We start from the raw sequence: 57671 nt of genomic DNA on the forward strand, positions 1-57671 counted from the left end.
GCGACCAAACTGATAGGCCAAAGGGCCCACTACCCCAAATGCCTGCTGAAACAGTGCTTGTGTTTGTGGGCTTCTTGCAGAGGTGGCAATTCCGGTAGCTACCTGACCAGCCTGTAGCAAGCCATTGGCAACCAAACCTTCGCTCATGCGTTCGTTGCCGTGTTCGGCAATGGCGTGTGATACTTCATGGCCCAATACAGTAGCTAAACCGGCTTCGTTTTGTGTATACGGTAAAATACCAGAATATACAACGATCTTACCACCTGGCATACACCAGGCATTGACCTGGCTACTCTGCACCAGATGGTACTCCCACTGAAAGCCTTCAAGTCGTTTTGAATAGCCGTTGCTGTTCATATAACTCTCCACAGCCTGACGGATGCGGTTACCCACACGGGTTACCATTTCGGCATCATTGTTCGAGGTTGGAACAACCCGGCTCGTGTCCAGAAACGCTTTATACTGGGTGAAGCTCATCGCCAGCATATCGCTGGGTGGAACCAGAATCAATTGCTTTCGCCCGGTTAACGGTACTTTTTCGCAGGCCGTAACCCCGAAAGCAAGCGATAGCATAAGAATCAATACTTTTTTCATTTGTGTGTGTTTAATGGTAGATGACATTCTGACGTATTAAGACTGGTAAGGTACTGGAATTGTTCAAATTTTCTGTCATTCATGTGGTCTACCCCTCTTTAGTCGTTAGATTTGCGATATTCTTCTTGGTTTAAACCTACTGCGGCCGAGCGGTCTATTTTGCTCTGTGGCTGCATCTGTGCGGGCCGGATGTCCGCGTTACGTCTATGAAAATTATCTGCGTTGGCCGTAATTACGCCGAACATATCAAGGAACTCAACAACGAGCGTCCTGACGATCCGGTTATTTTTATGAAGCCCGAAACGGCTATCCCTTTGAAAAATGAGCCGTTTTTCTACCCTGAATTTTCCAGCGATGTTCACCATGAAGTGGAAATTCTGGTAAAGATTAACCGGGTGGGTAAAAACATCGACGAAAAATTTGCGCATAAATATTATGACGAAATAGGCATCGGTATCGATTTTACGGCTCGTGATGTGCAGAGTAAATTGAAGGCGAAAGGGCTTCCCTGGGAGTTGGCCAAGGGCTTCAATGGCTCGGCACCCATTTCCGGATTTGTACCTAAGACTGACTATCCGGATTTACAAAACCTTAATTTCCGGTTAGACATCAACGGCGAAACGCGTCAGCAGGGCAATACCAGCCTGATGTTGTACAAAATTGATTACCTGATTTCGTTCGTATCCCGGTATTTCCTGCTGCAACAGGGCGACATTCTGTTTACGGGTACGCCACATGGCGTAGGCCCCGTACAAGTCGGCGATCGACTAACGGCTTATATTGAAGACAAACCCTTGCTAACGTTCGACGTTAAGTAGTTCAGTTTGGCGAATCGGTTCGGATTTCGGTTCGCTATCAACTTTACAATCTTTTGCTTTTGATACGATCATTTTTTTATTGGTCCATGCTGATTCTGCTCGGGTCAGGATTAGCTTATGGGCAACCGGCTAAGCCCGTTTTATCGACTCAGTCAGGTCAGCCACAAACAGGGTACATTCAACCGGGAACTCTCGTCAACGGCTATTTCATGTTCCCGATTCAACCGGGAGCCGCCAATTCGCTATCGGGTGGTATGGGTGATTTGCGACCGAACCACTTCCATGCGGGCCTGGATATTCGTACCGGAGGGCGTGAGGGGCTGGATGTGCATGCGGCTGCGGATGGATATGTTTCCCGAATAGCCGTGTTTACGGGAGGGTACGGAAATGTTGTGTTCATCAAGCATCCGAATGGCCTGACCACCGTGTATGGCCACTTAAAATCGCTGAAAGATACGCTTGGCCGGTACCTTCGCGAGCAGCAGTATCAGGCCAAAACGTTTGAGATTGATATTCGCCCGCAGCCCGATCAGTTTCCAGTCAAAAAAGGGGATGTCATTGCCGCTTCAGGCAACACAGGAGGCTCGGGTGGGCCACACCTTCACTTCGAGATTCGGGATGCCCGCGATAACCTGATCAATCCGCTACTGTATGGTTTTTCGGAAATTCAGGATGACGTGCCGCCTTATTTTGAGCGCGTGGCCCTGAAAACCATGACCGCTACGTCACGCATCAATGGCGAATACCAGCGGGTTAGTTATGTGCCTGTTCGTAAATCCGATGGTATGTATACAATTACGCAACCGATTACAGCGTCTGGCCTGATCGGTATGGAAGTACTGGCCTACGATAAAACCAGTGGGTCACCCTACCGGAATGGGATCAGCTGCCTAGAAATTCGGCTGGATGGCAAGGAAGTGTTTGCTTACAACATGAATAGCTTCCCGAATGAGCAGACGCGGTTCATGAACGTCCACGAAAACTATGAAGTCGAGCAAACGAGTGGTCAACGGTATCACCGGGGGTATATTGCTGATGGGAACATTCTGAATATATATAAGTTGCAGAGTAATGCGGCCTATCGGGGGCGTTTGCCTTTGCTGGATGGACATCCACATGAGGTGACGCTGACGCTATACGATGCATTCGATCATGCTACTCAGTTGTCGTTTACTATTCAGCCCGAAGTAGCGCCAGCCGCACTCGCTTCGATGGATACGATGGAGGCAACCGTAGCGCCCAGTGCGCCCGAGGTGCTTCGGGGTGACCCAACGGCAACCATTACGACCGACGAAAATGTGCTTAAACTAAGTGTCAAAAATGTCTCGCTTATCAACCCGCCTAAAGCTAAATTAATTACGGGACGAGCTGTTGTTGAGCAACCTGTTAGCTATGTGCGTAGCAATCAAGCCATTTATCTTATAGATTTGCGTCAGTATTTACCCGATTCGGTTCAGTTTGACCGCAGTGTTGTGCGTACTAATTTCAAAAAACGCATTATTCCAGGCCGAAATGAGTCCTATATAGGCGAAAATACCCGGCTCAATTTTGGAGCCAAAACACTTTTTGACACACTTCATCTAGCTGTACGGACATTACCGGGTGGTGGCCTGGAGGTTAACCAATCGACGATTCCATTAAATGATTACCTGGAGGTTCAGTATACCCCTACTGTACCTATGGCTATTGATACCGCAAGGACCAAAGCGTACTGGACTAGTGGTGGCAATCAGACCTTTCTGGGCGGGAAATGGGATAAGGGCCGTATTGAGTTTAAAACCCGTTCGCTGGGCCGCTTCCAACTGATGACGGATATAAATCCGCCAACGGTTCAGATTCTAAGCGCAACGCCAGCCGGTATTACAGCCCGTATTCGGGACGATTTATCGGGCATTGCTCAGTTCCGAGCGCTGGTTAATGGCGAATGGATACTCATGCAGTACGACTATAAACGCGCTTTGTTGTGGTCGGACAAGCTGAACCCTGACGAACCGTTTGAAGCAGGTGCCGAGGTAATCGTACAAGTCAAAGATCGCTCGGGGAACATTGGCTCCGATAGTACTCTTATCAAGGAAACTAAGCGGGCTGTCCTCCAGAAAGCCACTTCCAAAAAGCATCGGAAGAGACGATAGAACAGAATTTCTGGTACTCGGTTTACCGTGTACGGTAGGCCATAAACTAATAAATTGTATGGAATTAAACGTTGGTGATTCTGCACCCGATTTTACGAGTACCGATCAGAACGGTACCCCGATAAAGTTATCCGATTATCGGGGTAAGAAAGTGGTGCTGTATTTTTATCCTAAAGATGATACTCCCGGTTGCACAGCCGAAGCCTGTAGCCTTCGCGACAACGAAGATCGGCTTCGGGCGGCTGGCTATGAAATACTGGGGGTTAGTGTCGATGACCACAAATCGCACCAGAAGTTTATCAAGAAATATAACTTGCCGTTTCCCCTCGTTGCCGATACCGATAAGCAGATTGTAGAAGCCTATGGTGTCTGGAAAGAGAAGTCGATGTATGGCCGTACGCATATGGGGATTGTTCGTACGACATTCCTGATCGACGAAGCGGGCATCATTACGGATATTATTACGAAAATAGATACCCAAAACCACGCAGATCAAATTTTAAAATAAGTACTCAGGAGCGAGGAGCGAGGAGTGAGAATGGCTGGGCCGCGTAGACAGAACGCGCCGGATGGATTCTAACTCCTAACTTCTCCCTCCTAACCCCTAAAAAGTATGGAAATCGAACAACTCGAACACATTGCTACCGCCGTTCGGCGTGATATTGTCCGCATGGTTGCGGCTGTCAACTCTGGTCACCCAGGTGGCTCATTAGGCTGCACCGATTTTATGGTCGCACTCTATTTTGAGATCATGAACCGGAAAAAGGATGACAAAGGGAACCCTATTTTCGATATGGATGGACGCGATGAAGACATCTTCTTCCTGTCGAATGGCCATATTTCGCCCGTATTTTATTCGGTACTGGCTCGGGCGGGTTACTTCCCCTTGTCGGAACTGGCCACGTTCCGTAAGCTGGATAGCCGCCTACAGGGGCACCCAACCACTGCCGAACATCTGCCAGGGGTACGCATCGCATCGGGTTCGCTGGGACAGGGTTTGTCGGTAGCGGCCGGAGCTGCTTATTCGAAAAAACTCAACGGCGATAAAAGCCATGTGTACGTGCTTATGGGCGATGGTGAGCAGCAGGAAGGGCAGATTTGGGAGGCTGCTCAGTTTGCGCCCAACAAAAAACTTGGTAACCTGACCGCTGTCATCGATTTCAACCATGCGCAGATCGACGGTAAAACCGATAACGTAAACAACAACCGCGATCTCGGTGCAAAATATGCTGCTTTTGGCTGGAATATCGAAGAAATGCAGGGTAACGACATGGCCGACGTAATCAAAACCCTTCGCAAAGCGCAGGAAAACCCAGACGTGCCGACGTTGATTCTGATGCATACCGAAATGGGCTTCGGGGTCGACTACATGGTGGGTAGTTACAAGTGGCATGGTGTAGCGCCAAACGCGGAGCAGCTACAGCAAGCTCTGAATCAACTGCCCCTAACTGTAGGTATGTCGGATTATTAAGACCTGTAGAGACGCGACACCTCGCGTCTCCTGACCTGATGGTTTTGGCTGACGTGAAAAATAGCTGACGCATAGGAGACGCGAGGTATCGCGTCTCTACATAAATCCCATGCAAATCAAACGCTTAGTCATCGAAAATTTCAAGTCCATTGAACGGGTCGAGCTTATTGAGCCGAATCCGTTCACGGTCTTTGTCGGCCCCAACGGGTCGGGCAAGTCGAATATTTTCGAGGCTTTGGAGTTTGTGAATGTAGCTTATCAATATAAAGAGGCTGTAAGTTTCTTCGGTGGCTTACCCAGCATTCAACGAAGACAGAATAAAACTTCTAAGTTTGGTTTCAGGGCTGAAATAGGAAAGCTTTTTTTATTTTCCAATGATTTTGCAGGTATTGCTTCCTCTGAGCAGTCAACAGATACTTCAACAGGGCTAGCTTATAGGGGAGAGGATTATAAGCATTTTATCGAAAGATTTAGCCGATTGTTTATCAATAACGAAAGCCTAGAAAAGTTTCGATTGAACGATAGCTTACGTTTATCGCTTTCCGCGAAGAATCTTGAAAAAGTACTTAAGCGCGTTTTATCAAACGAAGTCGTAAGAGACGAAATCTTTGAGTGGCTTGAGCTATTCGTGCCAGGGTTTAAAGCTGTTGAAGTGGATGATCGAGATGAGTTACATTGGTTCGAAGATTCTGTTCCAAATTATTTTACCAAAGACCTTATCTCCGACGGTACCTATAACATTCTGGCTCTTTTAACGGCCGTTTACCAAAGTGATAAGCCACAGTTTTTGTGCATTGAGGAGCCAGAGAATGGCCTACACCCGGATGTAATAAAAGAGTTTGTCAACCTTTGTCGCTATGCTTGTGAGCAAAAAGATCATTTTATTTGGCTAAATACACACTCGCAAACACTGGCTTCTCAATTGACCGCCGACGAGATTATTGTTGTCGATAAAGTAGAAGGCGCTACCCAGACCAAACAATTTAAAGGCCATGATTTCCACGGATTACGGATGGATGAAGCCTGGCTAATGAATGCCTTGGGAGGTGGGCTTCCGTGGTAAAGATTGGATTTATTTGTGAAGGTAAAACCGAGAAAAATGTCATTGAGTCAGACAGGTTTCAGCAGTGGCTAAGTCTGAATGGTTTTGATTGTTCATTGCCGGTAATCGATGCAAAAGGCAATGGTAATCTGTTACCGCACAAAATTGAAGCGTTGCGCCAGGAATTACTGGATCGCCATGTTCAGAAAATAGTCATTTTAACGGATATGGATGTTGACAGTTGTATTACATTGACAAAACAACGCATTACCGAGCGAGAAGGTCAACTTATCATTGTGGCTGTAAAGCAAATAGAAGCATGGTTTCTCAGTGATACGCCTACATTACAAAGTCTATTTGGCGATTCGACTTTTTCGTTCGAATATCCAGAACAAGAAACGAATCCATTCTTTACACTTCAACAACTGCTTTTAACGAAAACGAATCGAGGAGTAGGCAGTAAATCTATTTTAGTAAGCCGTATGCTTAAATACGGTTTCACGATTGAAAATGCTGCTCAACATCCTAATTGCCCGAGTGCCACTTATTTTCTAACTAAATTGCAAACCCTCGCTTCGGCGAATTAATAGATTATGAAAAAATACGAGTTCACCGAGAAAAAAGATACCCGCTCAGGCTTTGGCGCGGGCATTGCCGAACTGGGCAAAACACATCCTAATGTGGTAGCACTTACCGCCGATCTGGCCGGATCACTCAAGCTTGACACATTCATCAAGGAAAATCCTGATCGGTTTATCCAGTGCGGTATTGCGGAGGCCAACATGATTGGGGTATCAGCGGGGTTGACCATTGGCGGGCATATTCCGTTTGCTACCACGTTTGCCAACTTCGCAACGGGCCGCGTGTATGACCAGATTCGTCAGTCGGTTGCGTATTCGAACAAAAACGTCAAAATCTGTGCTTCACACGCGGGCCTAACCCTGGGTGAAGATGGCGCTACACACCAGATTCTGGAAGATTTGGGCATGATGAAAATGTTGCCGAACATGACCGTCATCAATCCCTGCGATTACAACCAGACCAAGGCCGCTACCATCGCCATTGCCGATCACGAAGGGCCGGTGTATCTGCGGTTTGGCCGTCCAGTTATTCCTGTGTTTACGCCTGCCGATCAAAAGTTTGAAATCGGTAAAGCTTGGACCGTCAATGAAGGAAGTGACGTATCGATTTTCTGTACAGGTCACCTGGTCTGGGAAGCCATTAAAGCCGGTGAAATCCTGTCTCAGGAAGGAATTGAAGCCGACATTATCAACATTCATACGATTAAGCCGTTAGATGAAGAGGCTATACTGGCATCGGTGAAGAAAACGGGCTGTGCCGTTTCGGCCGAAGAGCATATGCTGAATGGTGGGCTGGGCGATAGTGTCGCACAAGTACTGGCCCGCAATTATCCGGCTCCGCTCGAATACGTTGGCGTTCACGATACCTTCGGGGAAAGCGGAACACCTGATCAACTGATGCAGAAATATGGCCTCACTGCCGACAAGATTGTTGAGCAGGTAAAGAAAGTAATGGCAAGAAAATGAGTAGTTAGGAGTTAGGAGCGAGGAGTGAGAATGGCTGACGCTTTAACAGATTCGTGCGTTGGCCATTCTCACTCCTCGCTCCTCACTCCTAACTCCTAAAAGAATAATGACTGACGAAGAACTCCTCGCCAAATTTCGCGATCCGTCGAGCCGAAATTATGCCTTTAATCTGCTGGTGCGCAAGTATCAGCAGAAAATCTATTGGCATATCCGGAAGATGGTTATTGATCACGATGATGCCGATGACCTGGTGCAGGAAACGTTCATAAAAGTCTGGAATAGCCTGGAACAGTTTCGGGGTGATAGTCAGTTATATACCTGGATTTATCGGATTGCTACCAACGAGTGTCTTAACTATCTGAATAAGAAACGTCGCCGATTCTTTTTGCCGATTGGGGATGTAGAAGGGGAGTTGATGGAAAAACTGGAAACCAATGCCGCCTACGTAACGTCGGGCAACGATCCCAGTGGCGAAGACGTACAGTTGAAGTTACAGAAAGCGTTGCTGAAACTACCCGACAAACAGCGTTTGGTTTTCAATATGAAGTATTTCGACGATATGAAATATGAAGATATTTCCGAAATTACAGGAACATCTGTTGGGGCTTTAAAGGCATCGTACCACCTTGCCGTTAAGAAGATTGAAGATTTTTTTAATAACTCGGATACAGACGATTAAACCTAGTGCCCTTGATTCTGTCAAATCTTAAAATATTTTAAGATACCTGAATTGTGTGAGACACACACCAGAGCAATGAACGATAATAAACATTTCCGGCTTGATGAATTGCCGCCTGAACATCCGCTTAGGCAGCTTCCGTTTACAGCGCCAGACGGTTATTTCGATGACCTGCCGTCGCGTGTTCAGGCTCGTGTTGTCCGAAAACCCAAGCCTGCCTTCCAGATCAGCTGGTCGTGGCAACGTACGGCGGCATCGCTGGCAGGGGCTAGCCTGATTGCCCTGCTGGTCCGGCAAACGTTACCGCAACGGCAGGAGTCGCTGGGTAGCGAAGCCCTGGCGGGTGTAAGTGACGATGCTATTGCCGCTTATCTCGAAGATCAGGGCGTTAGCGCATATGAATTGGCTGATGTTCAGCAAATTCATTCTTCGTTGGGTAGCGATACCTCAGCGATTCAGTTTCTGAACGTAGCACCGGCCGATATTCAGGAGCTTATTCAGGAGCAGAATCCTGGAGACAACGCAAAGGTCGGCTCCTGATTTTATGAATGGTTAACTTTACCACAATGAGACACGCATGGATTGGTTGGTTGCTTGCCCTGTTAGTAACGACTCAGGTAGCCAACGCACAAAATGACCTAAACGGACGCCAGAAAATTGAATCGGCTAAAATTGGAATGATCACCAATCGGTTGAATCTGACAACCGATCAGGCTCCTCAATTTTGGGCGATTTATAACGATTACAATGCCAAGAAGCAAGAACTGAACCGGCGGATTCGGCAATTGAATAATGAGCCTAATCGGTTTAATCTGAATGATGATCAACTGAAAAATGGGCTTCGGGAAACCAATGCGACCAAACAAAAACTCGCCGACCTGGACGACGAGTATATGGAGCGATTTCTGAAAGTAATTAGCCCAGCCCAGTTGCGAGAGCTTTATAAGACTGAGCAGATGTTTAATCAGATGCTGCTCAAACGATTGAATCAGGAATAAAAAACCGCACCGGCTGACCACCGGTGCGGTTTTGATTTAGTAGCGTACTACTTTAAAATGCGAGATGCCGCCATCGAAACGAATCGTCATCTTTTTAGCCGCTGCATCATAGCCGGGGCTTAGGTATTCGCCACCCCCAACATTGGTAAAGTCATCTAATTCTTCCAGATTCAGGGCGCCATCTTTTTTGATCCGGCATCCTACTTCTTTTGGAACTCGTACTGTAACCGAAGCGGCCCCTACATCGAGTTTGATGTCCGCCTGATCGGCTTTGGCACCAAGTTTCAGGTCGAGGTCAGCGGCACCAACGCCCAACTTCAAGCTTTTAACGGCATAGGCGCTCAAATCCAGGTCGCCCGAGCCAGCGCCCAGCGCAACATCCATCGACCAGACAGGCTTGGCGTTCAAATGTATATCGACCCGATTTTCGTAATGCCCATCTTTCAGATCGAAGTGCTGATCCTCATCTTTTGGCTTTAATTCGATCGTCGGGATATGGGTAGTTTCGTCCTGGTCAACCGACATTGAATAAAGACCAACGGTCTGCTTCGTATCCGCCTTGATAAGTTCGGTGCTGGGTTCGCCGATCGTAAACTTTCCGGCTCCACCTGCGAGCTTTAACACGGCTTCACGGGTGTCGGCGTCCATATTCTCAACGAAGGTGTTTGAATGAACTTCGTCGCTATCGGTATTCCGGCGTTCGCGCTCCGCCCGATAGTCGTCTTCGTTATCATCGTCGTCATTATTGTTATAATTCCTGTCGTCATCATCATCGTCATGATGCCAGCGCATATGGAATCCTTCGTCGTCCTTGTGGCGGTTATGTGAAAAGAAGCCAAACAGTGTTGTGGGCACAGCCACTGCCAGCATGATCGTTGTAATAAAGGCGGCAGGATTAGCCCGGCGCTCCAGAATCAGGTGAACGCCCGCCAAGATTAGTAAGGCCGGCCACAGATTGACCAGTGAATGCCAATCGACGTCGAGCCAGCCTGCTCGCCGGGCCAGGAATAATACCCCCAGCGTCAGCAGAAAAATCCCCCAGAATAATCCGTTTCTTCGTTGCATGTGTTTATAGGTAGGATATATGATGTGTAGGGTAAGACTACTACATATCATATATCCTACATCATATATATAAAGTTACAGCGTTCCGTTCGGGTCGTTGTTGTTTGTATCGTAAGGAGGTCTGATCCGGTCTTTAAAGATTAACCATAATCCGAGGGCAATCAGCATGAACGGCCACAGATCGCCGAAGTCAATGTCTAAGTAGCGGTCAAGAAGGAACAAAACACCCAGGATAATCAGGACGACCCCGCCAATGATGCTACGATCGGGAGAGGCAGGTTTGTTGGGATTGTAGGGATTCATGGAAAAATAAGGATTAGAGAAAGCTGTTGAAGGAGTCACTACACCATCTGCACGTCGTTCGGGTAGAACGATCCACATGATGATGTAAATAATTACAGCCGGAAAATGCGGCAAAAAAATTCCGATTACAAAAAGTATGCGTACTAATGCACGGTCAATGCCAAAATAATCGGCCAAACCAGCGCATACACCCCCAATCTGGGCCTGGTCGGCAATACGTTCCAATCGCTTGTTCATGGCTTCTTTGTGTTTAAAACCGATGTAAACCTAGCCGATTGTGTGATGCCAGGAAAGCAGAATCGGAAGAATGGACGCGGTTATGGATAGAAGTATGTTTTCAATGATAGTAGGTAATGCATAGTAGTGGTTTGTATTGGTAAATCGTATTGGGAGTGAGGAGGGCTGACGCGAAAGATTTATGGTGCGTCAGCCCTCCTCACTCCCAATACGATCTACTAATACTGATTTTATTCTTCTTCAATCGCTTCCAGAATATCCATCAGTTCACCGAACTCTTTGTTTCCAGGCTGTTCTTCGTCGCCACCGCTCAAAGCGATACCCCGCACGGGTAAGACAGCTAATAAATCGTGAACATTTTGGGCCGATATACCCGTACCAAGTAAGATCGGATACCGGGAGGCCAACTGCATAAGAACTGCTTTTAGCTCATCGTCGAAGTGAAGAGCCCCATTACTTTCAAGTAGTATGTAGTCGGCGGTCGAAGCGCCTGTATGAAACAGGGTATCGAGCTGGTCAAGTGTCATTAGCGATACATCGACACGCAGGATCAGGTTTTTGTCGAAGGGGCTCAGGTAGGGGAGCAAAGCAGCCTCATCGATTTGCAATATATCCGGTTGATAGGTAGCCAGTAACTGCTCAATACGATCCAGATCGGTAGCTGACGTTTCGCCAACAATCTGGACTCCAGCTACCCACCCTCTGATTTCCTCAAACTTGCGCGGTTCGATGTAATCGGGGGAATCGATATCCATCGAGAAGCCGAGCATATCAACACCCATACCTGCACAATATCGGGCATCGCTCAGGTTGGTCACATTTGAGATTTTAACGAGGGTTTTGAGTGCCATAATTGGATGGAGTAGTAATCTATAAAAGTCGCCAAAGGTACGGACAACTCTGCATTGTCGTACTTCCTGCCATGTCAGATTGTTCTCAGCGGACGATCATGCGCTAGGGGGATTTCTGAGAAAGGGTCACGTACCGTAATCAACCAGCCTTACTCATTAAAAAACTGGATAATAAAACCGCCTTTAGGCGCAAACGAGTACTGCCAGTTCGATGTGATCGGGTACGTTTCGGTTTTGAACGTCATCAATGGATTGTCGCCTTCCGTGATGACTCTGAATTTAGAGAACCCTTTTCCATAGCTGGCGAGGTTTAGTTTGACAGATTGTGGTTTGTTGGTGCCATTGATACCGACAATGTAGGAAAGACGATCCTTCTGGCGAGAGAGGATGAGTTGTTCACCTGGTTCAGCCACGATGCTTTGTGTGTTATCCCAGGTTGCGGGCATATCTTTTAGTAAGTTACGGACCGATGCCGGTAACGAATCAAATACCTCTTTGGAATCTGCAAAATGGATAATTCCGGACGTATAGATCATAGCCGTAGCCAGCTCATGAACCGCCGTATTCAACCGAGGGTATTTTCGGATGGTCAACGCAAACGGGGTGTAGTCGGTAGGGCCTGCTACGTTTCGGGTGAAAGGCAATAAGGTGTTTTGCTCAGCGGCTTTCTCAGGATATCTGGGTTCATAAAAATAACTTTCTGTTCCGAGAACAGCTTCGGCTGTCATAAAATTTGGCCAGGTTCTATGCCAGCCTCTCGGAACGGTTGTACCATGAAGGTTTACCAGCAAATGCTCTCTGGCGGCATCTTCAAAAAGTGACTGAAAACACGACATCACCTCTTGCCGGTCTGAGCACCAGAAATCGATTTTAATTCCTTTAACGCCCATAGCCGCTAGTTCTTTGAACTGCTTTCTTCGTTTTTCTGGGTCGAAATAGGCTGCCGAATAGGCCCACACCATTGGTTTAATACCCTTAGAAACAGCTTGAGCGATAATTCCTCCTTCAGTGTTTGCTTTTTCCCAGCCAGCATCGAACAGGGTATACTCAAATCCAAAAGACTGGGCAAGCGTAGTGAATGCGTTATACGTTTCAGGTGAATGGTCTTCGGGATGAGACCACCAGGACCAGGTAGCCTTTCCCGGTTCGATCCAGGAGGCATCGTCAATTTTAGAGGCAGGAGCCAGGTCCGTTATGAAGGTTGAAAGCAGAATGTCTCCGGCCTGATCCCCAACAATAATGACCCTCCAGGGCATTGTCCAGGGAAGTGTAGAGACTGGTTGACTATTGTCACTCAGAGGAAGTGTATATTTTTCGTCTTTTTCGGCAAAGGCAATTGTATAGAGGCCACCCTGCGAATTGGGTTGCAAATGGCAGCCCGGAAACGAGCCATCCGTTCCCGACTCTGCCAGTAAAACCCAGTTTTTGCTATTGTTTACCTTAAACAGGGCAGGCATGCACCACCCTACAGATGGGTTGCGGGGCTTATTGATTGAGTCTCCGGGATGTACTTTGAGGTAAAAATCTTCATAGCCTGGGGTGTACTTCCCTGCTTTGTTATAAGGCTGTAACCAACCCACCGCATTTTTTTCGATCTGAAACCCTGTGATTTCTGAGCGAATCATTCGCGTTTTTTTATTCTGATCCGGAAACCGATACCGGAAGGCAACGCCCTCATTTCCGGCCACTAAATCAATGCTCATGAGCGCACCCGAATTGTTTTTAAAGGTTATGCTCTTGCTTTGAAATACATGATTGACCGTTTTGACATTGCCTACCGTCAACTCGTAGGACTCTCTTCGTTCTTCAATAGCGGAAATGGTAACGACTGACAAGCCAGATGTGAAATTCTGATCGTCGCAGGTTAGCCCAAGCGGAGAATCGGCAATAATTAGTTTATCTCGGCGGGTTACGTTATAGGACAATTCTCCTTTTGTATTCAGCGACAATGTGATTCTATTCGATCCCGACTTCGAACGTAAGTCCATCGATTGGCCTGCTGCGTTCAAGCTACTGACTACAAAAGATATTCCGACTAAGAGGGTAAAGACATTGTACGTTAATCTGGCTTTCATATTGCGGTTTAGGAGCATCAATTAATTCGAGACAAAATTGTGTATCTGGTGAACGGGTAAAATAATCTGGAAAGTAGCTCCTTCACCTGGTCGGCTGAAAGCCCGTATATAGCCATGATGGTTTTCGACGATCCGGCGGCAGATCGTCAGACCAATACCTGTTCCTTCATAGGTTTCTCGTCGGTGCAGTCGCTGGAACATACCGAAAATCTTCTCTACATACTGCATGTCGAATCCAATACCGTTGTCTGTTACATTAATTGCCGTATAGTCATGGTCTGATAAGCCAAATTCAGTTCGCATCTGGTCTGTTATAGGACAGCTTTCTATGGTAACCTGAGGTGTGTGATTGCTGACGAATTTTAGTGCGTTGCTGATCAGATTTTGAAACAGTTGATGCAATTGTCCGGGAATACCATCAATAATTGGCAAATTCCCGACTTCGATTAAGGCTTCCTTATCCTGGATAGTTATCTCCAGATCGTCCTGAATACGGGCAATAATGGCATTCAGATTTACTGATTCAAACTGAGCATCCAGCCTTGAGAGTTTCGAGAGCCGTAATACATCATCGACCAGGGTTTGCATGCGAGCGGCTGCCCGAACAATTCGTATAAAATGATCCTGTTCGGAGGGCTCAAGCTTGCTGTCGAGCGAAGCCAGCAACAGGGTGCTGAAGGCCTGGATTTTACGGAGAGGTTCTTTCAGGTCATGGCTGGCTACCGATGCAAATTGCATAAGATCTAAATTGGACCGTTCGAGTTCCATATTCAGATTTTTCAACTCCCGAGTTCGATCGGCAACACGGCGTTCCAGCACCTCGTTAGCTACTTTGCTGTCATGAATGTCGGTACATCCACCAATGTACCCCATAAAAGTGCCATTGGGGTCGAACCAGGGCTTTCCACGTTCGGCAACCCATCGATATTCACCATCATGGCGCCGGAGCCGATAGTCCATGTAAAATTCCTGACGTGCATCGAATGAGGTTGTGTAGGTATTCATACAACGCTGGAAGTCATCAGGATGGACGCCCTGACTCCAGCCATTGCCAATTTCCTGATCCATCGTACGGCCAGTATAATCTAGCCAGCCTTTGTTGAAAAACGTATATTGCTTATCGACGCCTGAGATCCAGATAAGCACCGGAGCCGTATCGGCAATGGACCGAAACCGAATTTCGCTCTGACGAAGAATCGCTTCGGCCTGTTTTTGGTCGTTAATATCCGTAGCCGAACCAAACCATTTAACGATGGTACCCTCAGAATCTCTAACGGGTACCGATCGGCCCAGAAACCAACGATATTGCCCTGGCTGCCGATGGTCGGCAAAGCGGTATTCCATCTGAAACGGCTCGCCGGTTCGTATGCTGTTCGACCATAAGTCCAGGCAGCGTTTCTGATCATCGGGATGAATAACATGAAGCCAGCCCTCATTGCCATAGGTGTCTTTTTCTAAACCCGTATAAATGTACCACTGCTGGTTATAGTAATCGGACGTGCCGTCGGGTCGGGCAGTCCAGACAATTTGTGGAATCAGATCGGCCAGTTGCTTAAACTGTCGCTGGCTTTCTTCAAGCTGAAGGCGAGCCTTTACCGATTCGGTGACTTCGTAGGCAACCATGATGATGCCCGTAATTTGCCCGACCGAATCAGTTAGCGGTTGAAACGAGTAGCTATAATAGCCAGTCGATAACTGGCCGTGCCGTATTAGTTCAACGGGCTGCTCGGCTACCGTAAACGGTTCGCCCGACTGGAAAACCTGGTTGAGCACCAGGCCGACTCCCTGAGCGATCAGTTCGGGAAAGACATTAGGAAACGAGTGCCCAACCAATTGGTTTTCCTGACGGTCGGTTAAGGCCAGATAGAGATCGTTGGCGAGGGTAAAAATATGCTGAGGGCCTTCGACAATGGCAATCGCAACGGGGGCCTGTCGGAATAAGTGCCTAAGTTTTTGCTGAGTTTCCTGTCGAGCCTGGGCTAATTTTAATTGCGATTGGACGCGGACCAGCAGCTCGTTGGCCGAGAAGGGCTTGGTCAGGTAATCGTCGGCTCCAGCGGCATAACCGTTGAGGGTTGATTCCTCCCCCGCTCTGGCCGACAGGAGCATCACTGGAATATGAGCAGTTTGTGGATTTTGCTTAAGGATTTTCAGGAGTTCAGTCCCATCCAGATTAGGCATCATGATGTCCGACAGAAGTAGATCTGGTTGTCGGCGCTGAATGGCTTCGAGAGCTTCACGACCATCAGTAACTGTATCTATAGTATAGTGTGGGCTAAGTAACCGATGAATATAGGCACGCATATCGGCATTGTCGTCGGCCAGTAGTATACGCTTAGTATTGTGATCGGTTATGGATGGTGAGGGCTCGTTTGTGGTTGATTGATTATCTGGCACTGTGGGAAGCATCAGATTGGCATCGGCAACAAACAAACTGGCACTACCTGTCGATGCCTGTTCAGGTGCTATTGACTGTCGTGCCTGATGAACAGGAATCTGTACACAGAATGTACTACCCCGATCCAATTCACTACTAACCTGTATAGTACCACCATGTAGTTCGACCAGTTCATGAACGAGGGCCAGGCCAATACCCGTACCCTCAAACGATCGCCCCTGCGACCCTTCCACCCGGTGAAATCGTTCGAACAGCCGAGGCAGGTCAGCAGCAGGGATCCCTACGCCTGTATCGTTTACGGTTAGTCGTATGCGGTTGTTTGGTAAGTTGACCAACCGGACGGTGATGGTGCCCTTTAGGGTAAATTTGAATGCATTGGATAAGAGATTCAGAACAATTTTTTCCCACATATTCCGATCTACATCCACTAATTCGGGCAGGGGTTCGGCATCTACCACTAGCTGCATACCCGCCTTCTCGATAACAGACCGGAAATTACTGGCAAGATCCGTCGTAAATGTCGAAAGATCGGTGGGGGTAAATGTAGCCTGGAGCCGGCCACTTTCCAGACGGCTGAAATCAAGCAATGTATTGACTAGCCGAAGTAAGCGCTGTGCGTTTCGGTGAGTAGCTTCTACCTGCGTTTGCTGATGAATAGGTAACGGATGGTTTACATCCTGAAGCAATTCTTCCAAAGGCCCCAGTATCAGCGTGAGTGGTGTACGGAGTTCGTGGCTTATGTTGCTGAAAAACAGTGATTTGGCCTTGTTTAGCTCGGCTAGCTGTTCAATTCGTTGTCGTTCTTCTTCGGCTGCCTGGCTTTGCTGGATGGCTGTTGCGACCTGATTGGCAACCAACTCGTAAAACGTCCGGTAATTTGCGTCGAGGGGCCGGGTAGGATTAACGCCCGCTACCAATAGACCAATCGTTTTTTGCGTGCCGGGAGCGATCAAAGGCAAAACCATGGCCTGCGTAATGGGCTGCCCGGCCGGTCCAGGGCTCAACCCTTCGCTGTTTGTCCATGAACTAACGATTGCTTTCCCCTGCTCTACAACATCCATCAACGGAAGGTTTAGCGGGTAAGAAGTAGAGCCGTTAAGGTTTGCTATAGACGTGCTGAAGTGACCGTTGTAAGCTGGTAGACGAACGGCCTGCTCTAGGTACAGTGCTTTCGTATCGGCATGGGTCAGGTAGAGTAGGGCAAAGGGAATGTCATCGGGATTTTGATAAATAGTTTGAGCGGCTGAAGCGCAGGCACTGCGGGTTGTTCGCTCCGTCAATACATTACTGGCCAGAGCCGACAGGGTTGCCAGTCGGCGCGTGTTCAGGTTTTGGGCTGTTACTTCAGTGTTAGGGCAAAAGAGACCTGTTACCTGGCCAGTTTCGTCACGGATAGGGCTATACGAGAACGAATAGAAGGTTTCTTCCAGGAATCCACCTCGGTTCATAAATAAACGTACATCATCGACGAACGAGGATTCGCCCTGCTGGAAAACCTTACTGGCCAACGGTCCACAAAAATCCCATATTTCTTCCCATACGGTTGCTGCTGGTTTACCTAATGCCCAGGGGTGTTTGGCTAGACTCAGTACAGGAATGTAGGCATCATTGTACAGAAACGTGGCCTTGGGCCCCCACCCAATCCAGACTGGCTGTCGTGTATTGAGCATTAGGTTCGTGGCCGTTTTAAGGCTTTGTGGCCACTGGTCAATAGGGCCCAATGGAGTTTCGGCCCAGTTGAAGGTGCGAATAAGCGCGGCTGTTTCACCCCCTCCAGCCAAGAAATCAGTTTCCGCAGTATTCGGGGGCGTTATCATTGAAAAGTAAGTTTAGTAGGTTGAGCCAAATCACTTGTAAAAATACACTATTTGGCTACTCTTTTGTTAATAAAACTAAGTGTGAAGCTAGTTGCTCACAATCAGCTTGTTGTAAGTGAACCGCTTTAGCCTGAGCGCGTGTAGATGACCTACAGAACCGGGGAAATGTAGTAACCACGCCAGTCTGCTTTCCGGAAAGGTGTTATTTTGCTGTCTGATACGTAGCAGAGGATGTGCCCAATTGTTCGTTTACTTGTCTTATTCACCTTTTTGGCTGCTTCCCTTCCCCAAAAGCGTGCCGATATGGGTGATGGACAGACCATTTACAATCGGTTTTTGGCCGATAAGGTACGATTTCACGAGCAGGTGAACAGGTTGGCTATGCATGTTCAGGCCAATGCTCCAGTCGATTCGTTGCGGTTGGCGTTTGAACAAAGTCGATTGGCATATAAACGGATTGAGTGGCTGCTCGAATATTATCAGCCTGTACTGGCAGGGCGCGTTAATGGCCCTCCAATAGTGGAAGTGGAGGATGACGATCCAGCGCAAACGCCCATTCGGCCAGTTGGGTTGCAAGTGATTGAACCCTATTTATTTCCTGAGTATGATCCGACGCAGAACGATAGTCTGTTGTATGAACTGAACAAATTATTAACGTATTCGTCCCGGCTGGAGCAAGGTATTCCGGGCGATCGCATAACGGACTCCGATTGTTGGGAGGCCGTCCGTCAGCAACTTTTCCGTATCCAGACCTTAGGGATAACTGGGTATGATGCCCCTGAGGCCCGAACCGGAATTGTTGAAGCACTTGCTTCTTTCCAGACGCTTCAGGCGATTATCCTGCCTTACTCCAGGCATCTTACCAAATCAATGGCCGCTCAACTGGAAGGACGATGGCAAATGGCTATTAGGATGCTGCAACAGGCACATGATTTTACCAGCTTCGACCGGGTTTCGTTTATCCGAAATGGCTTGTATCCCTTGTGTCAAGTGCTGCAGCAGGCACGGCAGTCGTTAGGAATTTTGCCCGCTTCCAGTGGCCGGTTTCTATCTCCTCGGGTTGCTACCTTGTCCGATTCCGGCGCTTTCCGAACGGATTACCTGATCAATTTTGGTGATTTTGCCACTACTCCGCAGAAGGTCGCATTGGGAAGAACGCTATTTTTCGATCCGCTATTGTCGGGCAACAATGCCCGAAGTTGTGCGTCCTGTCACCAGCCTGAACGTGCCTTTACCGACGGACGGCGAAAAAGCCGGGCTTTTGGTAGCTTGATGAAACGTGTAAAGCGAAATGCGCCGACTTTGTTGAATGCTGGCCTGCAAAACGTTCAGTTTTACGATTCGAGGGTTACGTACCTGGAAGATCAGGCTCATGATGTACTTAAAAATTCCGACGAGATGCACAGCTCGTCGGACGAAGTAGCGCAAAAATTAGGGAGTAGCTCAGCCTACAGATCCTGGTTTGCAGCTACTTTTCCGACGGGATTGACGGGGTATAATGTGCGCAATGCATTAGCCTGTTACGTTCGAAGTTTGACGAGCCTCAATGCCCGCCCGGACCGCTATCTGCGTGGCGAACCTGTAACGCTGTCGACTGACGAACTGACGGGTTTTAATCTATTTATGGGAAAAGGTCGTTGTGCTACCTGTCATTTTTTTCCGATTTATAATGGATTTATACCTCCTCACTACGAAAAGACGGAGAGTGAGATCATCGGGGTCCCACAAAAGGCCAGCACCCGTAAAGCGAAGCTTGATACTGATCCGGGAAAGTTTTCGACGTATCAAAAAAACATCCATCGGTATGCGTTCAAAACCCCAACCATTCGTAATGTGGCATTGACCGCTCCGTATATGCATAATGGGGTGTATCAGACGTTGGAGCAGGTTGTTGATTTCTATAATCGTGGGGGAGGTCGCGGAATAGGTATTCAACTGGAAAGCCAAACGTTGTCCGGCGAACCGCTTCACCTAAGCAGTGGCGAGCAAAAAGCCCTCGTTGCCTTTATGAAAGCCCTGACTGATACAACGGCGCTTACCCAACGACCTGCCCGTTTACCGGAGATTGACGGCAATAAGGCCTTGAATCATCGACAGATTGGTGGCCGATATTAAGCTGTTTTCTTTTACTACCAGATGTTGGGAGAGCAAAATATCACTGATTGACCCAAAGTTTTGCCTGATTCCCCAGTTGCAGCTTACTTCCTGGATCGTAGATTATTTTCTGAGCGTGCCCTTCGGTATTGTCAGGGAGGCTCACCAGATGTTTTAGCTGTAAAACATCAGCCTTTGTAGGAAGCCGATTGCCTGACCAGATAGATGAGTCGTTCCAGTTTCCAGCTTTCATTGTAAACATCATGTCTGAGCTGAGTACGGTATATACATCCTGAACACAGTTTTTGCTGTCACGAACTATGTACGTGGCTGTTGCCCCTGGTGTTGGCGTGATTGTGACTGAGCGACTAGTTGCTGAAAAGGCACTATTGGCAGAGTTACTCCATTGATAGTCGCTGATAAATGAGGCTGTGAGTGTTATTGACTGGCTGGTAGGAATCGTTATTGTTTGTGTTAGGCCGACATCTTTCATCACCGTAAATTGATCGCCAATAGTGTAGGTTGATCCATTCGGTTGAATAAATTTTGCGTCGAGTCGGTTGTCTTCTACTTCGAAATAAAACGCCCCGCCGGTTGTTCGCTGTGTTGACACCATAACAGGATGCGGGTTTAAGTTTTGGTTATAGCCCAATGCGCCGGATGAACCCGCAACAACATACATCGTTCCCTGTTTTTTTCGGGCAGATGTGCTTTTGTAGGCGCACGAACTGGCGGAACCATCGTAACGGCCTGTGCTATTGTCTTTGGGGTAAATGTAGGTGGACGGGCTCGCTGTAAAATCGCTCATAGGGCCATATTGATCATGAAGCGGATAGGATCGTTCATAAACATGGCTGTGGCCCATCATGACTATATCGACCCCAAATCGTTCGAGAATAGGATTGATACGCTGACGAATAGCAATCAGATCCGGTTCGGTTTCTGAATTATGATTTCCTTGTGTATACGGGGGAAAATGCATGTATACAATTTTCCATTTCTGCGTAGTAGCTGCCAGGTCCTGTTTCAGCCAGACAGCCTGTGGGTGATTAGTTGTATCAGCGTAAAAACGAATGTCGCTTCCATTAACGTTACGGGTGCCATAGCCATCGAGCATCACAAAATGAATGGGGCCGTAGTCGAACGAATACCACTCTTTGGTACCAGAGGCAATACCCCCACTTTCAGCTTTGGTGGGCAGACTGAAAATAGAGAAGTAAGGAATAGTATGCGAAGCTTGCAGGGTTGGGTTATTGCTGTAGTCATGGTTGCCAGGTACAGCATACAGCATGGCATTTTTCATCAGGTTGGCTTGGTAAGGAGCAAAAAAATTTACCTGATACGATGCATCGTCGCCGTCGTAAGAGTTGTCGCCAATTAGCATCCAGAGGTCGGTGGTCGTGTTTCCACGAAAGTTTAAAAACGCGTCCCGAACATTCGTCTGGTTGTTGTTGGGATTCATGCCAGCATCACCAAACGAAACAACCCGAATTTTACGCTTTGTTGTTTTTTGGGGGGCCGTCAGAAAATAATTATCTGTTCCCTGTTGTAATACCTGCTCGGAAGTACCAATACCGTAAAAGTACTGTGTATCAGGATTTAAACCCGTTAGTCGAATTTCGTGCTCAGTTGTGCTGGCCGACTCCGTTACACTATTGGTAAAGTTACCCGCCGAAAGCCCGTATAAGACTCGACCAACTGTTGGTACGTCAGTTCGCCATCGGATTGAAACGGCAGTCTGACTTCCAAGCTGCAAATAAGGACCACGTGTAATGGTCTGGGCTACTGCTGATGTGTATAGCAGACATAGCCAAAAAACTAAACGTATTCGCATACACCAACCATTCAGGCAGCCGTATTCGCCGGCCACTCCTGGATTTTTTCGCTAAGATGTTTTTAAATGGGAAGGTGTTGGGTCACTAAACTCGTTGGCGAACGCTCACATAAAGGAGCTCATGGCCGATTCATTGGCCAGTTCTTCAGCGTGTTCTTTGCCCAAGTAGCGGTCAATGAAATAATGGGCTACATACAGGAGTGGTGTTAGCACAACCGCAGAAGTCGCTTTGTAAATATAGTTAATTATACCTACTGCCAATACCTGCGTGAGCGACCAGTTGCCAAAAATATAAAAAGCAATGCCCAATACGACAAACGAGTCGATCAACTGGGAAACAAGGGTAGAGCCTGTGGCCCGAAGCCAGATTTTTTGGCTTCCGGTTATGCGTCGAAGGAAGTGAAAAACATAAACGTCCAGAATTTGACCGATCAGGAAGGCTGTTAGGGAGCCAATAATAATACCTAGTCCCTGCCGAAAGATCATCTGGAATGCATTGTTGATGTTGATCGCATTTCCTGCCCCATCTTTTGCGTTGACATCAAGCCAGAATTGGGCGGGGGGCAGTGTTGTAACGACATAGATAATCAGAAAACTATACGCGATGAAACCGGCTGTCAGGAATGAAATGCGCCGGACACCCGCTTTCCCAAAGTATTCATTGATAATATCGGATGTAATGAATACAAACGGCCAGATAACGGCACCTGCCGTCAGGTTGAAATCCAGAATAAAATCGCCAAACAGATGAATCTGAGCTGGTTTAGTACCGAGTAGCGTTTCGACCGAGAAAATTTTTACGCCGATAATTTCAGCTACCAGTGCGTTGGTCAGAAAAATGGCGCTCAAAAAAATGTACAGGTTCGTACGTTTATTGGTAAATGAGTAGGAAGAGGAAGGCATACCGGGAATGAGTGTCAGTCAATATGGCAAGATACATCACGAAGCCTGATACGCATCGACTAGTGGCTATTTTTTTCGCTTGTATACATCCACAACGGAGGTTGGCTCGTACTGACTGGCTAGTGCAGGAGCACGCTGGAACAGCTTCTCAACGACTTTTTCACGATCGACAATGTAATCGGGTGGGTCTTTGCGGAAGTGATCGTATACATTGATGACCGCTTCGTAATTGTCGAGGTTTTTTAGATCATACTTAGCCAGGTCCCAGTTGAGGTAGGGGGTCGCCAATCGGTTGTATCGATAAGCGCTTAGGTCTTCGCCGATGATGAGTACGTGCTGGTTGCGAATATCTCCGGGTAGGGGAGACGGCTTCACCTGAAGATTACTCAATCGCCCCAGTTCAGCACCTGGTATTAGCCCCAATGCGCCCTGATAAAAGAGCAGCAGCACCAATGAAAAGGCAATCAGAAAGGTAAGTTCGGCCAGCCAGGCCCGGCGTATACCCTCAAAATAAAAGTAGGTGAAATACGCCATTGGCGGCACAAAGCTTAAGAATACCATGGGCGCCAGAAAGGGCATGAGGCCAATCGTCAGAACCGCAATCACAAACCATAAGGCCATTATTTGCTGGATTCGCTGCTGAAAATTGATATAACGGTTCCCTCTATTGAACAAACTCAGAAAACCCAGAACGCCTAATCCCAGCGGAATGAGTAACGACGCCAGCAGTGATTGGAAATCGGAGAGCGAATACTGACGTACGCGGAAAACCGACGCCAGCAGGTTTCTATTAAAATCGTCGAGGCTATCACTGAGGTAATAGAACAGGACAGTAGCCGCAACTGGAAACAGAAAACCAAAAAACGATAGCGAGTATTGCCGAAACGACGCTCCCGTGTAGAATAACAGGGATAGCATTGTCCAGATGATGAAAAGGGCTGAAGGAAGGTAGAATAGGGCGGCAATGCCAATGTAAAACCCAACTTCAAAAACTTCATCGGTCACCCCTCGCCGGTCCATTTGTCGGACAAGGGTTCCGAAGGCCAGTAGCAAAAAACTGGTCGACATTAGTACCGGCGACAACGTCAGGCAGTCGTATGATATATGCATGAACAGCATATAAATAAGCCCAGGCCAGAATGTACGGTCAGGGTAAAGGTCGCGGTTATTGCAGAGGTAGTTGAAATAAACAATCTGAAATACAGACACCACCAGCGCGGCTGCATGTAGGGCGGTTGTAGAGCGGCCAAATAGTATATCGAGCGCCCAATACGCTAATGCAGATAAAGGGCTGACACTGTCCCAGATGTCGCGGTACAATAAATCCCCCTGATTGATCTGTTCGCCTACAATCATCCAGTTCAGTTCCGGCGTTAATAGCGGAAATGAGTGCAGAAGCAGTGGCAGACGGATCAGAACCAGCAACCCCAGTAAACTGACGTACTGATAGGGGAAATAGGATTGAAAAAAACGAAGCAAGACAAATAATGGTTAACGGTTTGTAGTTTTTATCAGACAAAACTGTAAACCGACAGCTGATGTAAAATTACGGCCATTTTCGGCATAATGGAAAAATGAGTGGATATTTGCAGAATAGATTAAGCGCCAAGTAATATGGAATCGAAACGACAGCAGAAGGTAGCCCGGCAGCTTCAAAAGGATTTGAGCGAAATTTTTCAGCGTGAAGTGCCGCATTTGTTCGGTGGAGCGTTCATTACCGTCACGAATGTGCGTGTTTCGCCCGACTTGAGCGTGGCGCGTGTATACTTAAGTTTTCTGGCAACGAAGAACAAAGCTCTTTTACTGGAAACGATTCAGGAGAAAGGCAAAGTGATTCGTCAGCATCTGGGTGATCGGGTTCGGCACCAGCTCCGTATCGTTCCTGAACTGAATTTCTTCATCGATGATACGGCCGAATATGCCGATAAGATGGATAAACTCTTTGCCGGGCTGGATATTCCGCCCGCGCCGGAGGAAGATGAAGAGTGAAAGAGTGAAAGAGTGAAAGAGCGAATTGAAAGGGCCGCTTTTTCACTCTTTCGCTCTTTCGCTCTTTCGCTTTTTAAAAATGAACCTCCCCCTTTGGATTGCCCGTCGATATTTTTTCTCTCGTAAAAAACGCAGTTTCATCAGCTGGTTGTCCATTATGTCGATGCTCGGTGTGGGCGTTGGAACGATGGCCCTGGTGGTGGTGCTGTCGGTATTTAATGGGATGGAAGAACTAAACCGACAAATTTTTAAGTCGTTCGAAGCCGATATGACCATCTCGCCGAAGCAGGGTAAGCGATTTATAGCGTCTCCCGCTTTGGTCAAGGGACTGAGCCAGGTCTCGGGGGTTCATCTGCTGTCGTCCGTTGCCCAGGATAATGCACTGGCCAGGTATGCCAATGCCCAGACTGTTATCCGGCTGAAGGGCGTCGACGAGAATTATCTGCAACGGCAACAACTCGATTCGGCTTTACTTGAAGGACGACTGTTATTGCATCAGGATGGAGCTAACTATGCTATCGTGGCTGATGGAGTTCGCCATGATCTGAGTATTTCACCAGTCGATATTCTGACCCCACTTGAAATCCTCTATCCAAAGAGCGGACAGACATTGAGTGTGATCAATCCCGATGCATTTACCCGGGAACGACTTACTGTTTCGGGGGTCTTTTTTATTGAATCGCGTTACGATAACTTCGTTCTGGCTCCGTTATCAGTGGCCCGCGAGCTATTTGGGTATGCACCGAATGAAGTGACAAGCCTGGAAATTCAACTACATCCTGGCACGAATGAGCAAACGGCCAAACAGGCGTTGCAGCAGGTTGTGGATAAACTGGCGCCAGGAGGAAAGTTGATTGTACAAAGCCGCGATGACCTGAATGTTGATCTTTACCGGGCTATTTACGTCGAAAAGTTGTTCGTAGCCATTACGCTTTCGTTCATTATTCTGGTAGCCTCGATCAACATATTCTTTTCGTTATCGATGCTGGTCATCGAGAAGAAAGCCGATATCCAGATTATGTTTGCCCTGGGAGCTACGAAAAACATGGTCCGGCGCATTTTTCTGACTGAAGGCGCTATTATTGCCTTAACGGGTGCCGTTGGCGGATTGATACTCGGTGTTTTGCTCTGTGTGGCGCAGGAACGCTATGGGATGATAGGTATGGGCCTGATGGATTCCATTATCGATGCTTATCCTGTACATCTTCAATGGGGAGATATAGCCCTGACAGGGGCTCTTGTCATTCTGATCACCATCCTGACATCCTGGTTCCCTGCGCAACGGGCGGCTAATGTGGAGTCTAATTAAGTTAACCTGATCGCCAACCCCTCTGCCACAACAGGAGAGGGGTTGGCGATCAGATTAACGTAACGATGTCCCTTTATCAATCGTAATTATATAAGCTTTGCCGCCTTCGCGTTCTATGGCTTCGGCTACACGTTCGGGTTCATTAGGCGCATAGGCAAACATGCAACCGCCCCCACCCGAACCGTTGATTTTTCCCCCTAAGGCTCCTGCATTCAGAGCTGCATCCAGCATCCGGTCTATTTTTGGAGTACTAATGCGCTGTGCTTCCCGGAGGTTGGTCTGATGATCGGTCAGGAGTTTGCCAAAATGAACATGATCCAGCTTGTTATCAGCTTTGAGAACGGTCAGAGCTTCACGTAAAATATCGCGGTTCGATAGATTTCCTTTCAGCAGGATGTAATCGTCTTTACTCAGAAAATCCTTGAACTCGCCTACTTCGGTAATCTCAAAATCGGTTAGCGAAAATACCGGATTGATCGACTTGAGTTTCTGAATGATGTCGAGCATCCCCAGTTTTACCCGTTTCAGAATGCCGATGGTATCTTTGGGCTCCTGCGAATCGCCGAGAACAAACGTACCTAAAGCCGGATGAAGCTTTTCCAGGTGAATTTGTGGCTGCGACTCCAGGTAGATCACATCACCAACCGCCGTTGAGTAATGATCCATCATACCACCCGGTTCGCCAAATTCCAGGACTTCGGCGACATAAGCTAGTTCGGCCAGCCGTTCCTGCGAAAGCTGCCGGGGCTCGTCGGCCAATTGGGTGAGTGTATGGAGCCAGGTAACCAGTAAGGCCGATGAACTTGATGTCCCTGAATTAATGGGAATATTCCCCCGTACTTCACCCTCAACACCTTTCGAAAACGTAAACCCTTCCCGCAACAGAACATTCACACCCGATCGGAAATAGTCGCGGATTTCCGGGTAAGGCAGTGGCGTCCCATCGAATGGAATAGCAATTGATGATTGAATGTCAGGTAATTCCAGCCAAAATCCCAACTTGTCGGTGTTATGCGCTGATACCTGAATCCGACGCGAAATAGCAGCTGCTATGACGGGCAGCCCTAAATAATCCTGGTGCTCGCCAAACAGGCAGATACGCCCTGGTGTAGATACTGTAATCGACATTACCAGCTTGTTTTCTTATACCCTACTGTTGCGTAGTACAGAATGTAGCCGAAAAGCGGTAACAATAAAGCGTAAGCCATTTTAGGGCTGATGGCATCGGTCAGATAGCCATGTAACAAGGGCAGTAAAGCCCCTCCTGCAATAGCCATAATGAGTAAGGCCGAGCCGAGCTTGGTAAATTTCCCCAGCCGATTCAGGGCGAGCGGCCAGATAGCTGGCCAGGTGGGGGCAATAGCAAAGCCCATCAGAGCAATGCAGAGTACGGATGCAAACCCATCGGTTGCCAGAGCGCCGACCGTTAGGAGCAAGGCCAGAATCATGCCATAACGTAGCGCATTTTGTTGGGAAATCCAGCGGGGAATGGCAATGATACCCAGCAGATACCCCACTAGTAGGCCAACCAGTGTATACGTTGTAAAATGTTTCGCTTCATCGTTACTGAACCCAATGGCATGTCCGTAGCTAATGATTAAGTCGCCTGTTAATACTTCAGCACCTACATAGCAGAACAGCGCCAGAACACCCAGTACCAGGTTGGGGAATGCCCAGACACTGTCATGAATAGCGGTCTTATCGGCTGGGGCGTCGTCCTGCTCTTCCGATACTTCGGGTAGATTGGAGAATCGGATCAGGCCGGCTAATACGACCAGAACACCCGTTAGAACCATATAAGGGGTTACTACTTTTTCGAGCGAAGCGGCTCCAACGGCTTCGTTGGCTCCCGATAGTAGTAATCCACCAAAAATAACCTGACTACAGATACCGGCCAGTTTGTTGGCGATCCCAAGAAAACTAATTCGTTGAGCCGCGCTCTCACGGGGCCCCAGGATGGTGGCGTACGGATTAGACGCCGTTTGCAAAACCGTTAGCCCGATACCGATAATGAATAACCCAATCAGGAACAAAGGATAGGAGACCGACTTGGCTGCCGGAACGAAAATCAGGGTCCCTACGGCCATTACCAATAAACCCAGCGACATCCCATTTTTAAAACCAGTGCGTTTGAGCACTGCCGACGACGGGATCGCCATTACGGTGTATGAAATAAAAAAGGCAAATGCAACCAGCGTCGACTGAAATGATGTCAGGCTGAAGGCCTGTTTAAAAAAAGCAATCAAGACGCTGTTGACCCACGTTACGAAGCCAAAGACGAAAAAAAGAGCCCCAATAATAAGTAGAGGGCCTGTGTAATTCTGGGTTTTAGAAGGTGCCTGAACCAAGATTTCTAAAAGGTTTTAAAAATTGCAGGATTTTGTATTTGTGAAAAGGATTCCAATGTTAACAAAATCCTGCCAATCTTTTTAACCCTGCATGAATCCCAGGTTAGAAATTATCCGTTAAACCGAAGATCGGCTTGTTCGTTTTCCATTTCCCCCGCGTGAAATCCGGTATTTCGACAGACTTGCTACCACCGGCAATACTTTGCTCCGATAGTGGGCTGATAGCGCTCCAGACGGCAGCGTCATAGACGTCGATCGGTGGTGGGGTTTTAGCTTTGACCGACTCAATAAACGCTCGGAGTACAAAAAAATCGATGCCCCCGTGTCCGGCGTTTTCGGCCGTTTGCGCATGCCGTTTCCACAACGGGTGGTCATATTTCTCCTGATAGGGGGCAAAAGGTTCCCAGTTGTGTGGTTTAGGACTGGTACCTTCCAGATAAATCATATCGTTGTCGTCCATCCAGATGCCTTGCGTTCCCTGCGCCCGAAAACCTAGTGAATAAGGGCGTGGGGAGTTCGTGTCGTGGATGATAACGATATTCTCTCCATTGGCGCACTGGACCATTGTCGTGACCACATCGCCTAGTTTGAAGTTGACTTTCGCATTGGGGTGATTCGGGCCACCTTTGTCGACAACGTATTTGTGTAGCCCCCGACTTTTTGTGGCCATAGATGTCAATCGGACAAATTGATTACCCCGGTTGATATTTAACCAGTGCGCAACCGGACCAAGACCATGTGTAGGGTAAAGGTCACCGTTACGGTCGACTGAGTGCTGCGTGCGCCAATGGGCTTCTGAATAGCCTTTAGCACCAAACTCTGCTCCAACACCACCAATGGATTTTCCATCGTTGAATTTGATGTTCCGTAGATCGTGCTGATAGCCACAGTGCGCGTAAAGCATCTCGCCAAACATACCCTGCCGAATCATGTTGAGTACGGACAGTACATCGCGCCGATAACAGACGTTCTCCAGAATCATGCAATGAGAGCCCGTTTTTTCAAATGTATCGACCAGATCCCAAGACTCTTTCAGTGTAACGGTTGCCGAAACTTCTACAGCTGCATATTTACCGGCTTTCATGGTAGCTACTGCCATAGGGACATGCCATTCCCAGGGAGTGGCAATCACGACACCATCTATGTCGTCACGCTTAAGCATGTCACGGAATGCTTCGTCGCCTTTGCCATAAACAGCGGGCTCTTTTCGGCCTGCTTTGGTAATCATCGCTTTGGTGCGGCTTATAGCTTCCGGGTCTGGGTCACAGATAGCGGTTATCTGCACATCATCACGGAATAAAGCCTGGGCAACGTGACTACGGCCCCGTGCACCAACACCAATAAAAGCTAGCCGAACAGTCGGGTCGGCGGGTTTGGCTCCGGTAAGAATGGCTGGGAAAACAGACGCGGCTGTTCCGGTTATGGTAGCTGTTCGAATAAACTGACGTCGGGTAGGGTTCTGCATACTACTGGGTTGCGAATGTCGGTTAACGACTCAAAGAAAGCCGTTTTAGTCTAAAAAACATACGTGCAGACGACTTAATCAGAAATTCCACCAAACGGTACGCGGATAAGATGCATTCAGAACTACGGGTTCGCCAATATGGGGTGTTGTTACATCCATGCCTTGCTGTTCCGATTTTTTGAGAAGCCGTTGAATCGGTTCATTCCACGCGTGCATGGCCAGCGAAAATTTGGCCCAGTGAACAGGTAGAATCGTACGGGCACGCAAATCCTGGGCAGCCGTAACCACTTCTTCGGGAAACATGTGAATATTGGGCCAGTCGCGACCGTATTGGCCACATTCGAGAATGGCCAGGTCGAATGGTCCGAATTTATCCCCAATTTCCTGAAAGTGTTTGCCAAAACCCGAATCGCCACCGACAAACAATTTATAGCCGTGTAATTGCAGAACGAAACTGGTCCATAGGGTTTTGCCACGTGCAAAACTTCGCCCGGAAAAGTGCCGGGCCGGTGTGGCGGTAAGTTCAATATCGGGCGCTACCGATTGACGCTCCCACCAGTCGAATTCAACAATCTGGTCGGGCCGGGCACCCCAGCGTTCGAGGTGTGCACCAACACCCAGCGCGGTATAAATTTTCTTAACCTTCGGAATCAGTTGACTAATGGTTGGGTAATCCAGGTGATCGTAGTGATCGTGGGTAAGAATCAGGTAATCGATAGAGGGCATATCCTCAACACCATAGGCATCGGAGCCAGGGTACGATTTGCCAAAAAACGAAACGGGTGATGCATTGCCGCTGAAAACCGGGTCGACCAGAAGGTTAACGCCTTTTGATTTGATCAGGTATGAGGAGTGGCCAAACCATACAATCGTGGGCTTATCATCAGTTAATGTTTTTAAATCCGTTTTTACAGTGGGTATTGGGCGAGGAGGGATGTTGTTTTGAGGCTTGTTCAGGTTTTCCCAAAGTATATTTATGTAGGAAGCCCCTTCGCGCATGGTAGGAGTAAATTCCAGATTCTGAAAAGCGCCGTCGCGATAGTTGGGCGAGTGTTTAATCCGCTCGAGCCGTGCATCGGCTGGATCGCTGCCGAATGGACTTTGTTTCATGAATACAGCGGTGGATACCACTAAGCTCAGAATAATGATGGTGATAACTAACATGGTAGTTCGAAAACGTTTCATGGGTGCAAAACGGGTGTTGTAGAGTTGAGGTTCCCGACGCACTAAAGGGAATGGATAAGAGGGAACAATCGCGTATGGGTGGATGTTATAAACTCGAAACGGTGCAAGGTTTGTTTATCCTGTTTATTTTATTTTGTTTAATATATTTCAGTAAACGTTGAACAAAAATTGCCCTAAGCTGGTTAATCAGCTATCAACTGCATACGAAAGAGCGTATTGGCTACACGCTCTGCTGTCTGCCTGTGTTGTACACATACTTTGTAACGACAGGTTGATTGATAGTTTTTCGATAGGTCTTTTATGGAAACTTCCACTGTAGATGTTCCCCGAACGGACATTACCAGGGTGCATACTCCCCGGGTAGCTGTATTTCGGAAAGAACACTTTAATGCGGCTCATCGTCTGAACAATCCGAATTGGTCGGATGAGAAGAACGCACGCGTATATGGCAAATGTAACAACCCGAACTTTCACGGTCATAATTACGACCTGATTGTGCAGGTTACGGGACCGATCGATCCTGAAACCGGCTACGTCATCGATATGAAATACCTCGGTGACCTGATGAACCAATATGTCATTAGTCGCTTCGATCACAAGAACCTTAATCTCGATACCGAAGAATTTGCAGATCTGAATCCGTCGGCTGAGAACATTGCTATTGTTATTTATAACCTTTTGCGTCCCCATCTGAGCGACAGCTTGGACCTTAAAATCAGATTGTATGAAACTGAACGGAACTTCGTCGAGTACCCCGTCTAATGGCCTGACTGTAGCGGGTGTCCATCAAAATGGTCATAGCTTAAATGGGCATTCACACGACGAATTAGTGGATGAAATCGGTGACGCACACGGTGCTGCCGCAATTGATACACCAATGCGCCCTGATGCGTTTGCACTGGATGATGACTTTAAAATCGATCTGATTGAAGAGCACTTTCGGGAAATTATGAACATTCTGGGCCTCGATCTGACCGACGATAGCCTGAAAGGGTCCCCCCGGCGCGTGGCTAAAATGTATGTGAAGGAAGTGTTTAGCGGCCTGAATCCGGCTAATAAACCGGACGTAACTTTGTTCGACAATAAGTTTCGGTACAACGAAATGCTGGTCGAGAAAGATATTACTGTCCAGACCTATTGCGAACACCATTTCGTGCCCATCATTGGCAAAGCGCATGTAGCGTATGTATCGAGTGGCAAAGTGATTGGCTTATCGAAACTAAATCGGATTGTGGAATATTTCTGTAAACGTCCGCAGGTTCAGGAGCGGTTGACTGTTCAGATTGCTGATGAACTGAAACGTGTATTGAAAACCGACGATGTTGCCGTCATTATCGATGCCAAACACCTTTGCGTATCCACGCGGGGTGTACGCGATGTAAACAGCTCGACCGTCACCTCATCGTATAGTGGTAAGTTTGCAGACGAAGCCACCCGGCAGGAGTTGTTACGCATTGTTACTCAGCCGAGTGTGAGCCTCTAACGTAACGAGGCTGGAAAGCCGTGAAGCCGAAGACTTATGGTAGCAGCCATTAGCGCTTTGCCCTATAAGTCTTCGGCTTCACGGCTTTCTAGCCGCGTTACTGGTTTATACAATTGGCCCTACGCGTTCCAGTAAGGCTTTTGATTTACGGATACCATCGTATTCGTCCAGTGTATTGCCTTCATATTCGATGCCCACGATGCCTTTGAAACCACTGCCTTTCACGATTTTCATGATACGGTTATAGTCCGTTTCTACACAGTTGCCACTGCCATCGAAGTTGTAGAACTTCGCTGATACCCCTTTGGCAAATGGCATCATTTCCTGAGTACCCTTGTAGCGGTCGTATTCTTCAATGCAGGAAAAATCTTTGCCTGGGCTGTGCTTCATACAGAAATTGCCGAAGTCAGGTAGAGTGCCTACATTTTTCATATTCACTTGTTTCATGACATTCGCAATCCATTCACCATTCGACGAATAGCCCCCGTGATTTTCAACGATAACGTTGATAGTCATGGTTTTAGCAAATTCGCCTAGCTTGCTCAAACTTTCGATGGCACCTTTGGCTACTTCTTCGGCCGTACCTTGTCCGGCAGCGTTGACCCGAATGGTTTTACAACCCAGGTATTTGGCGCATTCGACCCACTTATGGTGATTTTCGATCGCTTTGGCACGTTCGGTGGCATCGGTAGCGCCCAGATTTCCCTCGCCGTCGATCATGATGAGGTGGTTGCTAATGCCATTGTCTTTGCAGCGCGTCAGTAGATCGTTGAGGTAAGTTTTGTCCTGCGCTTTATCTTTAAAGAACTGGTTGACATACTCCACAATGCTAATGTCGAACTCTTTACGGGCGATAGCCGGAAAGTCCAGATTAGTAATCTTTTTGCTAAACAGCGCCTTATGGAGCGACCACTCGGCCAGCGAGATGTCGAAAAACATCTTTTTGGCAGGTGCTTCGGCAAAGGCCTGGGGCAATATGGCCAGGCTGGCCAGCGAGCCAGCAGCCTGTTTCAGAAATGAACGACGATTAGTGGTCATCACGCAATAGGTTTTACAGGTTGATTGGGCAGTATTGAACCGCTTTTCGAAGTGAAAAAGCAATTCAACCAGTGGAAATACTTGTTTAGGAAATACGCCACCACGCCGACGGATTAGCTCTTTTATAACTCAGCCCCCATAAGTCTGACCTATGGGGGCTGAGTTATTTGTGATCTGGGAAATGCTAACTATCGATTCATGGAAATGAGGAACTCTTCGTTGGTGCGGGTTCCTCTCATCCGGTCGAGCAGGAAGTCCATGGTTTCCATCGGGTTCATGTCGGCCATGTGCTTGCGTAAAATCCAGACGCGTTGTAGGGTTTCTTTGTCAAGCAACAAGTCTTCCCGGCGGGTGCCCGAAGCCAGTACGTCAACGGCTGGGTAAACCCGCTTGTTGGCCAGCTTCCGATCGAGCTGGAGTTCCATGTTACCCGTTCCTTTAAATTCTTCAAAGATAACCTCATCCATTTTCGAGCCGGTATCGATCAGGGCTGTGGCAATAATGGTGAGCGAACCGCCATTCTCTACGTTCCGGGCTGCGCCGAAGAAGCGCTTCGGACGATGCAGGGCATTGGCGTCGACACCCCCCGACAGAATTTTACCCGACGATGGCACTACCGTGTTATAGGCCCGGGCCAGACGCGTAATGGAGTCAAGCAGAATCACTACATCATGACCACATTCGACCATCCGCTTTGCTTTTTCCAGCACCATACTTGATACTTTCACATGGCGGTCGGCCTGTTCATCGAAGGTTGACGAAATCACTTCGGCATTCACACTCCGAGCCATATCGGTTACCTCTTCCGGGCGTTCATCGATCAGCAATACGATCAGATAAATTTCGGGGTGGTTTTTCGTAATAGCATTGGCGATCTCCTTCAGCAATACGGTCTTACCCGTTTTAGGCTGAGCAACGATCATTCCGCGCTGACCTTTCCCAATTGGTGCAAACAAGTCCAGTACCCGGGATGAATAGTTCTCGGGCCGAGTACTCAACCGAATGTGTTCTTCCGGGAACAGGGGTGTCAGGTATTCGAACGGAATACGATCGCGGATTTCTTCTGTCGTTTTACCATTTACGGTTGATACGCGCAGAAGCGCAAAGTATTTTTCGCCTTCTTTCGGTGGGCGGATAGCACCTCGAACAGTATCGCCGGTTTTCAGGCCAAACAACTTGATTTGAGAAGGAGATACATAGATATCGTCGGGGCTAGCCAGGTAGTTGTAGTCGGCCGAACGCAGGAAGCCATAGCCACCATCGGACATGATTTCCAGAACACCTTCATTGTCGATGATTCCGTCGAACTCCCGAATATGCTGGTTATACTGACGTCGGATACGATTCTGATATTCCTGGGCTTCGCGGCTTGGCTGGTTCAGTTGAGGCTGAGCGATTTGGCCTGCATCGACAGGTAGCGACTGGTCTGGTTGTATATCGGTTGGTGCATCGGTGGGGTCACTCGTTGGAGGAGTAACTGAGACAATCGATTCGGCTGTCGATTGCATATTCGGTGCTGTATCGTCCGAAACAACAGTTGGTGTCAGGAAGTCGTCGTCGGCCTGGCCTCCGTAGTTCAGAGTCAGTTCATCCGTGGCGACGCGCGGTGTGCGTGGGCGAGGTTCACGACGTTGATTATTGTCGCGAGGATTACTGGTACCCGATCCGCTTTCATTACGTTCCCGGTTCGGTTCGAATCGCTGCCGATTATCACGTTGCCAGTCTTGGCGGCCATTTCGGGGCTGATTCTGGTCCTGGCGACCATTCCGGTCTCGGTCGTTTCGGGGTGGAGCCTGCCGGAACGACCGCTCTGTACCATTCCCTCCTTCTTCGCCTTCGCGTCGACCTTCTGTCCGGTTGCGCCCCTGCTGATTATACTGACCATTTCGTGGGTTAGTATCGCGCGTGTCGCGTTGCTGGCGGAACGGTTGCGAGGGCTCTGATGTTGGCTCAGTCGATGTCGTTTCAGGCTCGGCTGTTGTGGTCGTTGTGGTGTTCTCTACGATTGGAGCGGGTTGCTCGGCTTCGGTTGTTTCAGCCGAGGGAGTGCTCGCCTTTGTTGTGTCAACCCGGTCACGCCGAGCGCGTTGACGGGGCTGTGGAGCTGCATCGCTAACCGTTGCAGTTTCTACAGGCTGAATTTCTGGAATAGGAGTTACCTCTGTAGAGACCGAGGCTTCAGTAGTCGATACGGCTGATTTAGGACGTCGACTACCACGCTTAGGTGCTTCAGTCGGTACGGCCACAGCCTCAGTTTCGGCTGGACTGGGTTGTTCCGACTGTTGTTTTATGATTTCGTAAACCAGTTTTTCTTTGGTGTATTTGGAAATATTACGGATACCGAATTGCTCGGCAATGGGGTGAAGTTCCTCGCGGGACTTCTTGTCTAATTCTTCTTTCTTGAACATAAAGGTCAGGTAATAAACCTTAAAAGAACCGCCTGCGCGGTGATGATGGAATCTGGGGATGTTTGATTTTAAGAAACCGCTTTCGTGATAGGCGAGTTAAGGGACCGCATATGGGCTGCGTGGGGAAATGGATTAATCAAATTAACCTCAACCGATTTGTTTACTTAGGTAATGAACTTGAATTCGAACTACATTAAAACTGGGATTGTTTGCCGATTCCTACTATAACCGTCTGGGGGAGGCCAGATAAGATGATTATGAGCGTGCTGGGAAAATGGCGGTTCGCCGTGGCGATGATCTGCCGTCGCTATGGATTCCTTTTTAAACCCTGTCTATCGACTCGTAATGATGACAAAGGTAATAGTTTGTTGCAGTCTTGTCAAGAGAACGTTATTTCAAATGAATTGTTTCCTTTTCGCATAAAAAATTGAGTTTCTATAGATACGCCCGAGTTAATAAATCTGTTGCGTTCGATATATTGGTTTAGCGATTGAGAACGAAGAAAAACAAATGAAGGAGAAAACCCAAAATGAGTGGCTGGATTCGCTTAATAATTAATTTACCGGTTATGATTCGCTACTCGTAGCTAATGCGATAGAAAGATAGGGGTTTCAAGAATATGTCAGTAAGAAATTCGGTACTTTAATGAAAAGATTTATCGATGCTCCGTAACGGTGTCCTATTATTGTAGCTTCCGCCAACCATATGATAGAATCGCTACAGTCGTTTACTGTCGAGATGAATACCGCACCGATGAAGAATAAATTTGGGGGAATGGTTGATTATCGTTAGTTAGGTAAAGATTATAGGCCGTCAACTAATTTTATACCTCTGTAGAGTATAGTTTACGATGACTCTGTAGCTAGCGACACGAAAGATGAGAGGGTTGATGTTGCGTTGAAGAAGATTCAGCATTGTTTGAAGAGGCAATATTCGCAATTCAGGCATAATCCTCAACTGATAAAAGGTCTGGCCGAATCAGGCATTATTGTCGTTAAAAATCCTTAAAACCAGAAAGAATTACAAATTTTGTGCGCTCGATCAGCGTTGCACTTGCGTATACGGATGCAGACAGATACATACCCTGTTAATCCATCAACAGCTCTCAATCTGGTTGTTGATTGGGGAAATTCAAGCCTGAAAACCGGCTGGTTCGACGGTGAAACACTAGTAAAAACGGCGCGTTATAATACCCCTGATGCACTGCTGGCCGAATTTGTTCATCAGCCGGTAGCGCATGTACTGGTTTCATCAACCAGCCGGCCTGCCGACGAGATCCGAACGGGCTTCATGGGATTACAACGTAAGTTTATTGTATTGGATAGTCAAACAGCATTACCCATACGCAAAGCGTACGATACACCCCATACGCTGGGCGCCGATCGGGTAGCAGCTGCAGTGGGGGCTTTTGCGTTGTATCCAGGCTGTGCCTGCCTGGTGCTCGATCTTGGTACCTGTCTGACAGCCGATTTGATCGATCAGGACGCTGTGTTTCAGGGAGGTTTGATTTCGCCAGGTCTACGCATGCGGTTTCGGGCGATGCATGAGCAGACGGCTCGGCTGCCACTGGTTGAAGCGCCTGTAGCGTGGCCTGCGCTAACGGCTAAGAATACGCAGGCGGCTATGCAGAGCGGTGTGGTAAACGGACTGATGTTTGAATTGAATGGGATTATTGCTGCATATCGTGCAGAACGGCCAGAGATTGTGGTTTTACTATGTGGGGGAGATGGCCCCGCCTTTGAAAGTCGTCTGAAACCGCCGATATTTGCAGTCCCAAACTTGGTATTGATTGGGTTGAATCGAATTTTACGCTATAATGTTGATAATTTACAAGCGAATACGCCAGATAATCATACCTAGTTTGCTGGCTGTTGCTGCGACTTCGCCAATGAGTTTGGCGCAGGGCCTAGGGAATTCACCTTATTCGGCTATGGGGATCGGCGAACTATACAGTTCGGCTCACGTAACCAATATGGGTATGGGTGGAGTTGGGGTTAGCAATGCCAGTGCCTTTTATATGAACCTCCAGAATCCGGCTCTGTTGGCTCGTCGGACTCGTTTCACCGTTTTTGAAGTTGGGCTGTTGGGGGAGTCGAAAGGCCTTAGCCAGAATATCAGCAACGAATTACGGAACCAGAACAACACGGCAGGTAACCTGGGGTATTTAGCTCTGGCTTTTCCGGCCAACTCACGCTGGAATATGGCTATAAGCTTAAAGCCTTATTCGTATGTAAACTATAAAACAGAACAACAGTCTACTGTACCGGGATCAATATACCCTACTAAATATACGTATACCGGACGGGGTGGTTTAAATAAGGCTACGTTCTCCAATGGTGTGCGGGTAACCAAGAATATTTATCTGGGTGCGGAGGCTTCTTTCCTGTTTGGTAATATCACGTATTCATCCAATTCCTACATCAATACCGGGAGTTCTGATGTGTTGGTGAATCGTTTGAACCGAGTTACGTATAGTGACGTTGTCTTCAAATTGGGTGGTGCCTGGCGCCCTAAATTAAGCGAAAACTGGACGCTGAATGTTGGGGCAACCTATGAACCTCAAACGGGTGTGAAGGCCCAGCAAACCGATATTTATCAGCAAACGACAACCGACCAACTCGCTATTAACGCGCCCGACACCCTTAAGCTCAACTCAGCAGGTAAGGCCATTTTACCAAATCAGATGAACTTTGGTATTAGCATTGAGAAGAACAACTCATTGCTGGTAGGCGTTGATGTAGGCATGCAACAGTGGAGTGATTACCGGACGTCTGATAATAAGCCTGGAAATCTGCATAATACAATTTCGGTGGCGGGTGGTGTTGAATTTACACCTAAACCAACATCGAATCGCTACTGGGATCTGGTCACTTACCGGGCCGGTTTTCAATATAACCAGATGCCTTACCTGATTGGTGGATTAAAAATTAATGATGTCAACGGTAGCCTGGGACTATCCCTTCCGCTTGGGTCATATCTGGTAAACCATGTGAGCCTATCGGTTGTGGCTGGCCAACGTGGTGTACTGACCGCCAATCAAATTCGGGAACGTTACGTACGAATTGCCTTAGGCTTCTCACTGAATGACTGGTGGTTCCGTAAACCAGTAATTGATTAAATGAGTAATGCACAATGTAAAAGGTATAATGAGCAAGGGATAGTGAGGTTTGGCCGACTTGCCAAAGCGGGTGGTTACTTAGTATTCATTATTCATTGTACATTTTTCCTGATGGCTTGCGGAGATCCGAAGCAGGCGAAAAAAGTAGAACCCTACAGTGGCCCCATCGAGGAAATTAATGATGTAAAGTTATTGTACAGTGAGGCCGCTATGCTCAAGGTTAAGCTAACTACGGCCAAACAACTTCGCTATGTAAACGATAATCGACGGTACCCGAAACCCATTCAGATTGTGTTTTATGGGCCATCTGGCGATGAAGTGACAACCGTTCGCTCTGACTCGGGCCGTTACGACAAGGCAAAAGATATCTATGTCGTTATTGGGCATGTAGAGGTGTTAAACAAGCAGAAACAGGAAAAGCTACTCACTCCCGAACTTACCTGGAACCCCATCACCAAGAAAGTTTATACCGACAAGCCGGTGACGATTCTTAGCCAGTTGACGGGTGAAAAACTCTACGGTATCGGTCTGGATGCCAATCAGGACTTTACGAAATACGCCATCCGCAAGGTAACGGGCGTTTTCAATGTCGATGCGGGTATTTAAAATCGCCAGTTACACGAATTATTGACGGACGATCATTTACTTTCGGCACACTTCTTCAGAATAGGCGTGACTGTTTTTACATCAGTCACTTTGGTTTCATTTCCCCACTCGTTGTAGATATACGTGGCTAGTTCGGCAATCTCCAGATCGCTTAGTTGCGGTTGTGGCGGCATTGGCCGATTATATGATTTGCCATTCACTACAATTTTTCCCTGCTGTCCATAACGCATTAAACAGATTATCTGGTTCTTATTGGTCAGGTAATCGGATTTGGCAATAGGCGGATATAGTTCGGCCAGCCCTTCCCCTTTGGGCTGGTGGCAGTTGGCACAATTATTCTTGTAGATCAGAATACCTTCTGTAATGTATCGTTGCCGCTTTATTTCTTCTTCACTTTGACACGACAGACAGGCGATAAAAACCGTAATTACTATTAAAAAACCAGTTAATCGGATCATGATTTATACTCGGCCAATAGTCGCTCCATATCAGCCATTAGTTTATCGACTCCTTCTTCAGTAGTGCCGTCGTAAATTCCTCGAATGCGTTTCTGCTTATCGACCAGAATAAAGGCTCCGCTGTGTACAACACCACCCGGTGCCGACGAATCTTCCTGAGCTGTTACCATATAACTGTTCTGGCCGATCTCATAAATCTTTTCACGGTCGCCCGTTACAAATAGCCATTGGCGGCCTGTGACGCCCAGATTCTGGGCAAACTCTTTCAACACCGCTACTGAATCGTGGGCCGGATCGATGGTGTGCGACAGGAGCATAACATCTGGATTACCCTTAAACTTGTCGTACACTCGTTTGAGTTGCACCTTCATTTTAGGGCAAATCGTGGGGCAGGTCGTGAAAAAGAAATCAGCTACATAGATTTTTCCATCCAGATTTTTGGCCGTGACAGTGTCGCCATACTGACTCACAAAGTTGAAATTGGGGATGGTATGATCAATCGAGTCGGTTACGGTTTTACCGTCGACGACTTTCGTAATCGCTTCCCGTTGGCCTAGAATAGGGAGTTTATCATCGGAGCCCGTTCCGCAACTCCACAGTAGGCTAACAAGTGCAGGAAGACAGGCCCAGGCTTTAAGGCTTGCCCAAAAACTGGCGGGACTGTTCAATACTGGTTGTAACACGTTTTTTAACATCCGTAATTTGATCTTTTTGCGCAGCCAGATAGTTCAGCGCTTCTTCAGAGGAAATTTTAGAAAGGGTATCGCCGTTATAGTGCGACATCCAGCTCATCATCAGGCTATCAGCGATGGCGAGATCGGTAACAAGGCGGGTCGCCTGCTCTTTTTCTTCGTCAGTTCGTAGCGTGGCGGAGGCTGAGCCGCTGGCCTTTAGACTGTCGAGTGAGGTAATTCGTTGCTTTAACTGTTTTTTCAGCTTCAGGATGTCATCAATTTTCGGCATAACTTCATCATGAATAGCCAGCACTTCATTCTCACTTTTTTTAACAGCTTCTTCGCCTGAGTTACAGGCTAATAATAAAGCGCCATAAACAATTGATAGAACGGCGGTACGTATCGGTGTATGCATGGGAAAGAGTAGGTAGGAGGGATGATATAAGATATAAAAGCATGATGTATTTCGCTGATTATGAACACAATATTTCAGACTTCATACATCCTGCCTTATACATTAATTTAGTTTTGTCGTTGTTTAAGGATTTCTCGGGCATTTTTAAGGGCACTGGCGGATGGATTTTTACCACCGATCATCTGGGCAATTTCAGTTATTCGCTCGTCCTGCGTTAGTTTTTTAATTCGGCTAACCGTTTTGTCGGATGAATGGTCTTTATACACAAAGTAATGCGCTGTGCCCTGGCCTGCAATCTGGTGGAGGTGCGAAATAGCGATAATCTGATGACTTCGGGCCATATCGCGCATCATGTTGCCCATTTTAATAGCAATTTCACCCGAAACACCCGTGTCGATTTCATCAAAGACAATGGTAGGCAAGGATCGCTTGCTGGCCAGAATATATTTAATAGCCATCATGAGTCGCGAAAACTCACCACCCGACGCTACATTTTTTAACTGCTGTGGTTTAACGCCTTTGTTGGCACTAAATAAAAACGAAATCGTATCGACACCGGTTGGAGAGGCTTTAGTCGTTTCTGCGTCTATTCTGAGTGACGCGTTGGGCATGCCCAAATCGTGCAGTAGACTACCAATTTCGGTTTCGATAGAGGGCAACACCGCTTTTCTGGACTCCGACAAGGCTTCGGCACTGATCTGAAGTTGTGCGTAGGCGGCCGAAGCCTGGGCTTTGGCATTGGCTAGTGCATCATCCAGATTGAGTACTTTGCTCACTTTCTTTTCAAGCTCATTACGCAGTGCAATAAGCCCATCCACATCTTTTACCTGGTGTTTGGTCTGGAGTTGATAAATCAAATTCAGCCGTTCGCGAATGGTTTCCGCACGGGTATCATCAACTTCCACCCGGTCCTGCTCCGTACTGATTTCGTCGGCCAAATCCCGCAGTTCGATCAGGCTGCTCTGTGCTCGATTCTGGAGTTGCTCATACTGGTCCGACAGTTTACTGATATAAGCCAGGTTGCTAACTGTGCTTTTCAGGAAATCGATGACCGACTGTTCGGCATTATCGAGGTATTCGTAGGCCAGTTGCAGCCGTTCCTTAATTTCTTCTGCGTTTTCCAGGATCGTTAGTTCCTGTTCGAGGGTTTCCTGTTCGTCGGGTTGTAACTGGGCTTTGACGAGTTCTTCGTACAAAAAATTGTTGTAGTCGAACTCTTTACGCATGGCCGAAGCTTCGGCCTGTAGTTGGTCGTAGGCCGTTCGTTTGGTTCGGTAGGATTGATAATCAGAGCGGTATGTTCTAAGTAATCCGTCGTTCTGGGCGTATGTATCGACAATCTCGAGCTGATATTCATTGGAACCAAGCAGAACCGAATCATGCTGCGAGTGAATGTCCATCATCTGGCTTGTTACCCGGCGAAGGGTTTCCAGATTAACGGGGGTATCGTTGACGAAGGCCCGCGATTTTCCACTGACACTAATTTCCCGACGAACGATGCAGGTATTGGAATAATCAAGTTCTTCTTCGTCAAAAATACGTTCGATTGCATAGCCTGAAACGCCAAATGTGCCTTCGATAACGCACTTTTTTTCAGGGTTATACAGTACACGGGTGTCGGCTCGATTGCCCAGCAAAAGACCGATAGCACCCAGCATGATGGATTTGCCAGCTCCCGTTTCGCCCGTGATGATATTCAGCTCACGGTCGGGGGTGAGTTCCAGCTCTTCAATCAGTGCGTAATTTTTTATTAGTAAATGCGAAAGCAAAATCTATAAGAAGTTAACAGTGGACAGTTTGTGTGAGTATGCTCACTGCACTAGTTTTCGGTATTTTTCGGTCTTGGCCGGGTCTAAATAGGACAACAAATCAAAGGCTTTCTGGCGTTCAGTAGACGTCCCTTCGAATAAAATATTATACAATTCTTCCGACTTCGCGTCAAAAAACGAATTGAGTAATACCGAGTTAGGAAGTTGCAGCCCAATTGTCCGAATCGTGGTCAATAAGTCAAGCGTTTGTTTGCGAACCTGAACCGGATTAGCTGCAAATATATCAAGGCCCTGACGATGATAGGTGTACATACCATCGCGAAAAGGAATTAGTTGCTGATTTTGCATATTTTCAATAAGCCAGTATCGGTTACGTCGGTCACCACCGGCTTGCCACGCTCCGTTTGGGGAGCCTTGTTGGGCCAGGTTCGTAATGGTATAGGCCCGCTGGATAAAGGGCGTACCACCTTCCTTGCTGAACGTGTCATAATCGACCGCCAGAATGACATTTGCGTAAAATGCCAATAGGGAAGTCAGGTCATCAGAGTACTGATTTTCCCGAAAATAAACGGGCGTTGTAGGCAGGTAAACAAAGTTGAAGGCACGGTCTACATAGCTGAAAATAGTGGTTTCGTAGTTGGTGCCATAAACGGGACGGGTCGCTATGATTTGAGCCGTAGCTTCAAACACGCCCTGTGTCAGGGATTTAACCAGGTTAATATTGATCGAGCAGTTAATTCGTTCATTCACAGCAAACTGGTCGTTACTCCAGCGTCGGTTGTTCATGAATTCCGTAATGATGCCCTTCAACTGGTTGACGTACGAAAAATCAGTTTTTTGCTGAGCAAATAACTGGTCGGAGTTGATATTGACCTGGCAATTTAATTCCTGTGCCCGCGCCGAACCAACCAGACAACTCAAAACCAATAAGACATATAGTATTTTCATGACAATGACTCTATGAATGTATGTCTGCGTTGTATCTAGTTCACGGAGACTCATAGAGAGTTAAGTTTATCGACTACCAGCCTGACAAGATCCTGGGCTACTTCATCTTTTGATTTAAGCGCAAATTCGTAGGTTTGGTTGTCTTTGTCAATAACGGTGATTTTATTGGTATCGTGTCCGAAACCGGCACCTGGATCGCGTAGTGAATTTAATACAATCCAGTCTAAATTCTTAGCGTGAAGTTTCTTTATTGCATTCTCTAGCTCATTATCCGTTTCGAGGGCAAACCCCATCATCAATTGCCCGGCCTGCTTCTGGTTTCCGAGCGTAGCAGCAATGTCGATGGTTTTAGTCAGTTCAATAGAAAATGTGCTTTCCTTCTTTTTAATCTTTTTATCGGCGGGGTGAGCAGGTGTGTAATCCGCTACGGCAGCACTCAGAATCACAATATCGGCGTCGCTAAAAATGGCCTGCGTAGCATTATACATTTCTTGTGCCGATCGCACTGAAATACGTTCAATAGTTGTAGCAGGTACAGGCAAAGCCGTTGGCCCACTTACTAAGGTTACATCAGCACCGGCCATCGCAAAGCCTTTGGCGATGGCATAGCCCATTTTTCCGGTCGAATGATTGCTAATGTATCGAACGGGGTCGATAGGTTCCTGCGTAGGGCCTGCCGTAACCAGCACTTTTTTTCCTTGCAATATACCTGGTTTCAGAGAGGATGTTTCGACTGCCTGCAAAAACACTTCCAGCGTATTCAAAATCGCTTCAGGTTCCGCCAGTCGGCCTTCACCAACCAATCCACTGGCTAGTTCACCGTGTTCGGCTTGAATGATGTGGTTACCAAACGATTCGAGCCTACGAAGGTTTTCGACCGTTGTTGGATGGTGATACATATCCACGTCCATGGCTGGGGCGAAAAACACAGGACAGCGGGCAGATAAATAAATCGCCGACAGTAAATCATCGCAAAGCCCGGTGGCGCACCGTGCCAGTGTACGAGCAGATGCGGGTGCGATGACTATAACATCTGCCCACAACCCTAGTTCAACATGATTGTTCCAATGTCCATCACCCGCTTGATCTGATGCTGAATGAACGAATGAAGAGAGGACCGGGCGTTTTGACAGGGTTGCCAGCGTTAGCGGTGTGATAAATGACTTGGCCGACTCGGTCATGACTACCTGAACCTCAGCTCCGGCTTTTATCAGAAGCCGTGTCAATAGGGCTGATTTATAGGCTGAAATACTACCCGTTACGCCCAGAAGAATTCGTTTGCCTGCAACAGACATAATATCAGTAAGTCGATAGTGAGCTGTGTATATCCTTAGTTCTACCGACTGGTTTAAATAGTAAAACCGCACGGCAAATCTACCATGCGGTCTTGAAAAACAGACGAGATAATTGCCTTATTGCTGTGGCTCGTCGTTATAACGCCAGTAGACTTTACCTTCCAGAAATTCGTCGGTAGCGATAGACGTTGGTTTCGGCATCCGCTCGTAAAACTTCGAAATTTCGATCTGCTCCCGGTTTTCGAAAACTTCTTCCAGATTGTCGACTGCCGATACAAACTCGGACAGTTTGTTGCTCAGCTCCTCTTTATTTTTGGTGGCAATCTGCCGGGCACGTTTCGAGATAATCGAAACCGATTCATACAGATTACCAGTCTGGGCCGCAATTTTATCGTTGTTGCGGGTAATAATAGATTGATTGGTTGCCATAGCTGCTCGTTTACCGTTTACCGTTTTTAGTTTTCTGTACCAGCATTAACTCTGAACAGTAGACCATGAACTGTAAACTATTTAATTGGCCGCTGTTACTTTAGCGGGTTGGTTTTTATGCTTTTCTCTTTCCTTTTCTCGCTCCTGTTCTAGTTTATCCAGGCGCTCAATTTCTTTCTGGCTGGTTTCGTACATTTTCTCCGACTGCTTAACGTACTTGCTGTTCGGATACTTATCGACGAATGCCTGATGATAACTGATTGCTTCCTGATAACGTTCCTTCTGCTTTGTTTCCAGGCTGTTCTGGGCCAGACTAAACTCCGCATCTACTTTTTTGAAGGCTAGTTCTTCGTTATATTCCGAATCAGGAAACTCTTTCTGGAAGTTATTGATCGCTACTACAGCCGATTTATAGGCGGCAATATTAAAGCCACTTGTTTTGTAATACAGCAAAGCCTTCTCGTATGCTTTCCGTTCCAGTTTGCCTCTGAGTTCTAAAATTTGCTTCGTAGCGTCTTCTTTATATTTACTGTCGGGGTAAGCGTTGATAAAGTCCTGTAGGGCCGACGTAGCGGTAAGGGTATTCGACTGGTCGAGGTTAAAGGAAGGTGTGTCTTTGTATAGCGAGTAGGCATACATATACATCGCTTCCTGAGCATAGTCGGATCGGGCGAAGGTTTCGTAAAACTTCTTGAATAGCGTAGCACTCAGAAGGTATTGCTGTTGATGAAACTGGGTATAGGCGTAATAAAATTGCGCCATCTCTGATTCATTACTTCCTTTCAGAACGGGAATCAACTCCTCAAACAATAGACCAGCCCGATACCAGTCGCGTTTAGCATAATATTCAAGAGCGCCTTTATACTTCTGATCGTCGCTACCACTTTTCTGCAATTTTGCGAATGGACTACACGAGCCCAGTAAAAACATAACGCAAATACCTAGCAGAATCTTACCGAAATGACGTTGTTGCATATGCGTGCAAAGATACAAAAAAAATACAGGCTACACCGTTTTAACGACGGTACAGCCTGAGATAGTGCCAAAAATAATCAACAGATACGGCTGTTTAGATTATTTTAACAAATGCTGTTTGGGTTTACTGATGCCGGACGAGTAACCGCTTGGTTGCCACTTTCTTACCATCGACGGTGAGTTGGTACAGATAGTAACCTGTATCCAGTGGCCGTGTCACAATCCGTACTTTTCGATTGCCCGGTTCGAGTTCGATCTGCTCATAACCTGCCACGGGCGTTCCAAGGATATTTAGCAGCGCCAACTTCGCTTCTGAGCCAGTTCCGGCAAACTGATAGTCGAGTTCGGCGACATCATCGGCCGGGTTCGGATACGCATTCGAAACCCAGAGCTTCTCGCTGTTGAACAATCGGCTGTCGGCTTTTATTTCCTGAGAAGCGGCAACGCGCAGCTCGGGTGTAGAGGCTGGGGCATTTTCTGCTGAGCTTGCCCGAGCGGCTGACTTAGAACCCGACTTCGGCAGCAACAGTGACCGATAGTGTTCGTTAATGGCGCTATTTTTGTTAAGCGTTATCGACCGATCGAGCCCAGATAAACTCGGATTGGGAACCATCGAAAAGCGTTGTGATGGTAAGCGGGTCGAACTGGTTTTTTGGGGTGATGATGTTCGACCCAGTTCGAGTCGGCTTCCTTTCCGAGCATCCGAATCCCGGAGCGCTACCTGCGCCCTAATCGGGATCGTTGCCGTCAGCAAGCCCATCAATACACCAATAAGTATAAATTGTTTCATGTAAGTCTCCTTCAGATACACACGTATTCAACACAAACCTATTCACCGCAAAAGACAAAGTCAACGGGGTATCGTCTAAAAAATTGTTAAAACGGTCAATTATTAGCTTTTTGAACCAATTTTTGAGCCAAAGGTTTAGTTTGACCCTTATTTTTTAATGGTTTTTTTACCGCTGGCTGCTCTTTTGGCGGAACTTCAAGCCAGAGAACCTGATTTTTGGTTGGCTTTTCGGCATCGCGCCAGCGAAACCCGTCAAGCTCCTGCACCTCGCCTGTGATTTCTTTGGGCGGAATCAACTGTGAATCCGGATGCCCGTAAAATCGAATTCGGCCGACTTTATTATCGTTGAATTCAATGTTCATTTTGCTGCATTCAACGTGATTCAACCCAATCATTTTATTTTGTTCGTTGAGTGCATAATAAATGCTTTGGCCATTGCCATCAACGATGACGCGCTCAAGCGTGGTTTGCTCCTGTAGCGTTGCCGTTTTTGAGGTGGGTACTGTACTTGTTTTCTCTAGTACGCGTTTAGGCAGGCTATTCGTTGCAACGGCTGAATTATTTCCTGGACTAGTAGCTTTAATCGTACTTTTCGGGTCGGTTTTACTGTTTGCCAGAGCGTCGGGAAGCGTATCTGTCGAGACTAGTTTTGTGGTAAAATAAGCGGTAACCGTACGCCCTTTTATCTGGTTAAAATTCTTTAGAGTATCCAGTGAAATAACAAAAGATTTTGTCTTTAAAAAGAGGGTATTGATTCTATTGTTTTTAAGCAAAGCCCGCATCGAGTCGGCTTCCATCTGGTATTTATTCTGGCTCCAGACAACCGGCTTTTTATAAAAATAAATAGTCGAATCAGCCGTGTCGTAAATAAGAGAATCACATTTGCTTTGTAGGTCAGATTTATAAACGAAAACGTTTTTATGAGCCAGAAGACGACGTGTATTGGTTACTTTGTTATCGAAGGAGAACAGTGTGTCGGCTCGCAAAAAGAGGGTGTCTTTAGAAGCTTCGTTCCCTATACTTTTCGCCACGGCATGACCTGTCACGCGTGAAATTCCTATTTTGCCATTGTATCGGACGTGATCACCCAGAATAACCGCTTTCTGATCTTTAGCAACCATAATGACCTTGCCTTTGGCGATACCGAGTTCGGTTGCGTTATCGTAATAGAGGGAGTCGCCGGTCAGGCGGTATTTGGGTGTTTCGACGGTAGCCCGACGTTCGAAGTTGGAGATTCCGGTCGTTGTATTGTACTGACCCGCAATGGCTGTCAGTACCCCATCTTTATTGGTGATGCGCGTTGGGCCCTGAAAGGTAGCAATGCGTGAAGTAGAGTTGTACAGTAATGAATCGGCTGTCAGGATACCTTTAGTATTGACTAGTCGAACATTCCGACGAAACGTAAATAACTTGGTGCGCGTATCATAATACCCTTCCCGACTGGTTAGCGTATTTTCCTTATCGACAATACGACCCGGAGTGGGGTAGTGCGCAATACCCGATACCATATTGTAATCGAGCTGTGCGGTAGTCAGGGTCATTTTACGATCGCGCATGGTTACGTGGCCCCGCATATTGGCCTGACGAGTGCTGCCATAATAAAACATGGTATCGCCCTTCACCGAAATGGTATCTCCCTGAATGAGCCTGACATTTCCGTAAGCCTCAATTATATTCATGGTCACATTCTGAACCGCCAGGTTGCAGTACATGAGGACACCTTTATGCCGTAACCGCACGTTATTATGGAGTTTGCGCACCACCTGGCCCGGAACGTTAAGCACAACCAGGCTATCGGCGTGGAATAACTCTACTTTATCACCGGCGGAAGCCGTAGATGAAGTAGGAGCGACCTGCGCCAGAACGTTACCAGATGGTGCCAGTAAACTGAACCCCAGGGCCAGCATTAGCAAACGAACGAATAAACGAATCATATTGACAAAACTACGGCATTAGGCCGACACCGGATGTTGGAACAGGACTTTTTAGCATTTATTAACGACAACCGCCTGTTTGCCCCGACCGACCGGGTGCTGCTGGCTGTAAGCGGTGGGCTTGATTCAATGGTGATGACCGAACTGTTCCATCGCATTCGTCAGCCATTTGCCATTGCCCACGTTAACTTTGGTTTACGGGCCAATGAATCCGATGCCGATGCGCTTTTTGTGAAAAACAAGGCTGAACAGTATGGGGTTCCGTTTCATCTTACCACATTCAAGACAGCTGCGTTTGCCGCCGAAAAAGGGATTTCGATTCAGATGGCAGCCCGGGAACTTCGCTACAATTGGTTTGCGGAATTGCTTCAGCAGTTCTCCTACGCCTGTGTGGCAACAGCACACCATCAAAACGATGTTCTTGAGACCCTGTTGCTCAATTTAACGCGTGGTACAGGTCTGGCTGGTTTGCATGGTATTGCCAGTCGTCAGAATGATGTAGTGCGCCCACTCCTGTTTACTACCCGTGATCGACTGGCTACGTATTTGGCGGAACAAAATCTTATGTATCGGGAAGATAGCTCAAATCCTGAGGATAAGTATGCTCGGAACCGGATTCGCCATCATGTGGTACCGGTATTAGCAGGAATAAACCCCGCCTTGTGGCAAACAGTACCCCGCACGGTTGAACGACTCCGGGCAGCTGAGCAGTTGATGAAAGCCGAACTAAACCGTTCCTGGCAGGAGATAGCCGAACTACAGGGCGAAGCGATCCTGCTCCCTACGAACAAATTGAACAACGTATCCGAGCTGTCCTTTCGGTTGACCGAGTGGCTTAAACGGTTTGGCTTTACAGAAACTCAGGTGGAGCAAATGATAGAAGCACTTGATCAGGAAGTCGGACAGGTATTTCTGTCGGGTACACACCGGGTAGTGCATGAGCGGGCTGGGTTATTACTTGAACCGTTGCCTGATCACTATGATTATGAAATAACATTGTCAGAAGTGCCTGCTGAACCGATTCTGCTTCCTGATGGTAAAACGCTTAGGATGGTACTCGATGAAAGACCAGTTGATTATCGACCCTCTTCAGTTCCAACTATTGCCTGCCTGGATGCCGATAAAATCAACTTTCCTCTTACGATTCGTTCGTGGCGATTGGGCGATCGGTTCCGACCGTTGGGCCTCCAAGGGAGTAAACTAGTAAGTGACTTTCTGAATGATCTTAAAGTGACCCGTGCGGAACGAGAGCAGGTTTTGGTGATGCTGACTGACGGACAGATTGCCTGGGTAATTGGCCGCCGAATCGACCATCGGTTTCGAATTGTGCCCGAAACGAAGAAAACGTTACAGTTAGTTATTGCTTAGTAAACGATTTGGTAAGTCGTGTTAGTTATATTAAATTGTATTTTTTTGGTGTTCGGTGAAAAGTTGGCCTGTTTTGCGCTAGCTTTTAATGAGTTGATAAAAAGTTGGCATCTTATTTGATAGCTTTCGGGCGAGCCCAAAGTTTCTATTAATGTACTAACACCATGAACCGAATTGTACAGGTCCTAATCATTGCAGGACTGGCCTTCTGGAGCCTGACTGCTCAGGCACAAAGTGCGCGGCTACGAGCGGCTAATAAGCAGTTCGACAATCTTAGTTATGTCAGCGCAGTGCGGGCGTACGAGGAGTTTCTGCGGGCCGACCGAAAGAAAGACCCCGCCGAGACTCGTGAAGCCCTGATTAAGTTAGGCTATAGCTACCGAAAACTACAGGATACCCGTAATGCTGAGCGGGTTTATGGAGAGCTGGTAAAAGACTACACTGATCTCGATAGTGAAGTGTACCTCTACTATGCACAGGCGCTGGCGGCCAACGGCAAGTATCGGGATTCCCAGAAAATGTATAGCCAATATGGCGAAAAACAGTCTCAGGACCTCCGAGGGCGTCGTTTTACGGTTTCATACATGGATATGAGCCGCTTTTATCAGGACTCGTCATCATACCGGATGTATAGTCTTCCAATCAATTCCCGACAGGCTGATTTTAGCCCGATGTACTACAAAAACGGGCTGGTTTTCGTATCGGCGCGGGATGAGTCAGGCGTGTTGAAACGAGTCTTTAACTGGAATCAGACACCTTTTCTGGACCTTTATTTTCACCCGGATACCAACCAGCTTCGTGTGCCGGGAGCCGATTTGATGCGACCCGGTAACTCGGCTGTGCTGGGCGGAGGTAGCGATGCAAAACCCGGTGCTGCAGATCCGGCTGTTGAACAAACGAAGTTGAGTAAAACGGAAATTTTCAGCCGTACTATTAATACGAAGTACCACGAAGGTCCAATGACATTTACCAAAGATCAGAACTTTATTGTCTTTACCCGGAACAACACAAGCAAGGGAAAAGCTGGAAAAAGTTCGGACGGTGTACGGAAATTGAAATTGTACTCTTCCGTGAACCGAAATGGTAAATGGGTCGAGATTCAGGAGTTGCCATTCAACAGTAATGAATACTCTGTAGGTCACCCGGCCTTCTCCCCCGACAACACTAAAATGTACTTTGCCTCGGATATGCCGGGTGGATACGGTGGTACCGATATTTATGTCGTTGAGTTTAATAACGGCCAATGGGGTACGCCCGTAAATATGGGTAAGGAGATCAATACTGAGGGAAATGAAATGTTCCCCTTTGTTGCCGAAGGCGATAACCTGTACTTCTCGTCGGATGGTCATGAAGGGCTGGGCGGGCTGGACGTATTTGTCGCTGAGCTTAAGGATGGAATTGCCTATAAAGGCGTACAGAACGTAGGGGCACCGATCAATTCGGAAAAAGATGATTTTGGGTTTATTACGGATAAGAATCGTACGTCGGGCTATGTAAGCAGCAACCGGAAAAAGGGCGTGAGCGACGATGATATTTATTCGTTCCGGCGTACCTGTAAACAGCTTAACATTCTGGTGTACGATGCTAAAACGAATACACCCCTCGAAAATGCGGATGTTCGGATTATGCGAAATGGAGTGAACCAGGACCTCCGTATAACTGATGTGCAGGGTCGAACAGATTTATGCGTTGATACCAATACTGAATACGAATTCAAAGCGATTAAAGAAGGGTATGCTATGAACAGTGTTCGGTTCTCAACCCTGACTCAGTCGCCCAAACCCGTCATGAACGTATCGATTTATCTTGAACGGTCAGAGAATACGCTGGTGAAAGGGGTCATTAAAACGGAAGTGGATCAGCAGCCTGCTAAAGGGGTTCGGGTGACGCTTCGGAATGAGAAGGATAAAACCGAACAGACGGTAATGACTGGCCCGGATGGGGGGTACGAATTCGATGTGAAACCGAATGCACCGTACACCATTACTGCACAGAAAGATCGTTATGCAACCAAAAAAGCGCAATACGGTAAAGCCAAACGTAAAACTAAGGTGGTTACCGATTCGCTGGGACTATATGGAGTAGGGGATGTATTCCAGCTCAAAAACATCTACTACGATCTGAACAAGTTCTTTATCCGGGCCGACGCTGCCCACGAACTTGACCATGTGCTGGCTATCCTGAAAGAATATCCACAAATGCAGATTGAACTTCGGTCGCATACAGATGCCCGGGCTACAGATGCTTATAACCTGCGTTTGTCCGAAAACCGTGCCCGGGCTGCTATGGACTATCTGGTATCAAGGGGAGTTTCGGCGAATCGGCTTGTCGCTCGTGGGTATGGAGAGTCGGAGATTCTCAATGGTTGCGTCGATGGAGTAAACTGTAATGAAAGCGAGCACCAGCAAAATCGACGCACTGAATTTAAAATTTTATCCGTCCAATAGTTTTTTAAGGATGGCCTGAAAACAAAAAAGCAGCCTACGTTAAGTGGGCTGCTTTTTTGTTTATGATAAGCTATTCCGTGCTTTGCTTTACATGTTTTTTATGAACCGACTTAGTCATTGTTTTTGACTTGACCGGAGTGGTTTTCTTTACGGTTGTCGTCGTTGTGGTTTTGGTAACGGGTTTATCCTGTGAAGGAGTGGCAAAAGCCGTATTAGCGCAAAGAGCAGCTACCACGCAGGCAGCCCAAACGGACGTTTTCATAAGTTTAAGAATGGTTTTAGTGAACAGACCCACCTTCTGATGAGCTTTTCTGCTGAAAAATCGGTCGCTCGGATGAAACGCCGATAAAGAGTAACTTAAAAACCGCTTAAACTGTTAAGCAATCTGGATGATTCATGTAGATGGAACTGCAAGGAAGTTATGGACTCAATATGTTCACGTTTCTCAGCGCCTGTTGCGTCTTATCGGTTCAATGCATTATAATTCGCACAGTGACAGATAGTTGTCCAATATGCCGCATCGTATGTTCGGCAGCATGGGTTAACAGACCAATCACGGTAGAAGGCAATTGCGCCCGCCCAACACCCCGAATTTCGGTTAGCGTTTCTTCCTTTGTGTCTCGAAGCTGAGTAAGTGCCTTATCAACCTGCACATCAAACTGTTGCACTAACTCCTGAACAGTTGGTATCGGGGCTGTTGGCTTCCCTTCGGCGGCTAAGGCGGCTAACTGCTCAGACGAAAGGGCTTCGGTACGGGCATAGGTAAGGAGTCGATCCAGTACACCCGTCAGGTGTTGTAAGTGAAAGCCGACAGAGGCAACATTCGCAGGGCGTTCCCAAAGCAAATTGTCTGGGAAATCCTGCATAAGAATGTGAAGTTCCTCCTGTGCCTGCATCAGCGCATGAGCAATCGGCTGAAGCAAGGGAGGCATATCGGCAAGTGGCCCACGTAGCCACACTTCACGCGTTTCAATAGGTGGTTGCATTGTTTTGCCTTTTTAACGTATGTTCGTTAGTAGATTTATAATGGCTGAAATTTTTAGTAATCGTCAAAGGCTCGTTCCAGGGCTAATATCTGCACTAACTTAGTCAAACTGTTATAAGTGCGTTTATGAAAACATGTATTGTACGTTGGCTTCCTGTTTTAGTAAGTTTGATCCTTCTCATTTCCTGCAAAGATGATTTACCAACAGGAGCCCAGTTTCGAATAAAAAAAGTTACTATGCAAGGTGACCAACAATACTTAACAGACACGTATTATTATTCTGGTAACGGTCGATTGAGCAGTATGGATAAGGCCTATAGTGATCGACGAAAGACCAGTAACTATGACCTGTATTATAAAACTGTTTTTCGATATGATGCCAGGGGTAGACTAATCCTCATGGAAAAGCAGCCTGATGGAACTGGCCATGGGACTATATATCCCGGCAGTTATACATATCAATATGACGCCAATGGCAATATTTCACTTATAAAATATAGGATAGATTCTCCAGATGCCAATGATAATAGGCTAGCTAAAGAAACCATTTCGTATCAATATGGAAGTAATAGGCAGCCAATCAGAGTAACCGATTTTAATGATGTATTTGGTGATGGGTTTATTTATGAATATAGCTATAAAGACGGGAATGTAGCGGCTATAAAAAAGACAAAAGTTACATATTCAGGAGAGACGGAGCTAGTTTCTACCCGTACATATCAATTTGATGATAAACCTAATCCTTTTTATGGATTGTTTACTGGTCTGCCCGATCCTGATACGTTTAATGGGTATACCTTTAAGCAGAATAGCTTTTATCAGAGTAATACGTTCAATAGAAACAATATAATATTTGCCCAATATGATTACGAATATGATTCATATGGGAGGCTAACAAAGATAATTACACCTGGACCTGGAAAAGTTATAACTGCCTTCGAATACGAGATGTATTAGAGGAGCGTTCTTAAATCACCGTGCCGCCATCGGCGTAAAACAAGCTGCCCGTACTGTAAGACGACGCATCTGAGGCTAAAAATAGCGCCAATGGGCTGATTTCGTCGGGGTTACCCATGCGGGCAATAGGCAGGCGTTTGGTGAAATGGTCGAGTATTTTCTCGTTTTGCCAAAGCGCCTGGCTGAATTTGGTTTTTATCAGACCGGGACAAATAGCATTGACCCGAATGCCATCTGTTCCCCATTCTTTGGCCAGTACTTTGGTAAGCATATTCAGCGATGCTTTGCTGACGCTGTAGATACCCAGGCCAGGGTCGGGGGTATGTCCGGCAATGCTGCTGATCATGATTACACTGCCCCCCCCTCGTTCTTTCATGCTTGGGTAACAAAGCTTACTCAGTTCAAATGGGGCCTTTACATTCGCCTGCATAATTTTATCGAAAGCACCACCGTCGCATTCCAGAGCAGGACCAAAAACAGGGTTAGAGGCCGCGTTATTTACCAGAATATCAATGCCGCCGTAGGTGGCAATGGTTTTTTCGACCAATTGCCTGAGCTGGTCAGAATCGCCTACGTGTGCAGCAATGCCCGTTGCTTCGCCACCCTGTGCCCGAATGTCGGCTGCGAGTGCATCGCAGGCATCCTGCTTGCGACTACTAACGACGACTTTGGCTCCAAAGCGGGCAAATACGCGGGCTATGTCTTCGCCAATGCCTTTGCTGGCTCCGGTAATGATGGCTACTTTATCGGTAAGATCGAATAATGCTTTTTCCGTAAGAGAAACTGGTTGAGGGTCCATAGAAAATTATCGTTAAACGAGAAGACACAATGAATTCGCAAAGAACGCAAAACCTTAGTGGTCTCTGCGAATCTGTTGCGCCTTTGCGTTTAAAAACTAAACCTTATTTCTCAAAGAAACAGACAGAGCCACCAACCCAATCTTTGTTTTTATTGAAGTTGACCCCAATCATTTCGCCCCGGCTCAGACGGCTGAGATTGGTGATGAGGGTGGGTTTCGGATCGGCTTTGGGCCAGATAAACAGCATACGAATTTCGCACTTGACCAGCCCATCTGGCGACTGAATGACGGGTTCGTATTTTACCTTGCGCTGGAGCAGGTACCCGTCGCGCTGATCGGTGGGAATCGCATCCAGGTCGGCCTGGGTTATGTGCAGTTTGACGCCACTGCCCGCAAATGAGAACAGGGGTTTCAGCACGTAATTTTCCAGATCAGTGGGATAATCGGTCAGGTCGGAAAGGTAATAACTCGTTGGAATGTAAGGGCTTTTCAACAGCGGCAGGGTGTATTTGCTGATTCGGAAAAACCAGTTTGGATGCCCGACCCATTCCACATCCACATCGTCGGTGAGGTGAAAGTCTGTTTCAAGATCTGGGAAATTCTGTAAATCATCGAAAATGAGTCGGTTATAAATCCGTTTGATTTGAATCTGACGACCGTCTTTTTCGTAGTATAACGACCGACCTTCCTTCCGGATTTTCGTCAGACAAACTGGCCCAACACCCGTGTGTTTCTCGGTCAGTACAAAGTCGATCCGCGTTTTTTGCTTTTCCGGGTAGATTTCCAGCAGAATCACTTCCTCTGGGTTGTAATCCCCGACCAGCAACTGACGGAGACGTTCCAGATACTCGGCGTTGGTGTTAACCGTGAACAGATGCGAGAGGCTTTCGGGGATCGGGTAGAAGCTGCGAAACAGACTGGCTAGGTATGGCTGGAAGCCGTACAGTGACGGAAAGCCCTGTAATTCAATAAGCTGTGGGGTTAATTCACCCTGCTCGTCGTGGCAGACGGCAAAATCGACGGCCAGAAACTGCGTATGCTCATCTTCGTTTGGTACAAGCTGCCCCGCTGGAATGGCTTTCTCGGTCAATGCTTTGAAATCATCGCGGGTAATTACCCCAATAATATCGCTGCAGGCTTGCAAAAGTTTGTCTGTTAATACTTTTGGGACGAAAACGGGCGTTTCGGCAACGCGAAAATCGAGCTGGCCAGGCAGATCGGTATCTATTTTCGCTAAAAAAGCCCGGTATTGCTCCGGGCTAAAGGCTTGGTTGTAGGTTTGGCGAACAGACTGAATCATAAGGGTAGTATGACAGGCTCTCCAGGATGGATTTACGATAAATCAAATCCATCCTGGAGAGCCTGTCTAAAGTTAATTTTGTTCGAGAAACAGATCAGTTGCAGTTAACTCTTCGATCGCCTGCCGCAAGAAGCCAGGCAGAATAATAGACTCTGTCAGAGCGATTTTGTCCGGGTCCTGTAAGTATGATACCATCGCATCGTATTTCTCCTGGCCAAAATTCAGGACAATATGATTCCGTTTTTCGTCTTGTAGAAAATACCGCAACATACCCTCGTTGTCGGCCTCTGGGTGGAACTGAGTCCCAATAATTTCGGGCGA

At 47.4% G+C, this 57671-nt stretch carries 51 protein-coding genes (2 of these 51 cut by a window edge); 21 read left to right on the top strand and 30 right to left on the bottom strand.

What is annotated here, in order from left to right:
* Window positions 1–594 carry the 5' portion of a M48 family metallopeptidase gene (locus BGO59_RS05670; RefSeq protein ID WP_293681931.1) on the bottom strand. Its footprint begins 240 nt before the window's first position, so only the first 594 of its 834 coding nucleotides appear in the window; the start codon lies at window positions 592–594; the stop codon falls past the left edge of the window.
* 206 nt (window positions 595–800) lie between these two features.
* Between BGO59_RS05670 and BGO59_RS05675 the strand changes: the two genes are divergently transcribed.
* The 10 genes from BGO59_RS05675 (at window position 801) to BGO59_RS05720 (ending at window position 9281) form a co-directional block, all read left to right on the top strand.
* Window positions 801–1412 carry a fumarylacetoacetate hydrolase family protein gene (locus BGO59_RS05675; protein WP_293681934.1) on the top strand — a complete coding sequence of 204 codons (612 nt, stop codon included), beginning with the start codon at window positions 801–803 and terminating at the stop codon, window positions 1410–1412.
* Window positions 1413–1498: 86 nt separating this feature from the next.
* Window positions 1499–3544: a M23 family metallopeptidase gene (locus BGO59_RS05680; protein WP_293681937.1), complete on the top strand. Its 2046-nt coding sequence runs from the start codon at window positions 1499–1501 to the stop codon at window positions 3542–3544.
* 58 nt (window positions 3545–3602) lie between these two features.
* Window positions 3603–4052: a thioredoxin-dependent thiol peroxidase gene (bcp, locus tag BGO59_RS05685; protein WP_293681940.1), complete on the top strand. Its 450-nt coding sequence runs from the start codon at window positions 3603–3605 to the stop codon at window positions 4050–4052.
* Between the two features lie 105 nt (window positions 4053–4157).
* Window positions 4158–5015, top strand: a complete 858-nt coding sequence (locus BGO59_RS05690; RefSeq protein WP_293681943.1) for a transketolase — start codon at window positions 4158–4160, stop codon at window positions 5013–5015.
* Between the two features lie 109 nt (window positions 5016–5124).
* Window positions 5125–6078 (top strand): AAA family ATPase, encoded by a 954-nt coding sequence (locus BGO59_RS05695; protein ID WP_293681946.1) that lies wholly within the window; start codon window positions 5125–5127, stop codon window positions 6076–6078.
* Window positions 6072–6644 (top strand): hypothetical protein, encoded by a 573-nt coding sequence (locus BGO59_RS05700; RefSeq protein WP_293681949.1) that lies wholly within the window; start codon window positions 6072–6074, stop codon window positions 6642–6644. The genes BGO59_RS05695 and BGO59_RS05700 overlap by 7 nt, the downstream gene beginning before the upstream one ends.
* 6 nt (window positions 6645–6650) lie before the next feature.
* Window positions 6651–7604, top strand: a complete 954-nt coding sequence (locus BGO59_RS05705) for a transketolase family protein (protein ID WP_293681952.1) — start codon at window positions 6651–6653, stop codon at window positions 7602–7604.
* A 106-nt stretch (window positions 7605–7710) separates the two neighbouring features.
* Window positions 7711–8283: a sigma-70 family RNA polymerase sigma factor gene (locus BGO59_RS05710; protein ID WP_293681955.1), complete on the top strand. Its 573-nt coding sequence runs from the start codon at window positions 7711–7713 to the stop codon at window positions 8281–8283.
* A 75-nt stretch (window positions 8284–8358) separates the two neighbouring features.
* On the top strand, window positions 8359–8823 hold the full coding sequence (locus tag BGO59_RS05715) for a hypothetical protein (protein ID WP_293681958.1): 465 nt from the start codon (window positions 8359–8361) through the stop codon (window positions 8821–8823).
* Window positions 8824–8831: 8 nt separating this feature from the next.
* Window positions 8832–9281, top strand: coding sequence for a hypothetical protein (locus BGO59_RS05720; protein WP_293681961.1), 450 nt, complete (start codon window positions 8832–8834; stop codon window positions 9279–9281).
* Window positions 9282–9317: 36 nt separating this feature from the next.
* Here the strand turns inward: BGO59_RS05720 and BGO59_RS05725 are convergent, their stop codons facing one another.
* The 5 genes from BGO59_RS05725 to BGO59_RS05745 all read right to left on the bottom strand — a co-directional run bounded on the left by BGO59_RS05725 (window position 9318) and on the right by BGO59_RS05745 (window position 18027).
* Entirely contained in the window at window positions 9318–10346 is a 1029-nt protein-coding gene (locus tag BGO59_RS05725; RefSeq protein WP_293681964.1) for a DUF5668 domain-containing protein, read from the bottom strand.
* A gap of 75 nt (window positions 10347–10421) precedes the next feature.
* Entirely contained in the window at window positions 10422–10886 is a 465-nt protein-coding gene (locus tag BGO59_RS05730) for a PspC domain-containing protein (protein ID WP_293681967.1), read from the bottom strand.
* A gap of 230 nt (window positions 10887–11116) precedes the next feature.
* The gene (locus tag BGO59_RS05735; protein ID WP_293681970.1) at window positions 11117–11737 is read right to left on the bottom strand and encodes an N-(5'-phosphoribosyl)anthranilate isomerase; all 621 of its coding nucleotides are present in this window, start codon (window positions 11735–11737) and stop codon (window positions 11117–11119) included.
* A gap of 149 nt (window positions 11738–11886) precedes the next feature.
* A complete protein-coding gene (locus BGO59_RS05740) occupies window positions 11887–13812 on the bottom strand; it encodes a glycoside hydrolase family 97 protein (RefSeq protein ID WP_293681973.1) in 1926 nt (641 codons plus the stop codon).
* Between the two features lie 21 nt (window positions 13813–13833).
* Window positions 13834–18027, bottom strand: coding sequence for an ATP-binding protein (locus tag BGO59_RS05745; RefSeq protein ID WP_293681976.1), 4194 nt, complete (start codon window positions 18025–18027; stop codon window positions 13834–13836).
* A 270-nt stretch (window positions 18028–18297) separates the two neighbouring features.
* Here BGO59_RS05745 and BGO59_RS05750 point away from each other — a divergent pair, with 270 nt between their 5' ends.
* The gene (locus BGO59_RS05750; RefSeq protein WP_293681979.1) at window positions 18298–20142 is read left to right on the top strand and encodes a cytochrome c peroxidase; all 1845 of its coding nucleotides are present in this window, start codon (window positions 18298–18300) and stop codon (window positions 20140–20142) included.
* 40 nt (window positions 20143–20182) lie between these two features.
* Here BGO59_RS05750 and BGO59_RS05755 read toward each other — a convergent pair whose 3' ends face one another.
* The 3 genes from BGO59_RS05755 to BGO59_RS05765 all read right to left on the bottom strand — a co-directional run bounded on the left by BGO59_RS05755 (window position 20183) and on the right by BGO59_RS05765 (window position 24337).
* Complete coding sequence (locus BGO59_RS05755; RefSeq protein WP_293681982.1) at window positions 20183–21955, bottom strand: metallophosphoesterase family protein; 1773 nt, start codon at window positions 21953–21955, stop codon at window positions 20183–20185.
* Between the two features lie 105 nt (window positions 21956–22060).
* Window positions 22061–22858 (bottom strand): queuosine precursor transporter, encoded by a 798-nt coding sequence (locus BGO59_RS05760; RefSeq protein WP_293681985.1) that lies wholly within the window; start codon window positions 22856–22858, stop codon window positions 22061–22063.
* Between the two features lie 66 nt (window positions 22859–22924).
* A complete protein-coding gene (locus tag BGO59_RS05765) occupies window positions 22925–24337 on the bottom strand; it encodes a hypothetical protein (protein WP_293681988.1) in 1413 nt (470 codons plus the stop codon).
* A 135-nt stretch (window positions 24338–24472) separates the two neighbouring features.
* On the opposite strand from BGO59_RS05765, the gene rbfA reads away from it, so the two are divergent.
* Both rbfA and BGO59_RS05775 read left to right on the top strand, forming a co-directional pair.
* Window positions 24473–24847, top strand: a complete 375-nt coding sequence (rbfA, locus tag BGO59_RS05770) for a 30S ribosome-binding factor RbfA (protein ID WP_293681991.1) — start codon at window positions 24473–24475, stop codon at window positions 24845–24847.
* A 79-nt stretch (window positions 24848–24926) separates the two neighbouring features.
* Window positions 24927–26156, top strand: coding sequence for an ABC transporter permease (locus BGO59_RS05775; protein WP_293681994.1), 1230 nt, complete (start codon window positions 24927–24929; stop codon window positions 26154–26156).
* A gap of 54 nt (window positions 26157–26210) precedes the next feature.
* On the opposite strand, the gene BGO59_RS05780 is transcribed toward BGO59_RS05775, so the two are convergent.
* The 4 genes from BGO59_RS05780 to BGO59_RS05795 all read right to left on the bottom strand — a co-directional run bounded on the left by BGO59_RS05780 (window position 26211) and on the right by BGO59_RS05795 (window position 31154).
* Window positions 26211–27284: a galactokinase family protein gene (locus tag BGO59_RS05780; protein WP_293681997.1), complete on the bottom strand. Its 1074-nt coding sequence runs from the start codon at window positions 27282–27284 to the stop codon at window positions 26211–26213.
* On the bottom strand, window positions 27284–28504 hold the full coding sequence (locus tag BGO59_RS05785; RefSeq protein ID WP_293682000.1) for a sugar MFS transporter: 1221 nt from the start codon (window positions 28502–28504) through the stop codon (window positions 27284–27286). The genes BGO59_RS05780 and BGO59_RS05785 overlap by 1 nt, the downstream gene beginning before the upstream one ends.
* Before the next feature lie 103 nt (window positions 28505–28607).
* Entirely contained in the window at window positions 28608–29969 is a 1362-nt protein-coding gene (locus BGO59_RS05790) for a Gfo/Idh/MocA family oxidoreductase (RefSeq protein ID WP_293682003.1), read from the bottom strand.
* A 78-nt stretch (window positions 29970–30047) separates the two neighbouring features.
* Window positions 30048–31154: an MBL fold metallo-hydrolase gene (locus BGO59_RS05795; RefSeq protein WP_293682006.1), complete on the bottom strand. Its 1107-nt coding sequence runs from the start codon at window positions 31152–31154 to the stop codon at window positions 30048–30050.
* Between the two features lie 300 nt (window positions 31155–31454).
* Here BGO59_RS05795 and BGO59_RS05800 point away from each other — a divergent pair, with 300 nt between their 5' ends.
* On the top strand, window positions 31455–31916 hold the full coding sequence (locus tag BGO59_RS05800) for a 6-carboxytetrahydropterin synthase (protein WP_293682009.1): 462 nt from the start codon (window positions 31455–31457) through the stop codon (window positions 31914–31916).
* Window positions 31879–32637 (top strand): GTP cyclohydrolase I FolE, encoded by a 759-nt coding sequence (folE, locus tag BGO59_RS05805; protein ID WP_293682012.1) that lies wholly within the window; start codon window positions 31879–31881, stop codon window positions 32635–32637. Before BGO59_RS05800 ends, folE begins: the two co-directional genes overlap by 38 nt.
* Before the next feature lie 105 nt (window positions 32638–32742).
* Here the strand turns inward: folE and BGO59_RS05810 are convergent, their stop codons facing one another.
* Window positions 32743–33675 (bottom strand): sugar phosphate isomerase/epimerase, encoded by a 933-nt coding sequence (locus BGO59_RS05810; protein WP_293682015.1) that lies wholly within the window; start codon window positions 33673–33675, stop codon window positions 32743–32745.
* A gap of 188 nt (window positions 33676–33863) precedes the next feature.
* The gene (gene rho / locus BGO59_RS05815) at window positions 33864–36083 is read right to left on the bottom strand and encodes a transcription termination factor Rho (protein ID WP_293682018.1); all 2220 of its coding nucleotides are present in this window, start codon (window positions 36081–36083) and stop codon (window positions 33864–33866) included.
* Between the two features lie 1065 nt (window positions 36084–37148).
* Here rho and BGO59_RS05820 point away from each other — a divergent pair.
* Genes BGO59_RS05820 through lptC form a run of 3 tightly spaced genes read left to right on the top strand, consistent with a single transcriptional unit; the run spans window position 37149 to window position 39807 of the window.
* The gene (locus tag BGO59_RS05820) at window positions 37149–37943 is read left to right on the top strand and encodes a type III pantothenate kinase (RefSeq protein ID WP_293682021.1); all 795 of its coding nucleotides are present in this window, start codon (window positions 37149–37151) and stop codon (window positions 37941–37943) included.
* Between the two features lie 28 nt (window positions 37944–37971).
* The gene (locus BGO59_RS05825; RefSeq protein ID WP_293682466.1) at window positions 37972–39201 is read left to right on the top strand and encodes a hypothetical protein; all 1230 of its coding nucleotides are present in this window, start codon (window positions 37972–37974) and stop codon (window positions 39199–39201) included.
* Window positions 39202–39807: an LPS export ABC transporter periplasmic protein LptC gene (gene lptC / locus BGO59_RS05830; protein WP_293682024.1), complete on the top strand. Its 606-nt coding sequence runs from the start codon at window positions 39202–39204 to the stop codon at window positions 39805–39807.
* A 32-nt stretch (window positions 39808–39839) separates the two neighbouring features.
* On the opposite strand, the gene BGO59_RS05835 is transcribed toward lptC, so the two are convergent.
* The 10 genes from BGO59_RS05835 to BGO59_RS05880 all read right to left on the bottom strand — a co-directional run bounded on the left by BGO59_RS05835 (window position 39840) and on the right by BGO59_RS05880 (window position 49494).
* Window positions 39840–40265: a cytochrome c gene (locus BGO59_RS05835; RefSeq protein WP_293682027.1), complete on the bottom strand. Its 426-nt coding sequence runs from the start codon at window positions 40263–40265 to the stop codon at window positions 39840–39842.
* On the bottom strand, window positions 40262–40864 hold the full coding sequence (locus BGO59_RS05840) for an SCO family protein (protein WP_293682468.1): 603 nt from the start codon (window positions 40862–40864) through the stop codon (window positions 40262–40264). The genes BGO59_RS05835 and BGO59_RS05840 overlap by 4 nt, the downstream gene beginning before the upstream one ends.
* A 34-nt stretch (window positions 40865–40898) precedes the next feature.
* Window positions 40899–41354, bottom strand: coding sequence for a viral A-type inclusion protein (locus BGO59_RS05845; RefSeq protein WP_293682030.1), 456 nt, complete (start codon window positions 41352–41354; stop codon window positions 40899–40901).
* Window positions 41355–41461: 107 nt separating this feature from the next.
* Window positions 41462–43123, bottom strand: a complete 1662-nt coding sequence (recN, locus tag BGO59_RS05850; protein WP_293682033.1) for a DNA repair protein RecN — start codon at window positions 43121–43123, stop codon at window positions 41462–41464.
* Window positions 43124–43165: 42 nt separating this feature from the next.
* Window positions 43166–44071 (bottom strand): DUF4835 family protein, encoded by a 906-nt coding sequence (locus BGO59_RS05855; RefSeq protein ID WP_293682036.1) that lies wholly within the window; start codon window positions 44069–44071, stop codon window positions 43166–43168.
* Between the two features lie 50 nt (window positions 44072–44121).
* Window positions 44122–45366 carry a bifunctional phosphopantothenoylcysteine decarboxylase/phosphopantothenate--cysteine ligase CoaBC gene (coaBC, locus tag BGO59_RS05860; protein ID WP_293682039.1) on the bottom strand — a complete coding sequence of 415 codons (1245 nt, stop codon included), beginning with the start codon at window positions 45364–45366 and terminating at the stop codon, window positions 44122–44124.
* Between the two features lie 117 nt (window positions 45367–45483).
* Complete coding sequence (locus BGO59_RS05865) at window positions 45484–45795, bottom strand: DNA-directed RNA polymerase subunit omega (protein WP_020600056.1); 312 nt, start codon at window positions 45793–45795, stop codon at window positions 45484–45486.
* Window positions 45796–45876: 81 nt separating this feature from the next.
* Entirely contained in the window at window positions 45877–46770 is an 894-nt protein-coding gene (locus BGO59_RS05870; protein WP_293682045.1) for an outer membrane protein assembly factor BamD, read from the bottom strand.
* A 124-nt stretch (window positions 46771–46894) separates the two neighbouring features.
* Entirely contained in the window at window positions 46895–47560 is a 666-nt protein-coding gene (locus tag BGO59_RS05875; RefSeq protein ID WP_293682048.1) for a T9SS type A sorting domain-containing protein, read from the bottom strand.
* A 95-nt stretch (window positions 47561–47655) separates the two neighbouring features.
* Window positions 47656–49494, bottom strand: a complete 1839-nt coding sequence (locus tag BGO59_RS05880; protein ID WP_293682051.1) for an OstA-like protein — start codon at window positions 49492–49494, stop codon at window positions 47656–47658.
* A 33-nt stretch (window positions 49495–49527) separates the two neighbouring features.
* Here BGO59_RS05880 and tilS point away from each other — a divergent pair, with 33 nt between their 5' ends.
* Together tilS and BGO59_RS05890 are read left to right on the top strand one after the other, a co-directional pair.
* Complete coding sequence (gene tilS, locus BGO59_RS05885) at window positions 49528–50862, top strand: tRNA lysidine(34) synthetase TilS (RefSeq protein ID WP_293682054.1); 1335 nt, start codon at window positions 49528–49530, stop codon at window positions 50860–50862.
* 164 nt (window positions 50863–51026) lie between these two features.
* Window positions 51027–53309, top strand: a complete 2283-nt coding sequence (locus tag BGO59_RS05890) for an OmpA family protein (RefSeq protein ID WP_293682057.1) — start codon at window positions 51027–51029, stop codon at window positions 53307–53309.
* A gap of 70 nt (window positions 53310–53379) precedes the next feature.
* Here the strand turns inward: BGO59_RS05890 and BGO59_RS05895 are convergent, their stop codons facing one another.
* Entirely contained in the window at window positions 53380–53571 is a 192-nt protein-coding gene (locus BGO59_RS05895) for a hypothetical protein (RefSeq protein WP_293682060.1), read from the bottom strand.
* A gap of 208 nt (window positions 53572–53779) precedes the next feature.
* Window positions 53780–54295, bottom strand: coding sequence for a DinB family protein (locus tag BGO59_RS05900; RefSeq protein WP_293682063.1), 516 nt, complete (start codon window positions 54293–54295; stop codon window positions 53780–53782).
* Between the two features lie 125 nt (window positions 54296–54420).
* Here BGO59_RS05900 and BGO59_RS05905 point away from each other — a divergent pair, with 125 nt between their 5' ends.
* Complete coding sequence (locus BGO59_RS05905; protein WP_293682066.1) at window positions 54421–55251, top strand: hypothetical protein; 831 nt, start codon at window positions 54421–54423, stop codon at window positions 55249–55251.
* Window positions 55252–55261: 10 nt separating this feature from the next.
* Here the strand turns inward: BGO59_RS05905 and BGO59_RS05910 are convergent, their stop codons facing one another.
* The 3 genes from BGO59_RS05910 to BGO59_RS05920 form a co-directional block, all read right to left on the bottom strand.
* Window positions 55262–56050 (bottom strand): glucose 1-dehydrogenase, encoded by a 789-nt coding sequence (locus BGO59_RS05910; protein ID WP_293682069.1) that lies wholly within the window; start codon window positions 56048–56050, stop codon window positions 55262–55264.
* Window positions 56051–56153: 103 nt separating this feature from the next.
* On the bottom strand, window positions 56154–57350 hold the full coding sequence (locus BGO59_RS05915) for a hypothetical protein (RefSeq protein ID WP_293682072.1): 1197 nt from the start codon (window positions 57348–57350) through the stop codon (window positions 56154–56156).
* A gap of 72 nt (window positions 57351–57422) precedes the next feature.
* Window positions 57423–57671, bottom strand: partial view of a homoserine O-succinyltransferase gene (locus tag BGO59_RS05920; RefSeq protein WP_293682075.1) — the 3' portion only. It continues 588 nt past the right edge of the window; only the last 249 of its 837 coding nucleotides appear in the window; its start codon lies beyond the right edge, outside the window — the gene reads right to left on this strand; it ends in the stop codon at window positions 57423–57425.

The organism is Spirosoma sp. 48-14 (assembly GCF_001898575.1).
Lineage (GTDB): Bacteria > Bacteroidota > Bacteroidia > Cytophagales > Spirosomataceae > Spirosoma.

Excerpts from the sequence above, each read along its gene's own strand:
- BGO59_RS05675 (WP_293681934.1), top strand. The coding sequence starts at position 801 with ATGAAAATTATCTGCGTTGGCCGTAATTACGCCGAACATATCAAGGAA.
- BGO59_RS05680 (WP_293681937.1), top strand. The coding sequence starts at position 1,499 with ATGCTGATTCTGCTCGGGTCAGGATTAGCTTATGGGCAACCGGCTAAG.
- bcp (WP_293681940.1), top strand. The coding sequence starts at position 3,603 with ATGGAATTAAACGTTGGTGATTCTGCACCCGATTTTACGAGTACCGAT.
- BGO59_RS05690 (WP_293681943.1), top strand. The coding sequence starts at position 4,158 with ATGGAAATCGAACAACTCGAACACATTGCTACCGCCGTTCGGCGTGAT.
- BGO59_RS05695 (WP_293681946.1), top strand. The coding sequence starts at position 5,125 with ATGCAAATCAAACGCTTAGTCATCGAAAATTTCAAGTCCATTGAACGG.
- BGO59_RS05705 (WP_293681952.1), top strand. The coding sequence starts at position 6,651 with ATGAAAAAATACGAGTTCACCGAGAAAAAAGATACCCGCTCAGGCTTT.
- BGO59_RS05710 (WP_293681955.1), top strand. The coding sequence starts at position 7,711 with ATGACTGACGAAGAACTCCTCGCCAAATTTCGCGATCCGTCGAGCCGA.
- BGO59_RS05715 (WP_293681958.1), top strand. The coding sequence starts at position 8,359 with ATGAACGATAATAAACATTTCCGGCTTGATGAATTGCCGCCTGAACAT.
- BGO59_RS05720 (WP_293681961.1), top strand. The coding sequence starts at position 8,832 with ATGGTTAACTTTACCACAATGAGACACGCATGGATTGGTTGGTTGCTT.
- BGO59_RS05725 (WP_293681964.1), bottom strand. The coding sequence starts at position 10,346 with ATGCAACGAAGAAACGGATTATTCTGGGGGATTTTTCTGCTGACGCTG.
- BGO59_RS05730 (WP_293681967.1), bottom strand. The coding sequence starts at position 10,886 with ATGAACAAGCGATTGGAACGTATTGCCGACCAGGCCCAGATTGGGGGT.
- BGO59_RS05735 (WP_293681970.1), bottom strand. The coding sequence starts at position 11,737 with ATGGCACTCAAAACCCTCGTTAAAATCTCAAATGTGACCAACCTGAGC.
- BGO59_RS05740 (WP_293681973.1), bottom strand. The coding sequence starts at position 13,812 with ATGAAAGCCAGATTAACGTACAATGTCTTTACCCTCTTAGTCGGAATA.
- BGO59_RS05745 (WP_293681976.1), bottom strand. The coding sequence starts at position 18,027 with ATGATAACGCCCCCGAATACTGCGGAAACTGATTTCTTGGCTGGAGGG.
- BGO59_RS05755 (WP_293681982.1), bottom strand. The coding sequence starts at position 21,955 with ATGCGAATACGTTTAGTTTTTTGGCTATGTCTGCTATACACATCAGCA.
- BGO59_RS05760 (WP_293681985.1), bottom strand. The coding sequence starts at position 22,858 with ATGCCTTCCTCTTCCTACTCATTTACCAATAAACGTACGAACCTGTAC.
- rbfA (WP_293681991.1), top strand. The coding sequence starts at position 24,473 with ATGGAATCGAAACGACAGCAGAAGGTAGCCCGGCAGCTTCAAAAGGAT.
- BGO59_RS05775 (WP_293681994.1), top strand. The coding sequence starts at position 24,927 with ATGAACCTCCCCCTTTGGATTGCCCGTCGATATTTTTTCTCTCGTAAA.
- BGO59_RS05780 (WP_293681997.1), bottom strand. The coding sequence starts at position 27,284 with ATGTCGATTACAGTATCTACACCAGGGCGTATCTGCCTGTTTGGCGAG.
- BGO59_RS05790 (WP_293682003.1), bottom strand. The coding sequence starts at position 29,969 with ATGCAGAACCCTACCCGACGTCAGTTTATTCGAACAGCTACCATAACC.
- BGO59_RS05795 (WP_293682006.1), bottom strand. The coding sequence starts at position 31,154 with ATGAAACGTTTTCGAACTACCATGTTAGTTATCACCATCATTATTCTG.
- BGO59_RS05800 (WP_293682009.1), top strand. The coding sequence starts at position 31,455 with ATGGAAACTTCCACTGTAGATGTTCCCCGAACGGACATTACCAGGGTG.
- folE (WP_293682012.1), top strand. The coding sequence starts at position 31,879 with ATGAAACTGAACGGAACTTCGTCGAGTACCCCGTCTAATGGCCTGACT.
- BGO59_RS05810 (WP_293682015.1), bottom strand. The coding sequence starts at position 33,675 with ATGACCACTAATCGTCGTTCATTTCTGAAACAGGCTGCTGGCTCGCTG.
- rho (WP_293682018.1), bottom strand. The coding sequence starts at position 36,083 with ATGTTCAAGAAAGAAGAATTAGACAAGAAGTCCCGCGAGGAACTTCAC.
- BGO59_RS05820 (WP_293682021.1), top strand. The coding sequence starts at position 37,149 with ATGCAGACAGATACATACCCTGTTAATCCATCAACAGCTCTCAATCTG.
- BGO59_RS05825 (WP_293682466.1), top strand. The coding sequence starts at position 37,972 with ATGAGTTTGGCGCAGGGCCTAGGGAATTCACCTTATTCGGCTATGGGG.
- lptC (WP_293682024.1), top strand. The coding sequence starts at position 39,202 with ATGAGTAATGCACAATGTAAAAGGTATAATGAGCAAGGGATAGTGAGG.
- BGO59_RS05835 (WP_293682027.1), bottom strand. The coding sequence starts at position 40,265 with ATGATCCGATTAACTGGTTTTTTAATAGTAATTACGGTTTTTATCGCC.
- BGO59_RS05845 (WP_293682030.1), bottom strand. The coding sequence starts at position 41,354 with ATGCATACACCGATACGTACCGCCGTTCTATCAATTGTTTATGGCGCT.
- BGO59_RS05855 (WP_293682036.1), bottom strand. The coding sequence starts at position 44,071 with ATGAAAATACTATATGTCTTATTGGTTTTGAGTTGTCTGGTTGGTTCG.
- coaBC (WP_293682039.1), bottom strand. The coding sequence starts at position 45,366 with ATGTCTGTTGCAGGCAAACGAATTCTTCTGGGCGTAACGGGTAGTATT.
- BGO59_RS05865 (WP_020600056.1), bottom strand. The coding sequence starts at position 45,795 with ATGGCAACCAATCAATCTATTATTACCCGCAACAACGATAAAATTGCG.
- BGO59_RS05870 (WP_293682045.1), bottom strand. The coding sequence starts at position 46,770 with ATGCAACAACGTCATTTCGGTAAGATTCTGCTAGGTATTTGCGTTATG.
- BGO59_RS05875 (WP_293682048.1), bottom strand. The coding sequence starts at position 47,560 with ATGAAACAATTTATACTTATTGGTGTATTGATGGGCTTGCTGACGGCA.
- BGO59_RS05880 (WP_293682051.1), bottom strand. The coding sequence starts at position 49,494 with ATGATTCGTTTATTCGTTCGTTTGCTAATGCTGGCCCTGGGGTTCAGT.
- tilS (WP_293682054.1), top strand. The coding sequence starts at position 49,528 with ATGTTGGAACAGGACTTTTTAGCATTTATTAACGACAACCGCCTGTTT.
- BGO59_RS05890 (WP_293682057.1), top strand. The coding sequence starts at position 51,027 with ATGAACCGAATTGTACAGGTCCTAATCATTGCAGGACTGGCCTTCTGG.
- BGO59_RS05895 (WP_293682060.1), bottom strand. The coding sequence starts at position 53,571 with ATGAAAACGTCCGTTTGGGCTGCCTGCGTGGTAGCTGCTCTTTGCGCT.
- BGO59_RS05900 (WP_293682063.1), bottom strand. The coding sequence starts at position 54,295 with ATGCAACCACCTATTGAAACGCGTGAAGTGTGGCTACGTGGGCCACTT.
- BGO59_RS05905 (WP_293682066.1), top strand. The coding sequence starts at position 54,421 with ATGAAAACATGTATTGTACGTTGGCTTCCTGTTTTAGTAAGTTTGATC.
- BGO59_RS05910 (WP_293682069.1), bottom strand. The coding sequence starts at position 56,050 with ATGGACCCTCAACCAGTTTCTCTTACGGAAAAAGCATTATTCGATCTT.
- BGO59_RS05915 (WP_293682072.1), bottom strand. The coding sequence starts at position 57,350 with ATGATTCAGTCTGTTCGCCAAACCTACAACCAAGCCTTTAGCCCGGAG.